52 protein-coding genes, 1 pseudogene and 2 riboswitches (2 of these 55 only partly in view) are annotated in these 57671 nt (G+C 53.5%); of the genes and pseudogenes, 27 read left to right on the forward strand and 26 right to left on the reverse strand.

Translation table 11 applies throughout. The features are described 5' to 3' along the window. The 3 genes from IVG45_RS18645 to IVG45_RS18655 form a co-directional block, all read right to left on the reverse strand. Positions 1–1399: the 5' portion of an MMPL family transporter gene (locus IVG45_RS18645; RefSeq protein ID WP_196435275.1), read on the reverse strand. It extends 1259 nt beyond the left edge of the window; the window shows 1399 of its 2658 coding nt (coding positions 1–1399); it begins with the start codon at positions 1397–1399; its stop codon lies off the left edge, out of view. A gap of 2 nt (positions 1400–1401) precedes the next feature. Then, positions 1402–2376, reverse strand: coding sequence for a calcium/sodium antiporter (locus IVG45_RS18650; RefSeq protein ID WP_196435276.1), 975 nt, complete (start codon positions 2374–2376; stop codon positions 1402–1404). A 74-nt stretch (positions 2377–2450) separates the two neighbouring features. Beyond that, on the reverse strand, positions 2451–3278 hold the full coding sequence (locus IVG45_RS18655; protein ID WP_196435277.1) for an undecaprenyl-diphosphate phosphatase: 828 nt from the start codon (positions 3276–3278) through the stop codon (positions 2451–2453). 569 nt (positions 3279–3847) lie between these two features. Beyond that, positions 3848–3932, forward strand: a riboswitch (cyclic di-GMP riboswitch). Positions 3933–4002: 70 nt separating this feature from the next. On the opposite strand from IVG45_RS18655, the gene IVG45_RS18660 reads away from it, so the two are divergent. After that, a complete protein-coding gene (locus IVG45_RS18660; protein ID WP_196435278.1) occupies positions 4003–5127 on the forward strand; it encodes a hypothetical protein in 1125 nt (374 codons plus the stop codon). Positions 5128–5329: 202 nt separating this feature from the next. Here the strand turns inward: IVG45_RS18660 and IVG45_RS18665 are convergent, their stop codons facing one another. The 8 genes from IVG45_RS18665 to IVG45_RS18700 form a co-directional block, all read right to left on the reverse strand. After that, the gene (locus IVG45_RS18665; protein ID WP_196435279.1) at positions 5330–5671 is read right to left on the reverse strand and encodes a YdbL family protein; all 342 of its coding nucleotides are present in this window, start codon (positions 5669–5671) and stop codon (positions 5330–5332) included. A gap of 11 nt (positions 5672–5682) precedes the next feature. Further along, the gene (locus IVG45_RS18670) at positions 5683–5880 is read right to left on the reverse strand and encodes a YnbE family lipoprotein (protein WP_196435280.1); all 198 of its coding nucleotides are present in this window, start codon (positions 5878–5880) and stop codon (positions 5683–5685) included. Positions 5881–5923: 43 nt separating this feature from the next. Continuing rightward, the gene (locus tag IVG45_RS18675; protein WP_196435281.1) at positions 5924–7738 is read right to left on the reverse strand and encodes a YdbH domain-containing protein; all 1815 of its coding nucleotides are present in this window, start codon (positions 7736–7738) and stop codon (positions 5924–5926) included. A gap of 61 nt (positions 7739–7799) precedes the next feature. Then, positions 7800–8810: a Gfo/Idh/MocA family protein gene (locus IVG45_RS18680; protein ID WP_196435282.1), complete on the reverse strand. Its 1011-nt coding sequence runs from the start codon at positions 8808–8810 to the stop codon at positions 7800–7802. 352 nt (positions 8811–9162) lie between these two features. Beyond that, positions 9163–10248, reverse strand: coding sequence for a threonine-phosphate decarboxylase CobD (gene cobD, locus IVG45_RS18685; protein WP_196435283.1), 1086 nt, complete (start codon positions 10246–10248; stop codon positions 9163–9165). Further along, positions 10241–11158, reverse strand: a complete 918-nt coding sequence (gene cbiB, locus IVG45_RS18690) for an adenosylcobinamide-phosphate synthase CbiB (protein ID WP_196435284.1) — start codon at positions 11156–11158, stop codon at positions 10241–10243. The genes cobD and cbiB overlap by 8 nt, the downstream gene beginning before the upstream one ends. Before the next feature lie 93 nt (positions 11159–11251). Beyond that, complete coding sequence (locus tag IVG45_RS18695; RefSeq protein WP_196435285.1) at positions 11252–11827, reverse strand: hypothetical protein; 576 nt, start codon at positions 11825–11827, stop codon at positions 11252–11254. Positions 11828–11843: 16 nt separating this feature from the next. After that, positions 11844–13652 carry a TonB-dependent receptor domain-containing protein gene (locus IVG45_RS18700; protein ID WP_196435286.1) on the reverse strand — a complete coding sequence of 603 codons (1809 nt, stop codon included), beginning with the start codon at positions 13650–13652 and terminating at the stop codon, positions 11844–11846. Positions 13653–13762: 110 nt separating this feature from the next. Beyond that, positions 13763–13987, reverse strand: a riboswitch (cobalamin riboswitch). Between the two features lie 344 nt (positions 13988–14331). On the opposite strand from IVG45_RS18700, the gene IVG45_RS18705 reads away from it, so the two are divergent. From IVG45_RS18705 to IVG45_RS18725, 5 genes are all read left to right on the forward strand, one after another. Then, on the forward strand, positions 14332–15759 hold the full coding sequence (locus IVG45_RS18705; RefSeq protein ID WP_196435287.1) for a circularly permuted type 2 ATP-grasp protein: 1428 nt from the start codon (positions 14332–14334) through the stop codon (positions 15757–15759). Positions 15760–15762: 3 nt separating this feature from the next. Beyond that, positions 15763–16755, forward strand: coding sequence for an alpha-E domain-containing protein (locus IVG45_RS18710; protein ID WP_196435288.1), 993 nt, complete (start codon positions 15763–15765; stop codon positions 16753–16755). Between the two features lie 24 nt (positions 16756–16779). Continuing rightward, complete coding sequence (locus IVG45_RS18715; RefSeq protein ID WP_196435289.1) at positions 16780–17529, forward strand: proteasome-type protease; 750 nt, start codon at positions 16780–16782, stop codon at positions 17527–17529. Between the two features lie 130 nt (positions 17530–17659). Beyond that, positions 17660–20941 (forward strand): transglutaminase family protein, encoded by a 3282-nt coding sequence (locus IVG45_RS18720; RefSeq protein ID WP_196435290.1) that lies wholly within the window; start codon positions 17660–17662, stop codon positions 20939–20941. A gap of 80 nt (positions 20942–21021) precedes the next feature. Continuing rightward, complete coding sequence (locus IVG45_RS18725; protein WP_230874649.1) at positions 21022–22248, forward strand: hypothetical protein; 1227 nt, start codon at positions 21022–21024, stop codon at positions 22246–22248. Positions 22249–22256: 8 nt separating this feature from the next. Here IVG45_RS18725 and pgaD read toward each other — a convergent pair whose 3' ends face one another. The 3 genes from pgaD to pgaA are packed head-to-tail and all read right to left on the reverse strand — an operon-like array spanning position 22257 to position 27572. Continuing rightward, positions 22257–22733, reverse strand: a complete 477-nt coding sequence (pgaD, locus tag IVG45_RS18730) for a poly-beta-1,6-N-acetyl-D-glucosamine biosynthesis protein PgaD (protein WP_196435291.1) — start codon at positions 22731–22733, stop codon at positions 22257–22259. Further along, positions 22730–24091 (reverse strand): poly-beta-1,6-N-acetyl-D-glucosamine synthase, encoded by a 1362-nt coding sequence (gene pgaC / locus IVG45_RS18735; RefSeq protein ID WP_230874650.1) that lies wholly within the window; start codon positions 24089–24091, stop codon positions 22730–22732. Before pgaC ends, pgaD begins: the two co-directional genes overlap by 4 nt. Positions 24092–24110: 19 nt before the next feature. Next, a complete protein-coding gene (pgaA, locus tag IVG45_RS18740) occupies positions 24111–27572 on the reverse strand; it encodes a poly-beta-1,6 N-acetyl-D-glucosamine export porin PgaA (protein WP_196435292.1) in 3462 nt (1153 codons plus the stop codon). Positions 27573–27901: 329 nt separating this feature from the next. Here pgaA and IVG45_RS18745 point away from each other — a divergent pair, with 329 nt between their 5' ends. Next, complete coding sequence (locus tag IVG45_RS18745) at positions 27902–28585, forward strand: TVP38/TMEM64 family protein (RefSeq protein ID WP_196435293.1); 684 nt, start codon at positions 27902–27904, stop codon at positions 28583–28585. A gap of 39 nt (positions 28586–28624) precedes the next feature. Here the strand turns inward: IVG45_RS18745 and IVG45_RS18750 are convergent, their stop codons facing one another. Then, on the reverse strand, positions 28625–28804 hold the full coding sequence (locus IVG45_RS18750) for a helix-turn-helix transcriptional regulator (protein ID WP_230874651.1): 180 nt from the start codon (positions 28802–28804) through the stop codon (positions 28625–28627). A 437-nt stretch (positions 28805–29241) separates the two neighbouring features. Between IVG45_RS18750 and IVG45_RS18755 the strand changes: the two genes are divergently transcribed. From IVG45_RS18755 to IVG45_RS18805, 11 genes are all read left to right on the forward strand, one after another. Further along, positions 29242–29628 (forward strand): hypothetical protein, encoded by a 387-nt coding sequence (locus IVG45_RS18755; RefSeq protein ID WP_196435294.1) that lies wholly within the window; start codon positions 29242–29244, stop codon positions 29626–29628. 73 nt (positions 29629–29701) lie between these two features. Continuing rightward, positions 29702–30208 (forward strand): DUF5658 family protein, encoded by a 507-nt coding sequence (locus IVG45_RS18760; protein ID WP_196435295.1) that lies wholly within the window; start codon positions 29702–29704, stop codon positions 30206–30208. 326 nt (positions 30209–30534) lie between these two features. Then, positions 30535–31998, forward strand: coding sequence for a TolC family protein (locus tag IVG45_RS18765; RefSeq protein ID WP_196435296.1), 1464 nt, complete (start codon positions 30535–30537; stop codon positions 31996–31998). Positions 31999–32131: 133 nt separating this feature from the next. Beyond that, a complete protein-coding gene (locus tag IVG45_RS18770) occupies positions 32132–32602 on the forward strand; it encodes a MarR family winged helix-turn-helix transcriptional regulator (protein WP_196435297.1) in 471 nt (156 codons plus the stop codon). Positions 32603–32643: 41 nt separating this feature from the next. Next, entirely contained in the window at positions 32644–32913 is a 270-nt protein-coding gene (locus tag IVG45_RS18775) for a YtcA family lipoprotein (protein WP_196435298.1), read from the forward strand. Positions 32914–32928: 15 nt separating this feature from the next. Further along, the gene (locus IVG45_RS18780; protein ID WP_230874652.1) at positions 32929–34116 is read left to right on the forward strand and encodes an efflux RND transporter periplasmic adaptor subunit; all 1188 of its coding nucleotides are present in this window, start codon (positions 32929–32931) and stop codon (positions 34114–34116) included. Further along, positions 34113–36386 (forward strand): FUSC family protein, encoded by a 2274-nt coding sequence (locus IVG45_RS18785; RefSeq protein WP_196435299.1) that lies wholly within the window; start codon positions 34113–34115, stop codon positions 36384–36386. Before IVG45_RS18780 ends, IVG45_RS18785 begins: the two co-directional genes overlap by 4 nt. 271 nt (positions 36387–36657) lie before the next feature. Continuing rightward, positions 36658–36972, forward strand: coding sequence for a transposase (locus IVG45_RS18790; RefSeq protein WP_196435300.1), 315 nt, complete (start codon positions 36658–36660; stop codon positions 36970–36972). A gap of 65 nt (positions 36973–37037) precedes the next feature. Next, positions 37038–37202, forward strand: coding sequence for a transposase (locus IVG45_RS18795; protein ID WP_196435301.1), 165 nt, complete (start codon positions 37038–37040; stop codon positions 37200–37202). A gap of 94 nt (positions 37203–37296) precedes the next feature. Beyond that, the gene (locus IVG45_RS18800; RefSeq protein ID WP_196435302.1) at positions 37297–38559 is read left to right on the forward strand and encodes an IS256 family transposase; all 1263 of its coding nucleotides are present in this window, start codon (positions 37297–37299) and stop codon (positions 38557–38559) included. Positions 38560–38781: 222 nt separating this feature from the next. After that, complete coding sequence (locus IVG45_RS18805; protein ID WP_196438088.1) at positions 38782–39024, forward strand: DDE-type integrase/transposase/recombinase; 243 nt, start codon at positions 38782–38784, stop codon at positions 39022–39024. Positions 39025–39277: 253 nt separating this feature from the next. Here IVG45_RS18805 and IVG45_RS18810 read toward each other — a convergent pair. Beyond that, a protein-coding gene (locus IVG45_RS18810; protein ID WP_196435303.1) for an ISNCY family transposase occupies positions 39278–40773 on the reverse strand; the annotation gives its coding sequence in 2 pieces (ribosomal slippage) (positions 39278–40296 and positions 40296–40773; 1497 coding nt in all). A gap of 210 nt (positions 40774–40983) precedes the next feature. Here IVG45_RS18810 and IVG45_RS18815 point away from each other — a divergent pair. From IVG45_RS18815 to IVG45_RS18835, 5 genes are all read left to right on the forward strand, one after another. Next, a complete protein-coding gene (locus tag IVG45_RS18815; protein WP_196435304.1) occupies positions 40984–42102 on the forward strand; it encodes a hypothetical protein in 1119 nt (372 codons plus the stop codon). 22 nt (positions 42103–42124) lie between these two features. Beyond that, positions 42125–43024: an IS1595 family transposase gene (locus tag IVG45_RS18820; protein WP_196434642.1), complete on the forward strand. Its 900-nt coding sequence runs from the start codon at positions 42125–42127 to the stop codon at positions 43022–43024. After that, on the forward strand, positions 43015–43281 hold the full coding sequence (locus tag IVG45_RS18825; RefSeq protein ID WP_196435305.1) for a PEP-CTERM sorting domain-containing protein: 267 nt from the start codon (positions 43015–43017) through the stop codon (positions 43279–43281). Before IVG45_RS18820 ends, IVG45_RS18825 begins: the two co-directional genes overlap by 10 nt. A gap of 386 nt (positions 43282–43667) precedes the next feature. Next, positions 43668–44261: a hypothetical protein gene (locus IVG45_RS18830; RefSeq protein ID WP_196435306.1), complete on the forward strand. Its 594-nt coding sequence runs from the start codon at positions 43668–43670 to the stop codon at positions 44259–44261. 117 nt (positions 44262–44378) lie between these two features. Next, a complete protein-coding gene (locus IVG45_RS18835) occupies positions 44379–44807 on the forward strand; it encodes a hypothetical protein (protein ID WP_196435307.1) in 429 nt (142 codons plus the stop codon). 290 nt (positions 44808–45097) lie between these two features. Here the strand turns inward: IVG45_RS18835 and IVG45_RS18840 are convergent, their stop codons facing one another. From IVG45_RS18840 to IVG45_RS18875, 8 genes are all read right to left on the reverse strand, one after another. Next, positions 45098–45259 (reverse strand): hypothetical protein, encoded by a 162-nt coding sequence (locus IVG45_RS18840; protein ID WP_196435308.1) that lies wholly within the window; start codon positions 45257–45259, stop codon positions 45098–45100. A gap of 48 nt (positions 45260–45307) precedes the next feature. Then, positions 45308–45676, reverse strand: a complete 369-nt coding sequence (locus IVG45_RS18845; RefSeq protein ID WP_196435309.1) for an OB-fold nucleic acid binding domain-containing protein — start codon at positions 45674–45676, stop codon at positions 45308–45310. A gap of 40 nt (positions 45677–45716) precedes the next feature. Then, on the reverse strand, positions 45717–46358 hold the full coding sequence (locus IVG45_RS18850; RefSeq protein WP_196435310.1) for a DUF2306 domain-containing protein: 642 nt from the start codon (positions 46356–46358) through the stop codon (positions 45717–45719). A gap of 493 nt (positions 46359–46851) precedes the next feature. Continuing rightward, positions 46852–48348, reverse strand: coding sequence for an ISNCY family transposase (locus IVG45_RS18855; RefSeq protein WP_196435311.1), 1497 nt, complete (start codon positions 48346–48348; stop codon positions 46852–46854). Positions 48349–48690: 342 nt separating this feature from the next. Then, positions 48691–49287, reverse strand: coding sequence for a hypothetical protein (locus IVG45_RS18860; RefSeq protein WP_196435312.1), 597 nt, complete (start codon positions 49285–49287; stop codon positions 48691–48693). Between the two features lie 97 nt (positions 49288–49384). Next, on the reverse strand, positions 49385–49969 hold the full coding sequence (locus IVG45_RS18865) for a hypothetical protein (RefSeq protein ID WP_196435313.1): 585 nt from the start codon (positions 49967–49969) through the stop codon (positions 49385–49387). 35 nt (positions 49970–50004) lie between these two features. Continuing rightward, positions 50005–50748 carry an Lcl domain-containing protein gene (locus tag IVG45_RS18870; RefSeq protein ID WP_196435314.1) on the reverse strand — a complete coding sequence of 248 codons (744 nt, stop codon included), beginning with the start codon at positions 50746–50748 and terminating at the stop codon, positions 50005–50007. A gap of 242 nt (positions 50749–50990) precedes the next feature. After that, a complete protein-coding gene (locus tag IVG45_RS18875; RefSeq protein ID WP_196435315.1) occupies positions 50991–51383 on the reverse strand; it encodes a hypothetical protein in 393 nt (130 codons plus the stop codon). 431 nt (positions 51384–51814) lie between these two features. On the opposite strand from IVG45_RS18875, the gene IVG45_RS18880 reads away from it, so the two are divergent. From IVG45_RS18880 to IVG45_RS18890, 3 genes are all read left to right on the forward strand, one after another. Beyond that, positions 51815–52903, forward strand: coding sequence for a sensor histidine kinase (locus IVG45_RS18880; protein ID WP_230874653.1), 1089 nt, complete (start codon positions 51815–51817; stop codon positions 52901–52903). Between the two features lie 123 nt (positions 52904–53026). Continuing rightward, positions 53027–54190: a sensor histidine kinase gene (locus IVG45_RS18885; protein WP_230874654.1), complete on the forward strand. Its 1164-nt coding sequence runs from the start codon at positions 53027–53029 to the stop codon at positions 54188–54190. Further along, complete coding sequence (locus tag IVG45_RS18890; protein ID WP_196435316.1) at positions 54187–54993, forward strand: LytR/AlgR family response regulator transcription factor; 807 nt, start codon at positions 54187–54189, stop codon at positions 54991–54993. The genes IVG45_RS18885 and IVG45_RS18890 overlap by 4 nt, the downstream gene beginning before the upstream one ends. Before the next feature lie 17 nt (positions 54994–55010). Here IVG45_RS18890 and IVG45_RS18895 read toward each other — a convergent pair. Continuing rightward, a pseudogene (locus IVG45_RS18895) lies at positions 55011–55412 on the reverse strand (IS110 family transposase); the annotation flags it as partial. A gap of 708 nt (positions 55413–56120) precedes the next feature. Here IVG45_RS18895 and IVG45_RS18900 point away from each other — a divergent pair. Then, complete coding sequence (locus tag IVG45_RS18900; protein WP_196435318.1) at positions 56121–57347, forward strand: IS256 family transposase; 1227 nt, start codon at positions 56121–56123, stop codon at positions 57345–57347. A gap of 200 nt (positions 57348–57547) precedes the next feature. On the opposite strand, the gene IVG45_RS18905 is transcribed toward IVG45_RS18900, so the two are convergent. After that, positions 57548–57671, reverse strand: the final stretch of a protein-coding gene (locus IVG45_RS18905; RefSeq protein WP_196435319.1) for a hypothetical protein. Its footprint extends 275 nt past the window's final position; 124 of the gene's 399 nt are visible here — the last part of the coding sequence; its start codon lies beyond the right edge, outside the window; its stop codon occupies positions 57548–57550.

The following is a 57671-nucleotide window of genomic DNA, read 5'->3' on the forward strand; positions in this document are numbered from 1 at the left end:
TCGGTTTGGCGTAATGCAGGGTAACCGAGGCTAGTAATAATGAAATTTTCGAGGCGCCGGGGTGTTGCCCTTGTTGCAGTTGATGAATGGGCGGGGTAGGGATGATTTTCAGTAGTACCGGCAACACGGTCAAGGTGACAAACAAACAGATGAACAAGCTGGTGCCGGCCAGCAGGCCCAATTCCGAGATGCCTTGATAATCGGTGGGAATAAAGGCGAACAGACCGATAGAGGTTGTACCTGCGCACAAAATCAGCGAGGGGCTGGTATCCAAAATGGCCGAACGGATGGCCTTGCCCTTGTCCTTGCCGTGCAAATCAAGATTATCTCTATAGCGCAGGCAAAAATGGATCGCATATTCCACCCCCAAACCGATATTGGATACGGCGAACGCCACCGAAATCAGGTTCAATTCCTTCACCGCCACGGAGGCGAACAAACCGCAAAATATCATGCCCAGGCTCAATGTCAGCAGGGTTGCCAGCATCAACAGCCAGGAGCGGTAGGCGATCAGCAGAATGCCGCATACCAGGATCAGCGAAAATATACTGGCGGTAAAGGTGCCTTCGCTCATGCCTGCCATTTCGTCGTGTTCCAAGCCGACTTCGCCGGTAATCCAAATTTTTACCTGCGGCAGGTTAGGGTCTTGTATTTTATTGACCGCGTTGCGAATCGCGTTAATGGCCGGTTCCACCGGCAGGATCCGGCTGAAATCGAATTTAGGGGTGACGAAAATAAAAGCCTTATCGGATTGTTCCTCGCTGATGTTGTTTTCGGCAATCAGTTTTTGCCAGGACAGCAAATCGGTTTCGCCGTTGAGGGTTTTATGCAGCGATTGGCTGACCTTGTCGATCAGCGAGGTCAGATCGATCGGTACTTCCTCGGTTTTGCTTTCCGCATTCAGCGCATCTTCGAAAATCGAAAAAAATCCGTTCAGGCTGGGGTCTTGCGAGATGCGGCCGATAAACGGTTGGGCCTGAGCCAGCGTGACGGAAAAATCCTGCAGCTTGTCGGTATCCAGGTATAGCAGGCCGTTACGATGAAAAAAGGCATTTTCGTCGGGACGATAGACCTTGGTGAAATGCTCGGTATCGGCCCGTAGCTCCCGCCCCAAACGCTGCGCGGCGGCCTTGGTCAATTCCGGGCTGGAAGAGTCGATTACTACCAGCAGCGTGTGTATGTCCTGGCCGAAGGCTTTTTCAAACTTGCGCCGATTCTGCTGAAAAGCGGCGTCGGGCGCGATCAGTTCGGCGGTGTCGGTGTTGATGCTAAGATGTTTGCCGGTGTATTCGGTGGAAAAATACGCTAACACGGCGGCCGTCACCAGTAATAAGACCGGCGAATACAAAAGCCAGTTGCTCCAGCGGAAAGCCAGGTTGCGTAAACGATTTTCTATCATGCCTAAGCGCCCGCCACGGTGCTGATCAGATAGAGGGTGTAACCGGTATAGGCGGCAACCAACAGGCTGCCTTCCAAACGATTGATATTGCCGTTGCCGTTACGGGCATAGCCCATCGCAAACAGGGCTAGCGTCAATATCGCCATAACCGGCCAATCGCGGTTGATGATTTCATCCGGGATAGACATCGGATGAATCACGCCCGCCACGCCGACTACCGCCAAGGTATTGAATAGGTTGGAGCCGATAATATTGCCGACGGCCAGATCGTGTTCGCCCTTGCGGGCGGCGGCTATCGATGAGGCCAGTTCCGGCAGCGAGGTGCCGATGGCGACTATGGTCAGGCCAATGACCAAATCGCTGACCCCCAGATCCTGGGCAATCGATACCGCGCCCCAAACCAGCATGCGCGAGCTGACCACCAGGAACACCAGGCCGGCGATCAGATAAATCCAGGCTTGAAATTCGGACATGGCATGTTGTTCCAGTTCTACTTCCATCTCCTGTTCGAATTCGTCGGCACTGGGTTTTTTCATGCCTTGCACCGTCATCCAGGCCATCACGGCTACGAACACGCCCAGTTCGATAGCCGCATCCAGACGCGACAAGTCGCCGTCATAGAGTTGCACTATAGCCAGCAAGGTCACAACAAACAGGATGGGTAATTCCTTTTTTATCACTTGGGAATGTACCGAAATCGGGCTGATCAACGCCGTGATGCCCAATATCAAGGCGATATTGGTAATGTTGGAGCCGTAGGCATTACCCAAGGCAATGCCGGGATTGCCCTGTAAAGCGGAAAGCGCCGAAACCGACAATTCCGGGGCCGAGGTGCCGAAACCGACCACCACCATGCCGATCAACAGGGGGGACATACCCAGATGGCGGGCGATGGCGGCCGCGCCTTCGACAAACAAGTCGGCACTCCAGACCAGAATGATCAAACCGAGAACTATCATCAACAGTGGCAGAGCCATAAAGCACCTATAAACAAAAAATCAAAAACAATCCGGAATATTGCCGCGGGGGAGTCATCGTGGGGGCAATTGGCTTAATCAACCGTCCACTGTACTAATCCGCTATAGGCGCTGGCGATCACCACCACGCCAAACAGGATCCGGTACCAGGCAAAAATGATGAAATCGTGATGGCTGATGTAACGCAGCAAACCCTTGACCGCAATCAAGGCGCTGATGAAGGCGGCGATCAAGCCGACGGCAAACGAGGCCAGATCGCTTTCGACATGCAATATATCCCGATGCTTATATAAGTCGTACAGACTGGCGACGGTCAGGGTCGGAATCGCCAGGAAAAACGAGAACTCGGTGGACGCCTTGCGCGACAGGCCGAATAGCAGGCCGCCGATTATGGTGGAGCCGGAGCGCGATGTGCCGGGGATGAGCGCAAAAGCTTGGGCAATGCCAAGTTTGAACGCATCCAGCATGCTCAAATCGTCTACATGATGCACGCGTATCTTATGTTCGCGTTTTTCCGCCCAGATGATCACGAAGGCGCCGATGATAAAGGCCAATGCTACCGGAATCGGTTTGAACAACAAGGCTTTGAGTTGTTTGCCGAACAGCAAGCCCAAACTGGCCAGCGGGATGAAGGCAATCGCCAGATTCAGTACAAACTTTTGCGCTTGCCGGTCGCTGGTCAGGCCGGATAGCACCGAAGCGATCTTGGCCCGGTATTCCCAGCAAATCGCCAGAATCGCTCCGACCTGAATCACGATGGTGAACAGTTTGGCTTTGTCGTCGTTAAAGTCGAGCAGGTCGCCGGCCAGGATCAAATGTCCGGTGCTGGAGATGGGTAGAAACTCGGTCAGGCCTTCGACTACACCCAGAATCAGGGATTTAATCAGTAATTCAATGTCCATATCGTCAGGCTCCGTACCGAATCGGCACGCGGGTAAAAATCGGCATGTTGATCAGGTCGTTATTTAAGAAAAAGGTTGCTGAGGCAGGGCTAAAAGCCATGCAAACGGGGCGGGATTATAGTCGAAATCTCTATTGTTTCGTAACTTTAAGACCCGATCAGCAGGGGCGAGCTTGGCTGATGGGTGCCGGTTGGAATCAATTTTTAACTCGATTCGAGTTGTTGCAATATATCTACCGCATTTTGGCCTTCAATGATCGATTGTCGTGTCGTCATAAATTTCCTACTTGTTGTTGGTTTGATTGGGAGTTGCTTGGATATTGGTCGATGAAGTACGTCAAATCCCGCAATAAGGATGGCAAATCCCCGGCTTGGATTTCTGGGTGAAGGCGATCTAAACCTGCTTTTATGCCTGTAGGTTATGGATTACAAGGCTTTAGGAAAATGGCATAAATTTTGATTGATTAAAGTGTAACAGTATTACTACGTTTGAATATTGTTAGGGATGACTAGATGGCGGTTTGTCACGGCGATTTAAAAAACAACGCATCAACGCCGGGCAAATCCAGAAGCATCCATCGCCAAGCCTGCTGTGAAGCGGGTTCGGAAAGTCGCGGGTCTTGCGCAAATACAGCAAGACGGCCGGATTGCTCCCAGGTGATAGGGGTGCGGCATTTGCCGCATATCACGCACTTTCTTCAACGACATCAAGAATGGATTGATTTATGAATATGAATTTTCAATTGACCGCCATTGTTGCCTTATTGGCAGTCAGCGGTATCTCTCAAGCGGCTTTAACAACTTCCAGTGCGTCCGCTAGCTTCAATGGTTCGGCAAATGTCAGTGCTTCGGTTACGTCAAAAACCTCTGCCAGTGCCACCAATAATGGCGCGAGTGTTGCCAATGTTTCATTGGGACAATTTAATGCGGCTACCGGGGTTTTGACGGGTGTTGACCTGCAATTGACCTCGAATCGCCAGCAAATTATCGATGGTTATGGTTATAAAAATAATGGCCCGGGAAGAGACGCAAGCGGCAGCGGCAGCAGTACTGCAACCATGGCGGCGATCGGCGCTGCCGCCAATTTTGCAACCGCTATTAGCCAAGCCGGTGGCGCTTGCTCGTTAGCACATGGGCCAACGGGATTTACCGAATGCAGTTGGGGGTCGAATTCTGCTTCGGCGGTCGCCACCAATGCAACTGCAAGCGTGGCGAGTTCCAATCTAGATGATTACGTGGGTAGCGGCTCCGTCAACGCGGCACTGTCTCTGCCTACATTGGCCGTCACAACCACGTTAAGCAGAGCCCAAGGTCAAACCAGTGGTTCTCAGACCAATTACACGGTTGAATGGTCTGGCGACTTACAGGCTAATTACAGTTATTTGTTGCATGCAATGGCTTCGTTCGACGTCAGTTCGGCATCCAATTCCTTGACCCTCGACTTCGGCAATGTTGCCCAAAACAGTATCGCTTCATTGAATTTCGGTTTGTTCAATCTGGCCAATGCCGACCGTATCGGTCTGGACCTGGATAGCGTCAATGGCAGTGGCGATATCGGCGCGTTCGATACCGGTCTATCCATATTTGCCGATCTGGCCCAAGGTGGCAGCCAATCCTTCATCGCCAATCTGTTGACCGCCAACACCGGCGCTTTCAGCGCGCAATATCTGCTGAACCTGTCCGATGCGGATTTGGGCGCCAGCAGTACCCGCCAAAACTATCAATTGACCTTGAATCTGACCGGCAATGTCGTGGCCGCCGCCGCGCCAGTACCTCTGCCCGCCGCAGTCTGGATGTTCGGCGCCGGATTGGTGGGTATGATGGGTTCTGTGAAGCGTCGGAAACAGTAAATGACCCATTCGACGGTAGGATTTAACCCTGGTCACCCAGGGTTTGTATGGATGCGCGAGTCATCGATTAGGGGATAAGTAGCGCCCCGATATGGATTTGGGGCCGGTTTTTTAGCCGCGACCAAGACTTGGCCATGGTTTACCACTCTCGGCGATATCACGTGGGAGAATGAGTAGCAGGGGAGGTTTGTTAACCAAATCCTTAACGCCGTTGCCAGCCGGACGGCGTCTGTACATAATGCCCAGGACCGGCCTGATCGATGACTTTCTGTGCGGTCAGGCGGGCCACTTCGTCGGCCGGTACGCCGTTTTTGGTGGCGATGCGTTGGTATTCGGCCAGGCGCTGGGCGTTGATGCTATCCACCAGGGCTTTGACATCGGCTGGTGCGTTCGGGTCGACCAATCCTAGAAGGCCGTTCATTTGCTCGCCTACTTGTCCGGCGGCTTTGCTCTGGGCCAGATCGGCGGCGGCGGCCGGCATGGCGGACAAACACAAACCCAGCAATAAGGTCGCCAGCATGATTACGAAACTTTTGTTTTTCATCGATCGCTCCTTTAAAACAAGCCTTTTTTGTTGGTAATCAGATCGTCTACATCTTTCTCCACTTTCAAACGGATTTCGTGGTCGATTTTGACGTTCATATTGATTTCGATGGGTTTGTCCGGCGCTTCCAGCCTGACGGATGGCGAGCATCCGGACAGGTAAAAAGCGCTCAAAAGCATGCCCGCGCTATGTGCTGTACTCCACTTCATTGATTTCTCCGTTCCGCCGTCGGCGGCATGGGTTGATGATTGCTTATTGCGGCTTGGCGGGTTTCTTGGGTTGCCCACCGTTTTTTACCTGATCCAGGACCGGCTGATCGAAATTGCCCGCCAAAATGCCTTTTTGTAGTAGTTCCGGTAACTGACCGCTCAGATTCAGGTTGAAAGCGATGGGATGCCCCGATAACACTTGCGGATTTTTACCTTCCAGGCGCAAGCCGATTCGATATTCACCATTGGGCCGGTAATTCACCTTAGCTTGTAGGCTATGGTACAGCATATTGCGTAAGGCATTGAAGGCGATACTTTCGTCGTCCGTAGCCGGCCCTTGGTAACGTAACACGCCGGGTTCGGTAGCTGTGAGTTCACCCTCGCTGACCTCGATAGTGTCCGGCCCCAGTCTTAAAGGCAGCTTACCGCTGATGGTGCCGGTGCCGGACAGGGCCGGATAATTAAAACTGTCCAACAGTTGCGACAAATCGATGTTGTGCACGCCAAGGGTTAAATTTACTGGCAGCTGATCGATATTCACGATTTGCGGCAGGACTTCGAGCCTACCGCCAAATAGCGGCAAAGTCGCCCGTTCCAGGGTCAATAGGTTTTGCTGATAGCGGGCCTTGACCATCAGATCGCGTACCGTTGTCTTTTCTCCCAATGCCAGCTTGGCTACTTCCATTGATAACGTCATGGATAAATGGGCCAAATCCTGGATATCCAGTTGGATATGGCCCTCATCCGCCCGAATGGCGCCAACACTCAGGCCTAACTGGTAAGCTGTCAGATACGCTGAACCGGTCGGTGCGGATTGCGGCCGCCAACCCAAATGCAGCGTACCCATCAGATGGCCGGTGGAAAAACGCCAGTCATTCATGGTTTCCGGCAACCACGGCCTGGCAAGTTCGATAGCCTCGCTAGCGCTTAGATCCAAATGCCCGTCCAAGTCGAGTCGTGTAGTCGCCGTATTCAGGGCTAAATCGGCGCTGGATAAATAGCCTCCATCCCGTGTCAACATCAGCCGGCCATGCAGGTGTTCCAGTTTGTCATGCGATTCGGCGCTTAGGCTTAATTTGATCGCCGTGATGTTGGGATTTGCCTGAACGGCCGATGATGCCGCCATGTTTTGTTTCAGTTGGGCCGGCATCAAACTGGAAGTGGTTAGCCATTTAAGCAGCAAGCCGGCATCGGCGCTTAGATGGGCACGATGCTCGAGTTGATCCAGCTGTTGGTAATTCAGTTCGAAAATATTGCCGCCCGCGGCCTGCTCGACCTGCAATTTTACACCGCGCAAGTCGGGTGCCAGTTCGAGCCGTATCGTTTGTTGCGTATCCTGGAATATGGCCCGAATAGGCTTTTCCGGGGCAAAATCAAGCTCGGCGCTGCCGTTAAAAACAATGGCTCCTTGAGGTGTTTCGATTTGTAGATCCAGGCTGTCGATGGTTATCCGCTGCAATGGGATTAACGCCACTGTCGAAGTGGGTTGATCGTTTCCGGCCGCTTGATCGCTTGGTTGATAGGCAAATCGTAATTGTGCCTGGGCTACCCGAATGCTGTCGAGTTTGGAAGCTCTAAGATTGTAATTGGCCCAGACCTCTTGCAGCCGAACCGTTGCCGGTCCGGCAGCTGTGTTCAGGCCAAATTGGATATGCTCCAGGCGGGCTTGGTCGAAATCGAAGCCTATGCCCGACGCGACGGGTTCCAATAAGGGCAGCCGTTGCAGCAGTTGCCGCACTCCCCATTGCATCAGCATGCCGCGTCCCCACCAAATCCCCAGGCCGGCAACCAGTAACACCGATAGAAAAACCGCAAACAAACGCAGTCTTGAGCTAGGAATGCGGCGTTGGTCAGACACAGGTTACTCGGCTTCCCGGATCAAACGTCTGAGTTCTTCGCACGGATTTCATTGTATGCTGTTAAATTTTCACCAGTTGTCCGGTTGCGGCCGATTCCAGTGCGGCCACGATTATCCGGCAATTTCCGCGGGCATCGTCCAGCGACAATCGCGGCTCTTTGCCTCGCAGCACGCAGTCACTGAAATGTTCGATTTCCAAATTAAAATGATTCGAGGCCGGCAGGCGTTCCTCGCACTGGCGACCGTCTTCGGTCCACCAGGAAATGACCGGCACGTCGCCCGGTAATTGCCAGACCACATGGCATTTCAAACCGCCCTGAGTGCCGACGATTTCGTATTCGCAGCGGCGGGCGCGTTCGAAGCTGAAATCGAATTGGGCGAATCTGCCGTCGCCATAATCCAGTATGCCGCTGGTGGAAACATCCGCCCCGCTTTCCACGAACTTGGCCATAGCGGTAACCGCCAACGGCATCTGATCGAAAAACATTCCGAGCGAATGAATCGCGTAACAACCGATGTCCCACATCGCGCCGCCGCCGCGTTCGACATTCTCGGCCAACCGGTACATGCGCGCCGGCCGCATCATGAACGAATAGCTTGCCCGCACCGAACGGATTTCACCAATTAGGCCTGAATTTAATATCTCCATCACCCGCGCATGCTGGGGATGAAAGCGGTACATAAAGCCTTCCATCACCGTGACTTTGTAACGGCGGGCGGCGGTTTCGATGGCGTCGATGTCGGTCACGGTCAAGGCCATCGGTTTTTCGACCAGCACATGTTTACGATGGGCGATGGCGCGCAAGGCCCATTCAGCGTGTTCGCCATTGGCCATCGGCAGATAAACCGCTTGTATATCCGGGTTGGTCAGCAGCGCATCGGGATCGTCGTAAGCATGGATGCCGGGATGGCAGGGGGCGTATTTCTTCAGGGTTTCCGCCGCCGCGCCGGGCCGGCGGCTGGCAATTGCCACCAGTTCGGCGTTTGACGCTTCCACAATGGCCGGCAACAACCGTTCGTTGACGCGTGCCGCGCCCAAAATACCCCAGCGTAATTTGGCTTGATGGTTCATGACGGTAATCTCCTGCTTGTTATAAGAATTGTCCAGCTGAGTTTGCAACCTTGTTTGGATCGAGTCAAACCTAAACGCTAGAGTTGTCGTATCGCATGTTTGAAAGAAGGCATGATAAAGGTGGCGGAGTGGGCGCGGGGGCTGGCGCTAGGCATTAGCCAGCGGTTTAGCCACGCGGGATGAGGCGGGCACCAATGGTGAATTTTCCGCAATCGGGAACGTAACTTGTTGGGGGTAAGTTGTTTTTGAGAAAGCTTGTGCCCATTGCCGATGCCAAAACTCTCGTTGTTCGAGCGGAGTCGAGGCAAGCAGTTGACGTCGACTACTTCGGCTTCGCTCGGCACAATTCTGCTCAGTCAACGACAGTTTTTTTCGATGGGGTAAATTCATTGGCATAAATCACTTTAAGTTGTGCCGAATTGAGTTCGCCAATTTTGGCCTGAGCCAGTAATTGTTTGATCTTGGGATGTGCCAACGCTTGTGTTAGCCGCTGCCAAGCTAACTCGTCTTTCGGTAAGCCGAAACGCAAGCTGGCGGGGGTGGTGAATAAGCGCGTCAGGATGCCCTGTTGCGCCAGCAAGTCATGCAGAATGACGGCGGTATCGGTTTTCAACCATTGGAATAAGTCACAGCCACCCTGGGGCGGCCAGCCGCTGTCGGCCAGCAAATTCCCAAGGCGTTGGCCTTGCTGTTTCAATGCAGCCGCTGCGTGCCGCTGCCAGTCCGTGTCGGATAGTGCTTGGGTCGCCACGTACCGTCCCGGATGGCTGATGGGCCACGGTCCCAGCTGTTCCGCAAGGTATTGCAATAACTCTTGCTCGGCAATCACAAAACCGCAGCGTATGCCGGCCAGGCCAAAAAATTTACCTATCGAGCGCAATACGATCAATCCCGGCCTGACCGGTAATGGCGATAAGCTGTGTTCCGACGTGCCGTCCATGAAGGCTTCATCGACGATCAACCAGCCGCCCCGAACACTCAATTGCGCATGCCACTGCAGCAATTGCCGGCGCCGCCAGCGCTGCCCGGTGGGATTATTGGGATTGATCACGATCAGCACGTCCAGATCGTCCAATTGCCCGGTAATGTTGGCCGCATCGACAATCACCAGCTGGTGGCCGGCTTTGCGCCAGCTCTCGGCATGCTCGGCGTAGGCCGGATGCAACACGCCGACCCGGCAAGCCTGTCTTAACAACGGTAGAGTTTGAATCGCGGCCTGAGAGCCCGCTACCGCCAGCAGGGACGGATTTTGATAGTAGGCTTGGGCCGCGGCTAACAAGCCGTCATCGTCTTCGGGTAAGCGCTGCCAATATTCGGCGGGCACGGGCGGTACCGGCCAGCCATTGGGGTTGATGCCTGTCGACAAATCCAGCCAGTTGGACAGTGGAATGCCGTATCGGTTTGCGGCTTGCCGTAGGCGTCCGCCGTGCTCAAGCAAGCAAATCTCCCAGGCCGATCACAATCAGCCATAAAAATAATGTGCGGTACATCAGTGCGCAGGCTCGGGCAATGTCGGCGTCTTCCGGAACTTGGTCGCCGCCGAACCAAGGTTTTTGCTTGATTCGACCGTGATAAACGGCCGGGCCGCCCAGTTGCAGATTCAATGCGCCACCACCGGCGGTCATTACCGGGCCCGCGTTGGGGCTGTCCAATAGGTGTGCCTGGGTGCGCCAGGCGGTTAAGGCCTTGGCGGTATGGCCCAGCAAGACATAGCTGAGCGCGGTCAAGCGGGCCGGAATCCAGTTCAACAGATCATCTAAACGGGCCGCCGCCCAGCCGAAGTGCCGGTAACGCGCATTTTTGTAACCCCACATCGCATCCAGGGTATTGCCGAGCCGGTACAACAGGGCGCCGATTGGACCCAGTAATATAAACCAGAACAGCGGCGCGAAAACCGCGTCAGCGCCGTTTTCCAGCACCGATTCTATGCTTGCGCGCCGCGTATCGTCCGCAGTCATGTGTTCGGTCTGGCGGCTGACGATGTAACCGACCCTTTGCCGAGCCAACGGCAAGTTTCCATCATCCAACGCATCGAATACGGCAATGGCGTGTTGTTCCAAACTACGGGCGGCGATGCAGAAATACAGAATGGCGACGCTGATTACGGCCTGCGGCACCGATAAGCGGGGAAGTAATGGCAGCCAAATCAGGCATGGTATTAGCGCGCATAGCAAGGCGGCGATACCGGCGGTTCGTTGCCGGTTTTCCGAATCAGCCGGCTTGAGCAGTCGATGTTCCAGATAGCCGGCCCAGCGGCCGAACTTGACCAGCGGATGATAAGTGGCGCGCGGCTCGCCCAGCCAATGGTCGAGCAATAGCGCCAGAACGACAGTCAGGGTAAGTGTCATGCGGTGCGAGAGTCTAGCGAGCGGCCGAGTTGGGGATTGGGTTGAGAATATCCGGGGCGAATCAATCGCCCCGGATCCAATGGTCGCGCGGACTTAAACCGCTGCGCGAGTGATTTTGCCGGCTAGCAAGGCCTTGGCCGCCGCAATCAAACCGAAAATCGCCACGCCATAGATTACCGTCGAAGTCAGATAAGACGGATAGTACATCGCGACGCGTTCGATATATTGGGCCCATGAACCGTTGGGATAACGGCCCGACAGCCAATAAAAACTGCCGTTGGAAAACAGAAACGCCAGCGAGGTGGAAACCACCAGCGCGGCAAATTGTTGAGCCGCGTTAAGCAAACTTAAACGATCGAACTGCCGGCACCATTTGCCGCCTAGCCACATCGAGCCGTAACTGGCGATCAGAAACACATAGGCTTTGGATACGCAATAATCGCTGACGCCGAGCTTGGTGATGGCCAGGTAATCGATCAGGCCGGCTTCCAATAGCAGCGTTGCGAACAAATAGCGGCCACCCAGCCACAGGCCGGCCAGGAAAAATATCGCTAGAGAAGCATCCGGCAAGGCGAACGGCGTCCCGAAATGATGGAAGCGGGTGGCGGCCATCAGCGCCATCAGCGCAACCGCGCCGGGTTTAACAGCTAAGGTGGATTTATTGATCATGTTGTTGCTCCAAGGATCAGTTGTTGTAGTGAATGGAAAAGAAAAAATTACGCCCGGCATTGTTGTAAGTATCGACGGTTTCATAGTCCTTATCCAGCAGATTATTCAGTTTGGCGCTGAGCATCCAGTGTTTGTCGATGTGGTATGCGGTGCGCAAATCAACGGTGACGAAGCCATCGACTTCGATCCGGTTGGCGCGGTCATCGAAGCGGTTGCCCTGGGCCAGTACATGGGCTCCCAGATCGAAATCGCCAAACGCCCTGGACAAATCATAGGACAGGGTTTGTTCGGCTCGGCGCGCCAGGCGCAGATTAGTGACTCTATCTCGGGGGCTCAGCATCGCCATGTTCAAGGTATTTCTCCAGCCCAGTATTTGGCTGGACAACTCGGCCTCGATGCCGTCGATTTGGGCTTTATCCAGGTTTTCGACCGGAAAAATCGCGATCAAATCATCGATATTGGTATGGTAAGCCCGAATTTCCCAGCTTGCCCAATCATGATTGCCGGCAATGCCGGCCTCGAAGCTGGTGGATGTTTCCGCTTGCAGATCCGGATTGCCGTAATTGGGGAAATACAGCTGATTAAATGTCGGCGCCTTGAAGGCATTACCGAAACTGGCGAAGGCACTGAGTCCGTAGTCCCAATTATAACGCCATCCAACGTTACCGGTGACGCTATCGCCAAAGGCTTCGTTTTCATCCCAGCGCACGGAGGCATTCAGGAAATGGCTATCGAATATCCGGCTATGTAATTCGCCGAAGACGCCGACGTCATAGCGCGAGGATTCGTTGTAGCGAGTGGAACTTTGTATTTCATCGACTCGGTAATCGGTTCCCAGGGTCAACTGATGATCGGCCGCCAGTGTGATCTGATTCAACCAGGTGGCATTCCAGCGCGTAGTGTTGAATCGGCTGTAGAACAAGCCGTTAGGCCGGAAATTGTCGTTTTCGTCTTGAGTTTGGCCGAAGCGCAGGGTTGAGCGCCAATTGTCCAGAATGTCGAAGCTACCGGATGTACCCACCACTTGGTTGACGAAGTCGGTTTTATTGGGTGTGCCATCGAATTCGGTCTTGCCGAATGAACGCATGAAGAACGCTTCGATTTCGGCGTTGTTGTCGAAACGGTGGCCGACTCGGGCGTTCAGGCCGGTATTGTAGTAGCCGTCGCGGTCGGGATCATTGACGCCCGGTGCCGGCCGGCGGGCATCGAAGCCCTGGCTATTAATGTGCGAGGCGCCCAGGCTATACCAACTGTTTTGCCACTTGCCGCTGACGGTGCCGGCCGTGTTAAAGGTGTCATAAGAGCCGGCGCCGGCATCCAACGTGATGCTGGGCTGGTCTTTTTGCGCGCCCTTGCGGGTAAAAATCTGAATTACGCCGCCGATGGCCTCCGAGCCGTACAAGCTGGATTGTGGACCTCTGATGATTTCGACCCGCTCGATTTGCTCGATCGGAATGAACTGAAACGCGCTGGTGCCGGATGTGGCCGAACCGGCCTTGATGCCGTCAATCAGCACTAAAACGTGATCCGAGTTGGTGCCGCGCATGAAGATACTGGTTTGCTTGCCGTAACCGCCGTTTTCGGTAACATCGATACCGGGCGCGGTTTTTAATAAATCCGGCAAAGTCCTGACTTGCAACTGCTCGATATCTTCACGGTTGAAAACGGTGGTCGCGGTGGCCAGTTGGTTCCTGACTGTTTCGGTGCGGGTTGCCGTTACCACTGTTTCGGGAAGATTGGCGGCTTCATCGTTGCCGGCCGCCTGAGTCGATAAAGAGGCGCCGACAGCCGTCAGCAGCATGGATAGGAATAAATTTTTTTGCATGTTGTCCTCTGCGCCCACCGCGCATCAGGGTAAATATACGACAGAGGAATAAACGGCAAACGAAAAAGACGGAGGCAGGCTCTGACCATTCCGTGAACAGCCCTCCGCTGTCTCGAATGATCTTCCTGGCCAGTCTCCGGGCTTATAAGTGGCGGGTTGCCTGAGTTGCGGCCTTCCCATGCAAACGCACAGTGGCTTTGAACGCAGCTCTTTACTTATCTACCGTTGCGGGGGCAGCGTCGGCTTGGGTGGCTTGTTAGTAAGACACCGCACCGACTTCCTGTTTAAGCCGGATCAAAGGTTCTGAACCGGACACCTGAAAGAGGGACGACGATTTTAGGTATTTAGGCCGAAGAAGACAAGCTTAATCTCCGCCCGCCGGCAAAAACAACCATCAGTTCGGCCAATTCCGGGCAGTCCATCTTCGATGGGTTAACTTTGCCTCAAGTTTGGGCATAGGCTTGCCCTCGCTCGGGCTTGGGAGGCTTGCCATAATCGAATGTATGGCTTCATTCTTATCCCGCCGGTTTGGCAAAATCCCCGGTTTGGTGCGGATGCACTGAGCTCTACGCCTATTTGGTGCAATAATGGCTTACCCGGTCGCGCGTTTCGCCGTTTCAGACTAATGGCATGTCTCTTGCAGTAGACTAACTATAAACCCCATACCAGCAGGCCATCGATGAGTACCCAGCCTACCAAGACTTTCTTTAACGAAATGCACGCAGACGATGGTGTGGTGCGTGATATTTATCAACCTTATGCCAGTTGGCTGGCGCAATTACCGGAAGGCACCATGGAGCGCAAAAGCGCGGAGGCGGAACTATTGTTTCGGCGTCTGGGCATCACCTTCGCGGTCTACGGCGAAACCGCCGGCTCCGAGCGCTTGATTCCGTTCGATATCGTGCCGCGTATTTTTGGCGCGGCGGAGTGGCGTCGTTTGGAGTTGGGCATTAAGCAGAGGGTGCGGGCGTTGAATGCCTTTTTGCACGATATTTATCACGACCGGGAAATCATTAAGGCGGGCGTGATCGGTGAACGCCAGATATTGGATAACGTTTTGTACCGCAAGGAAATGCAGGGCGTCGATCTACCGAATCAGGTCTATGCTCATATTGCAGGTATCGATCTGGTGCGGGTGGCGGAAAACGATTTTTATGTGCTGGAAGACAATCTGCGCACGCCGTCCGGCGTGTCCTACATGCTGGAAAATCGCAACACCATGATGCGCTTGTTTCCAGAGTTGTTTGCCAATCATACGGTCGAACCGGTCGAGCATTATCCGCAAATGCTGTTGGATACCCTGCGCGAGTCAGCGCCGGTGCATGTCTCCGATCCGACTATTGTGGTGATGACGCCCGGTGCCTATAACAGCGCCTATTTCGAGCACGCCTTTCTGGCTAGCCAAATGGGAGTGGAGTTGGTTGAAGGTCAGGACTTGTTCGTACATCAGCAAAAGGTTTACATGTACACCACCGAAGGTCCGCAGCAGGTGCATGTGATTTATCGCCGGGTTGACGACGATTTTCTCGACCCGCTGGCATTCCGGCCGGATTCCGCCTTGGGCGTGCCGGGCTTGCTCGGTGCCTATTGCAGCGGCAATGTTTCCTTGGCCAATGGCGTTGGTACCGGCGTGGCGGACGATAAGTCCACTTATCTGTACGTGCCGGAGATGATTCGTTTTTATCTGGGCGAGGCGCCGTTGCTATCGAACGTGCCGACCTGGCGCTTGAGCGAGAGCGAGGATTTGAAATACGTGTTGGCGCATTTGCCGGAACTGGTAGTCAAGGAAGTGCAAGGTTCGGGCGGTTACGGTATGTTGGTCGGGCCGACCAGCTCGCAAACCGAGATCGAGGCATACAAACAACGCATCCTGGCCGAGCCTTCCAACTTCATCGCCCAGCCCACGTTGGCGCTGTCGGCTTGTCCGACCATGGTGGAGTCCGGTGTCGCGCCGCGCCATGTCGACTTGCGGCCCTTCGTGCTGTCCGGCAAGGAGATAAGATTGGTGCCGGGCGGCTTGACCCGGGTGGCATTGCGCGAAGGTTCGTTGGTGGTCAATTCCTCGCAAGGCGGCGGCACTAAAGATACATGGGTATTGGAGGATTAGAATATGCTGGCACGCACCGCTGATAATTTATTCTGGATGGCGCGGCATATCGAGCGCGCCGAAAACACCGCGCGGGTGTTGGATGTGGCGCATCGCTCGGCCTTGCTGCCGCTGGACATTGAAGGCGCCGAAGCATACCTGTGGTATGCGCCGCTCAACATCACCGGCTGTGCCGGCAGTTATGAAGTCAAATACGGCTTGGCCCGGGCCGACGCGGTTACAAAATATATGGCGTTGGATCCCGACAATCCCTCCAGCATTTATAGCTGCCTGAAACTGGCGCGCGAGAATGCGCGGGCGGTGCGCGGGGCGATTACCTCGGAAATGTGGGAGGTGATCAATGCTACCTGGCTGGAGCTGACCCGGTTGTCGCGCAACATGAAAGTCGAAAAATGCCCGGATTTTTTCGATTGGGTCAAGGACAGGTCGCACATGTTTCGCGGCGTGACCTTGGGGACCATACACAAGGATATTGCCCTCAGTTTCATCAAGCTCGGCACTTTTTTGGAGCGGGCCGACAATACCGCGCGCATACTGGACGTCAAATATCACATTCTGCTGCCCAGCGTGAACGATGTCGGCGGTGCCGCCGATTACTACCAATGGGGTTCCGTATTGAGATCGGTCAGTGCCTTTGAAGCTTATCGCAAGATTTATCGGGATGTGATTTCGCCGTTACGCGTCGCTGAATTGCTGATATTGCGCGACGACATGCCGCGATCCCTGCATGCCTGCATGAACGAAGTCGAAGCCGCATTATTGGATATCAATGGTATGTCCGGCCGGGAAGCGCGTCGTAAGGCTGGCGAACAGCATGCGGCCCTGCATTTCGGTTTGATAGAGGATGTGTTCGCCCAGGGCTTGCACGAATATCTAACCGATTTTCTGAAACACACGGCCTTGTTGGGACGTGAAATCCGCGATGCCTACATGTCGCGCCGCGATCATATTGAACCGATGCCGCTAGTGCGCAGAACCGCATTACAAATGCAATAGCCTCGCCAACCCATTGAATCCGCCATGACTTATTGCGTTGCTCTGAAACTGAATGCCGGCCTGGTGTTTGCCTCCGATTCCCGCACCAATGCCGGCGTGGACCAGATCGCCTGCTTCAAAAAAATGCGGCATTTCGTCAAAGCCGGCGACCGGGTGATTCTGATTTTGAGTTCCGGCAATCTGTCCATTACCCAGAACGCCATCAACCTGTTGGAACAGCATGGCCGCCATGATGATAGGCGTAATATCTGGAATGCGGACTCGATGTTCGAGGTCGCGCAACTGCTGGGTGAAGCCTTGCGCGAAGTGCGTAAACACGACGGTGTGTTTTTGGCGCAAAACAATGTCGATTCCGGCGCCAATTTCATCGTCGGTGGCCAGGTCCTGGCCGAGGAAATGCGGCTCTTCATGGTTTATGCCGAAGGCAATTTCATCGAAGCCGGCGAGGAAACTCCTTTCTTTCAAATCGGCGAGACCAAATACGGTAAACCGATCATCGACCGGGTGATTAATCCGGATACGCCGTTGAGCGATGCGGTGAAATGCGTGCTGGTCTCTTTTGATTCGACCATGCGCAGCAACTTGTCGGTCGGTTTGCCGATCGATCTGGCCTGTTACACCCGCTCCAGCCTGACCTTGGGTTTTCAACAGCATATTACCCAGGATGATCCGTATTTTTCCCAGATTAGTCGGCGCTGGAGCGACGGATTGAAAGGGGTATTCGCATCGCTGCCCAATCCGGACTGGATGACCGATATTGATGTGAAGGGTTAGTTTCGTTGGCTGATTAAATTGGTTTAAGAGGTTTCGCTAGCGCGACGGATAATTGAATACCGGTGCGGGAACCGGCATGAAAACAGCGTCGCGATAGCGGCACCAGACAATAAATAAACACGGCAAAACCATGACTATTCGCGTTGCCCTGCATCACAAATCGCATTATGTTTTCGACCGTCCGGTGGTCGCCTCTCCGCACGAGATTCGTCTGCGGCCGGCGGTACACAGCCGTACGCCGGTGTCGGGTTATTCGTTGAAAGTCAGGCCGGAAAAACATTTTATTCATTGGCAACAGGATGCCTACGGCAATTTCGTAGCCAGGATCACCTTTCCGGAACCGACCAAGGAAATCGATATTACGGTTGATTTGTTGGCGGATATGACGGTGATCAACCCGTTCGACTTTTTCGTCGAGGACTGGGCAGAACATTATCCGTTTCAATATCCCGCGACCTTGCAGGTCGAGCTGGCGCCGTTTCTGGAAACCCCCGCGCCCGGCCCACTGCTGGCGTCTTGGCTGGAAGCATTTCGGCGCGAGATTCCGCCGCAAATTACCACCACTAATTTCCTGGTCAGCCTCAACCAAAAACTGCACAGCCAGATTTCCTATCTGATCCGGATGGAAGCCGGCGTGCAAAGTTGCGAGGAAACCTTGCAAAAAAAATCCGGTTCCTGCCGTGACAGTGCCTGGCTGTTGGTGCGGATTTTACGGGAACTGGGTATCGCGGCCCGCTTCGTATCGGGCTATCTGATTCAGCTGGTGGCCGACGAAAAACCGCTGGACGGCCCAGCCGGTCCGACGGCCGATTTCACCGATCTGCATGCCTGGTGCGAAGCCTATATTCCCGGCGCCGGCTGGGTAGGGTTGGATGTCACTTCCGGTTTGATGGCCGGGGAAGGCCATATCCCATTGGCGGTCAGTGCGTCGCCGGCATCGGCCGCGCCGGTCAGCGGCATGACCAGTATTTGCGAAGCCCAGTTGAAAGTGGAGATGGTCGTCAGCCGGATACACGAAGATCCGCGTGTCACCAAGCCTTACAGCGAAGATCAATGGCAGGCTATTCGGGCTTTGGGGCAGGGCATCGACCTGGAGTTACAGGCCGGCGATGTGCGTTTGACCCAGGGCGGAGAGCCGACTTTTGTCTCGGTGGACAACATGGATGGCGCGGAATGGAATATCGCCGCGCTGGGCCAGGAAAAATGGCAACTGGCCAACAATTTATTGCGCCGCTTGCAGTCGCGTTTCGCCGCCGGCGGCGTCTTGCATTTCGGTCAAGGGAAATGGTATCCCGGCGAACCCTTGCCGCGCTGGGCCTTAAATGTTTATTGGCGCGCCGATGGCGTTCCGGTTTGGCAGAATCAGAGCTTGATTGCCGAGCAGGCCGGGCCTGTCGATGCCAAAGCCATGAGGGCTTTGGCCGAAGCCTTGGCAAGTAGACTGGATCTGAATTCAGGCTATTTGATTCCCGCCTACGAGGATCCTTGGTTGGCGCTGGACGAGGAAAGCCGCTTGCCGGCCAATATCGATCCGCACGCCGCCGATTTACACCAGGGTGAAGTACGCAGCGCGCTGGTTAAACAATTGCGCGCCGGACTGGCCACCGTCAAGGGCTTCGTATTGCCGTTGAAAGCCAAGGACGAAAAGCGGCTAAGCTGGCAATCGAGCCTGTGGCCATTAAAGCACGAACGTTTGTATCTGTTGCCCGGCGATTCGCCGATGGGTTTACGCCTGCCGTTGAGTAGCTTGCCCTGGGTGGCCCCGGACGATTTTGAAGTCGAGTTACCCACCGACCCTTTTGCCGAACGCGAAAAGCTGGCCGATTATCCGCGCGGCAAATCAGCCCGCGAGCCGGAGCCCATCAATACCGATCCCATGCCGCAGCAGGTGATTCATACCGCGCTGGCGTTGGAAGTGCGCGACGACATGCTCTATGTCTTCATGCCGCCGTTGACCAGTCTGGAAGTCTGGCTGGAACTGTTGGCGGCCATCGAGGATTGCGCCGCCAAATTGCAACAACCGTTGCGGCTGGAAGGCTATCCGCCGCCGCGCGACCCGCGCCTGCTGTCCTTGTCCGTCACTCCCGATCCCGGCGTGATCGAAGTCAATATTCATCCGTCCGACAGTTGGGATACGCTGGAAAGCCGGACCCAAGTACTGTACGAACAAGCCCGGCTGACCCGGTTGGCGACCGAAAAATTCATGTTGGACGGCAGGCATACCGGCACCGGCGGCGGCAACCACATCACGCTGGGCGGGGCGACCGCTGCCGATAGTCCGTTCCTGCGGCGGCCTGATTTATTGAAAAGTCTGATCAGTTATTGGCAGCAACATCCGGCGCTGTCGTATTTGTTTTCCGGCCAGTTTATCGGCCCCACCAGCCAGGCGCCGCGGGTGGATGAAGCCCGCGACGACAATCTGTACGAGCTGGAAATTGCCTTTCAGCAAATGGAGGAAAAGCTCAAGGTCGGCCAGGAAAGCGCCCAGCCTTGGTTGGTGGACAGATTGCTGCGTAACTTGTTGATCGATTTGACCGGCAATACCCATAGGGCCGAATTTTGTATCGATAAACTATATTCGCCGGATTCGGCCACCGGCCGGCTGGGACTGGTGGAATTGCGCGCGTTTGAAATGCCGCCGCATTACCGGATGAGTTTATTGCAATCGTTGTTGCTGCGGGCACTGGTGGCGCGCTTCTGGAAAACCCCGCATCGCGGCAAACTGGTGTATTGGGATACCGCCTTGCATGACCGCTTCATGCTGCCGCATTTCATCGAGCAGGACATGCGCGATATTTGCCGGGATTTGCGCAGTGCCGGTTATGACTTTGACGATGCCTGGTTTGCGCCGTTTATCGAGTTCCGTTTTCCGCATTACGGCGGCGTGGTCTACGAAGGCGTGCAGATGGAGCTGCGCCAGGCCATCGAGCCCTGGCATGTGTTGGGCGAGGAAGTCAGCGGTTCCGGTACCGCCCGCTATGTCGATTCGTCGGTGGAACGCTTGCAGGTCAAGGTCAGCGGCATGATCGGCAACCGGCATCAAGTGGTGTGCAATGGCCGGGTGGTGCCGCTGCATCCGACCGGGGTTCCCGGCGAATATGTGGCGGCGGTGCGCTTTAAAGCCTGGGCGCCGCCGTCGGCCTTGCACCCGAGTATCGGCGTGCATGCGCCGCTGGTGTTCGATCTACTGGATAGCTGGAACGGTCGCTCGATTGGCGGTTGTACCTATCATGTCAGCCATCCCGGCGGACGCAATTACGAGACCTTTCCGGTCAACGCCAATGAAGCAGAAGCCCGTCGTCGCGCCCGTTTCTGGGATCACGGCCACAGCGCCGGCGCCATGCGGGTCAAGGACGAGGCAGTCAATCCGCGTTTTCCGATGACGCTGGATTTGCGTTGGCAGCCGAGGTGATGATTTAAAAGGCGAAAGGCCAAAGTGGCTGGTTGTTTCGAGGCTGCAAGCCTATTAAGTTAAAAATTTTCGAGGAGTTGATGATGCTGTGCTCAACCAATCTGCCACGCTTCGGCGATAAGCAAAATTCGGCATTTTTCGAGGAATATCTGCAGCGCCTGCTGGAAGAGCGCGATAGCTGCGGTCTGACCGAGATGATAGGCGGGATCGAGGCGTTGATGATCAGCGTCGAGCCCGGCAATTCGGTGGAATACATCGCCGAGCTGGCCTTGATGACGTCCTATCAATATCTGGTGACGTTGGAGAGCGACAAGCACATGACCCATGTGCTGCGGATCAACATGAGTTCGCCGGATATTCTGTTGCGCGAAGTGAAAAATCCCGAGCATAGCGACATCTTCCGCAGTCTGAACGATCTGTATCCGGTCGGCGCGCGGCGTCCGCATAGCCGTTATCTGGGGGAAATTCTGTTGGCCAGCGATCGGCATACCGTGGTGGCGGAGCAGCAGCAGCGCGAGTTTAGGTTTTTCTCGGTCGGCGAATTGGCCGATCTGGATTTGCCGCTGAATGTCAGTTTGTCCAAACCATCGCCCTATACCCAAAATCTGGTCGGCTACATGGAACGGCCGATGGACGGCATCCGCGTTTATCACCATGGCGAATGCGTGATTCTGTCGGCCGCGCAGGCTGCTAACGACCGCGGCAAGGAAATGCAGGAGCGCTTGGGTATCGCCGATATGATCATGCCGATCGATCATCTGGCCACCCGGGTTTATAGCCAAAACCGGGAGCCGGCGCTGCTGGAATACCTGGCCTTGTCCAGTTATTACTACTGGGGCAGTTACGACATCAAGGATCAGAATTCCTCGACCAATGTCACCAAAAACGTGCGCCAGTTGCCGGAGTCGGTCAGCCCGGCCAAGGTGTTTACCGCCAACAATCAGCCTTATTGTGTCGGCCATCTGGATAAACTGCCCAGCCCGACCGAGACCTTCGTGCGCAACTACGGCCCGCGCTTGCACCATATCGCGGTGGAAGTGAAGGATGGACAAATCAACGGCCGGGAAAATATCGATTTCATCGTCGAAGCCATCGCCGCGCAAGGCAAGGGCTTTTTGCTGGAGACGGTCGGTTCGCGCGAGGAAGGCCTGAAACAGATTTTCTCCTCGGCCTCGGATTTTTCCTCGCTGATCATTGAGTACGTCCAGCGCTTCGGCGATTTCCAGGGCTTTTTTACCCGTGAAAACGTGGCGCTGTTGACCTATGCCGCCGGACAAGAAGAAGGGGTTAAAGGCAATTTATCTTGAATGAAGGCTTATTGAACGCGAACGCCGCCAGGTTTGGACTTCAATTCCACGCTGGCGGTTATATTGCCGTCTGCGTCGAAACTTACCGTCAGGCATTGGGTCTTTTGTTGAATAGCCAGCCTTGCCGGATCGACCGCGAAAAACGCCGATAGTTGCCGGTTATTCACCGGTGCCAGCGCGGCGCGGCGATCGACGTCCTTGAAACGCAAGAAGTTATATAAGGCCCAAAAACCCAGTAGGCAGCCGATGATAGCCACGCAGCTGATGAATAAAACGAAATCGGCGAGCACGCCCTTGTAGCCTTCCAGTTCTATCATCTCGCTGTAGATCAGGTCAAAACCTAATAACCATCCGATCAACGTGATTAACGGTGTCCACAAAAAAATCCAGACCACCCAGAACAGAAAGGTGAAGAAGGTCGAGAGATAGCGTTGGCGCAGGCTTTGCAGCGATGGCGAATCGATTACCAAGGGTTTTTTGTTCATCGCAGACCTCGGTCTGGGCTTATCCAGATGGCGCGGGCGTTGGGTTTTTTGATGATGGCCTTGATCAAACCGCAGGCTGTCGTCAGTACGTTGATCAACCAGTAAATCAAGGGATACCAGATCATCCAGTAATAGGTTTTGCTGATGCCTTTTTCATAGCGCGAATCCATGATCAGACTGACGGCGAATTGCAGCAGACAGGTGGCGCCCAGCAATACGCCGCCCCAACTGGGTATCAATGTCGGAATGGTCATTTCGTCCGGCAAATCGAAAAACAAGCCCAGCGTCCATAGGCTCAGAATTAGGATCATGGTGTAGGACCAGAATACGCTGGTCAGGTATTCCAGATAAATGCCCCACATGCGGCGCGAACGCCACAAGCCCAGGCGCTTGCTGTATCGTATCAATACCTCCGCGCCGCCTTGGGCCCAGCGTAAGCGTTGGCGCCATAGGCCGCGCAGGGTTTCCGGCATCAGGATCCAGCATAGGGCATTCGGTTCGTAGCGAATATCCCAATGGTCCAGCTGCAGTTTCCAGCTGATGTCGATGTCGTCGGTCATCATGTCGTTGCTCCAGTAGCCGACACGGTGCAGGGCCGATTTGCGAAAACCGGTAACCACGCCGGAAACCGTGAATATCCGGCCATAAACCCGCTGCGCACGCTTGATCAGGCCGATGATCGCGGAAAACTCGCCGACCTGAATCTTGCCCAGCAGCGTGGAACGGGTGCGGATACGCGGATTGCCGGTGACGGCGGCTACCCGAGGTCCGGACAACAGATGCCGCATGATCCAGGTGGTGGCATGGCGAGCCAGTAGCGCGTCGCCGTCGATGCAGATCAGGAATTCATTGGCGGAAAATAGCGCGCCGGTCTTTAAAGCCATGGCTTTGCCTTGGTTTCGTTCCAGATTGATCACTCGTACTTGCGGGTGTTTCTCGGCCAACGCCAGCAAAATTTCCAGCGTATCATCCTGGCTGCCGTCGTTGACGGCAATGATCTCGAAAGCGGGGTATTGCTGCTGCAATAAATATTCGATGGTTTCCTCGACGTCGCGGCCCTCGTTGTGGCAGGGTACGATGATCGAAACCGGTGGGTAGTCGCGCAGTTCGGGCGGGTGTTCGTGATCGATAAGCTTGTTTCTTTCCCAGTGAAAATAATAAATCAACGCGCCTATTATCCACAGATAGGCCATGAACAACGGGTAGTAAAAGGCAAACTCCAGCAGGATGTTTATCCAGGCATCCGCTAAATAGGCGGCGCTGTGCCACAGCCATTGCCGGATGCTGTCGGCGCTATCGGCGGCGAGATTAAGCGCCGAGGAGAGTTCGGCCATCAAGAAGTTCATCAATTCGGACATGATGTTAGCGATTGCATGATTAAAAACGTATGTCGGCGGTCAAATACATCTGCCAGTTTTCGGTCAAGGCATCGTCGTAAAAACGGTAACTTCTGACGCCGCCATAACTCAGTTCGAAATCCGAGCCGAGCCGCCAGCGATGTTCATATTGAATATTGCCGACCATATTGGAGCCGTAAGTGTCCTGCCAATAATTGCCGACCGTCACCGCCAAACGCTGGTGGAAATCGGTCTCGTAGTGGCGGTAGGTCAGCCAGTCGTTGTCCAGGGTCAGCAATGCCGAGGCATCTTGCTTGGGGTTAAAGTAAAAACCATCGTTCGGCCGGGTGTTGGTTGAATAGCCAAGATTCAAGTAGGTGGCGAACTTATACAGCGGCCCGCTAAACCAGCGTTCGTAATAGGTGATGGAGGAGCCGTAGCGGTTATTTCCGTCGCGAAAATTATAATAACTTTGGGTAAAGTTGAAATATCTGGATTCGTTGACTCTGTAGGTCGCGCCCAGACGAGCCGACTTTGCCTTGGTGTTGTCTTCCTGGGCACTGAGCGCGCGTAACGAAATGTTGTTATCGAAGCTACTGAGGCGAGTGAACAATTGCCAGTGATCATTCACTTGATAATCCAGGCCGAGATCGATGCCGACCGCTTCCGAGCGATAATTATCATAATGTATTTCCGCCGTAGCCAACGTGTCGCCCTTGGCATACTCCACGCCCGCTCCATAGGTTCTCAAAAAGCCGCGACCGCCCTCGGTTTCCTTGAATAATGCCGTTCGCCAGCCTTCATGGGTGAACACGCGAAAATTTCTGTTTAGCGGGCTTGAATACAAATAGCCGTCAATTTCGGTGTTATTGCTGCCGATTAAGGGGTCGCTGCCGGTTACGGCATTGGAGCTAAGGCCGCCGCTGGTAAATAACTTTAACTCGGGTTTATTGTGCCGCTTCCAGTTTTGCATCAGTTTATTGGCGCCGGAATCTTCCGGATAGTAACTATACAGTTCGTGCGTCAGCGATTGTTCCGATTCATAGTCACGCAATTCATGAGCCACCCTGGCTTGGTTCAGCTTCAGGCCGAAGTGTTCAGGGGCTTGTTGGCGGGCGGCATCCAGTTCGTGCCGAGCTTTGCGCGGCCAGCCGCGAAAATAATAGATCTCGGCCAGCTTGCCATGGATGTCGGTATTATCCGGGTATTGAAGGTGCAGGCGTTCCAGGCCGGATTGCGCGCCATTGAGGTCGTCGACATAGGCGCGGAATAGCGAAGCCGTCATGTCGGCGGCGGCTTTGTTGGGGTTGGGGGCGGTGATTTCGCCGCCATCGGCTTGCTTGATGGTCAGCTTTTCCGGTTGCTGTTCCGATAACGCTTCCGCCGTGGATAGCGCCAGGTCCGGTTGTTCGGCTTCCAAATAGGCATAGGCAAGCGAGACTTTGGCATTGAAATAATCCGGCACTTCTTGAAGGACGTCGAGATAAATATCTCGGGCCTGTTCCGGATGGCGTTCGTTCAAATAGGCATCCGCCGCCGCCATCCGCGCATAAACCGGTATGTAAACATTTGATTGCAGCAGTTGCTGGTAAAGGCTAATCGCATCGTTCATCCGGCGCCGATCGCGCAAGGCGACCAGTAGGTCGAATTGAGCTCTGTGTTGCCAGATCTCCGGGTCTTTGAGCTGCAATTGTCCGGTCAGTGTCAGGTTGTTTTGCAGTTCGCCGATAGCCTGGTCGATGGCGCGGTAGTCGCGCACATCGCGGGACAATGCTTGTTCGCCTTGCCGAATCAGCCAGGCGGCGTGGCTCCATTTCAGTTCGGCCCATGTCTCGTCGCTGAATAATGTCCGATTAGCGGCGGCAATTTGCAGCGCTTGGTCAGGCTGACCAGTTCGTGCCAGCGCGAACGCCAGACCGCGTAGCGCATCCGGTTGAGCCGGGTCGATTTCGAGCGCCCGCCGATAGAATTCAGCGGCATTCTCGGGTTGGCCGGCCAGCTCTTCGGCGTTGGCCTGGGTCAGAATCAGTTCAATGGCATCCGGGTGTATTTGTCTCAGTTGTTGCAAGTAACCGATTGCCGCCACCGTGTGTTGTCGATCCAGCATCAGCCAGGCTAGTGCCAGTTTGGCAGCCAGTCGCTCGGGGGCTTGGTCGGCGGCGCGTTTGTAAAGTTTTTCGGCCAGATCATAGTCACGCTTGTTGCGAGCGGAGCGGCCAACGGTTTCCAGAATGTAAACAGGTGCCGAATTTATCTCGATTGCTTGCGCTTGCCGTAAGACCTCGTCATCTTGGCCCAGCCAGGACAAACCCAGTACCAGATCGTAGCGGTAACGGGGTTGGTCGGGGTTTTGCTCGGCCAGGATGCGAATTTGATCCAGGAGTGGGGCAAGGTCTTGAGTCTGGCCGGCGTCCCGATAAGCCCGCATCAGGCCTTCCAGCGCGTCGAGATTGTCCGGTTCGCCGGCTATGATTTGTAAATACAGGTCGCGAGCGGCGGCGGGCTGGCGATTTTTTATCTGGCTGTCGGCAACGGCCAGCAGAGCGTAGGTGGGAAGAGGGAGATTGTGATTAACGGCATTTTGATAGCTATCGTTGACTTCGTCGTAACGTTGCCGGTTATGCAGTGCTACCAGTAAATCAGCCACGGCTCGGGTTTGCCAGTTGGCTGCATCCTTCAGTTTGAGTGTGTGCAGCGCCGCCAGGTTGGCGGTGACGGCCGCAATGGCCAGATCGGTTTTAGCAAAATTATCCGGGTTCGCGGCCAGTTGCTGTTGGCCTTGCCGAATCAGCCAGGCGGCGTGATCCCACTTTACGCCCGCCCACTCGGCGTCGGTAAATAGCGGGCGATGAGCGTTGATCGTAACGATGGCGGCCGTAAAGTCTTGGCTTGCTGATTGGGTTCTGAATAAGCCGAAAACGGCATTGCTGTTGTCCGGTTGATAGGACAATACTTTTTTGAATTGTTGGCTGGCGCGATGAGTTTGCCGGTCTTGTTCCAATGCGTGGGCCAGGGTCAACGTCAACTCGGGATTGTCGGGAAAGCGTTGGCTGAGTTTGTCGAAATGCGCTATCGCGGCTTTGGTTTGTTTTCGATCCAGCAAAACCAGCCCGATGCCCAGGTTCGGCGCTAGCCGGTCGGGGGTTTGTAACGCGGCTTGCTGGTATAGGCCGGCGGCTCTAGCCAGTTGTCCCTTGTTGCGGGCGGCTTTGGCGACCGTTTCCAGCACATAGGCCGGTGCTAGGGTTAAATCCACTCTTTCGGCTTCGCGCAGCACCTCATCGTCGCGTTCGGCCCACAATAGCACTTGTAAGTAATCATAAAGATATTTGGTTTGATGCGGGTATGCGTTTGCCAGACGCTTTAATTGCTCCAAAGCGGGCTTGGTTTGGCCCGAGCGAGCTTGCTCAAGCGCCTGTTGGTAACTTTCTTCTTCCGTGGCTTGGGCAAATAAGCTGCATGCGGGGAGCCAAAGCGCGGCGGCAAGGATTTTGCGGTTCATCAATTTGTGTGAGGAAGGGAGCGGCTAATTGGGTCGTAGTATTGGCATCAAGCCCGGAGTATAGTGGGGCTTAGGCAAATCGGCCAGCGAACATAGGGTTATAAAAAGCGGCGCTATGACGAAGCGGTTAAATGCGGCCTAAATATATCGGCACAAAATACCGGGTTTTTCTTGGTGCCGTAATTTGGACAATTGATGCTTTGCATGTTAATGGTGCCATAATTGGAGCGGTTGGCGTGGGTGGTTTCGGATTTTTTGACCACGGTCTTGTCTATTAGCTTGACCAATCATGCCGGCCGGCATGTTCCAAACTTGCTGGGAGAACAGTCATGCACAAAACACATCTGATCTGGATCTTGCCGATCGCCGTGGCGATATTCTTTCTATTCGACGGTCCGCAACTCTTGAGTCTGGACAATATCCGCGCGCATAGGCAAATGCTGATCGATTTCACCGAGCGGCATTACCTGATGATGCTGTTGGCTTGCGGCATCGGTTACAGCCTGTCGACGGCCTTGAGCCTGCCGGGTGGCACGGTGCTGTCGCTGTTGCTGGGCTTTTTGTTCGGCCGATGGATGGGAACCCTGCTGATCGTGGTTTCAGCCACTATCGGCGCCGGGGCGGTATTCTGGCTGGCCCGTTATCTTTTAGCGGATTGGGCGCGGGGGCGAATGCAACAGAGCACGCTGTCGCAAAAGCTGCTGGACGGTTTTCAGGCCGACGCCTTCAATTATTTATTGTTCCTGCGTCTGGTGCCGTTGTTCCCATTCTGGCTGGTGAATCTGGCGCCGGCCTTTACCTCGGTAGCGATGCGCACTTATTTGGTCACTACCTTTATCGGCATCATACCGGGCAGTTTCATATTCGCCAATCTCGGCCAGTCGCTGGGCGGGATCGAGCGGCTCGATCAATTGTTGTCCTGGCAAACCCTGCTGGCCTTGAGCTTGCTGGGAGGCTTGGCCTTGATTCCGGTGTTATCGAAACGTCTGCAACCGAAACCGTTTACTGATTGATCTTTCCTCTATTTCTCAGCCCCCGTCGGGTAAGGCTGGTTAATTCGGATAATCGTTATATCGCCCGCGGCCGTTCATCCAGGCTCCAGGGAGTGCTATATCGGCGCTGGTGGCCGCCCGGCCGTTGACGATGTGGGAATGTGCGGCACGGGTAACGCCAAGCTGTGCGGCGGTCTTGGTAACGCCGACACCTAACTCGGGTAATACGTCCTCTTTCAAAATGCCGCCGGGGTGTGGGGGGATTGAAGATACAGCTTTTTAATAACCGCTACAGGCCTCAACTCTGCTGAAAAACTGATTAATTCAATAAGTTCTAATCAGAACAACGTCGGCAATTTTTACCCTCCCTTTCCTCAAGAGAAATCTTTTACTTTAGGTCGTCGAGAGACCGCACAAGGTTTTGCCTACTGATACTCATGGTGCGCCACAGGCACGCTAACCGATCGAAATACCTCTGCCAATAGGAAGTGTGACGCATGGCACATAAATAGTTCTCATAAGAACAAATAAGTTCTAACAAGAACAAATTAGTGATAGACTTTACCTGCACTAACGGATTGACTTGAACTTCCAGATGCATAAGTTCGTTTTGATCCTGAAGTGCCGAGCTCCAACCCTGAATAGCTTTATTTTTCTTGTTTACCGAGGTTTACGTCATGACATCATTCAAAAATTTCCTACCTTTTGCCATAGCAATCACTTTTATCAATGCACTGTCTTTTCCAGTCGCCGCAGCCACTTTTAGTCACGAAGAAGTAAGAGCGGCGCTGGAAAGCACCATTTCCAAGGTCAAAGCTTCCATCTCTGCAGTGGAAAGCGGTGCGGACAAGGAAACGGTGGCCGAGCTGGTCAGCGACGCCAAACAGCAGCAAAAAGACATTGAGAATAACGATCTTGAAGTTAAACGCCAGCATGCCGGCAAACGCTTGAATACGGCCTGGAAAGCAGCGCGCGGCGGCGATTTGCAGTTGGCCGGCGAATCATTGAAAGAGGCGTTAAGCCGCTATGAAGAAATGCACAGCATTTATGTTTCCAGCCATTAAACCGTAAACAGTTAGACCGGTTGATGAGTTTGTCAGCCGGTATCTCGGCAACACGCACCATAGGGGGCATCTCATGTCCGCGTTCGAAGCAACCATCGAACAACGCATCGTTCAAGCCGGGATGGAGTGCCAGGCACTGGTTCAAGCCACCGATGATCAACTGAAAGCCGATTATATCCGTGAGAAATGCGGCTTGAATCACCCGCTGAGTTTAAAAGCCCGTGTGGGTCGGTTTTTTGCATCCCTCTCCGCTTCGCAATTGACTCTGAGACTGGCCGTCAATTCGGCATTGATCTTGTCGTTTGGCGGATTGCATGTTGCGGATGGTATCGTCACCTACCTGGGACTGACGTTTGCCGAACTGGCCGAAGTCAATCCGGTGCTCAATTACTTTAGCGGCTTGCTGGGACTTGGAGTTTCTATTTGCTTGCTCAAGCTGGTCATTCTGGCTGTAATCGTAGCCATATTTATGGCTAGACGCACCATTAAAAGCCATTGGGGCACGGCAACACTGGGGATGGCCGTCATGTTCTACTGCGGGGTCGTCATCAGCAACATGATGTTGGTTGCCGGTTTGTAACCAGTTTCACCTAAAGTCCTGGAAACAGAGTCCGGCTAGGCTATGCGAGTTCGTTGCCAAACTCTTTCTTACACACACCCGAGTAAATGGTAAAGTTCAGGTCGATCTCTCTTTTTCTAAGCCTCAATAATCCAGATATATCTAATAATTTTGACGTTCTGGCGCTAAATTTTTTCTGAAATAGTGTGATTCCACAATTCAATCGACGTTTGAATAAGCTTTTTTTAAATTTGCGTGCGTTGCTACGCTGCTGGCGTCGTAACATCCTCTCGTTATGGTCATGCGTGCCGAGAGGCTTTAGCGGCTGGACGATTCCAGCAGTGTTGATGTTGACGGCGTGCACGCCCCAGAGCCTTCCCCGGCATCATCAGCCACCAGCGCCGGCGGCTCCGGCCAACCAAGCAGTATCTTGGCATGATTACCAAACTAAAAACAGCCCAGCACTCGTTAATTCCAGCTCTCCAGCTGAAGATAGCGTAATCGATACCAAGCAAACTTACGATTTGCCGGCTTTGGTGGATTTAGCCCTGCACACGCACCCGGAAACCCGTGTTAGCTGGGAGGAGGCGAAAGCCGCCGCCGCTCGCCTGGAACGCAATCGCAGTACCTGGTATCCGACCTTGACAGCCATGGCGTTCGGACAACATTTTAAAAACAGCTTCCCTATTCCCGGCGGTGCGCTGGTAAGCCATGGTTATGCGGCTTTTGGAAGTTTGGATTTGGCATGGACACTGTTCGATTTCGGTCGACGTGATGCGTTGGTAGAGGCTGGCGCAGAGCGCCTGAGCGAGGCTAACTTTGCCTTTGATCGCAAGCATCAGGAGATTGCCTATCGGGTTGCCAGCAGTTTTTTTGCCTATCAGGCCGCGTTGGCCAAGGTCACTGCGGCTCAGCAAACCTTTGAATCGGCGAAGACCAACGCTGACTCGGTTCAGGCAAGACTCAAACAAGGCTTGGCAACCAAACCCGACCTGTTACTGGCGCTTCAGGAGCAGGCAAAAGCCAGTTATGACCTGCAAGATGCGCGCGGTGCCGTGACGCAGACTCGCGCCGATCTGACCACGAATTTGGGCATTTCTCCCGCTTACGCCTTGCAGCTGATAGACATGAGCAAACTGCCACTGCCAGAGGGGCTGGAGCCATCGGTCGAAAAAATTGTCGATCAGGCCTTGGAGCAACGCCCTGATTTGATGGCGCGCCTTGCCGAGTTGCGCGCCCGCGAAGCAGAAGTGAAGAAGGCGCGTGCCGAATTCTGGCCCAAGGTTTCCTTGCGAGGCATGGTGGGCAATCAATACTGGGGAAATGTACACACCAATCCACCAGGTAACGAAAATTATTCCGCCAATGATATGGTTAATACGGCGATGTTGAATGTGGAATGGACCTTGTTCGACGGCTTTGAACGCAGTAATGCCGTGCGTGAAGCAGAGGCAAAAAAACAAGTGTCCCAAGCCCAACTCGATACCTTGCGCCTGGAAATCATGCGCGATATCTGGAAAGCCTATGCCGATACCAAAACCGCGCTGGAAAAACGCGAGTTTGCTTTAGCCTTGTTGAAAGCCGCCGAAGAATCCTATGCCGCTACCCAGGAATCTTATACTCACGGCTTTTCTACGGTGATAGAGTTGCTGTCGGCGCAAAAGGATTTGGCACGAGCCCGTTACACCGAAATCGATAGCCGCGCGACCTTGCTACGAGCCGCGGCAACCTTGGTTTATGTTTCCGGCGGGCAAAGCCAAGGAGGTTTGAATACGGATAGAGAAGCATTGGGTGGCAGTCTTCCTCATTGACAGGTAGATACTGTACGTTGGAGTTAACTATTTATAGCTTTGCCGGTAATAAAGCAGCTTTTAGGTTATTTCTTGAAAGAAAAGAGGCTTGTAGCTATTATCATGTCCTAATTAGAACAATTATTTTTGTATTATGTCCTCTTTATCCACCTTTCCAACCGTATTGCGCCAGTTACTGCGCACACACCAGGCGTTTTTGTCTTATGCGGCAAGACATGTGCACCTGCTTGATTTAACTTTACCGCAATACGACGTGATTATTACGCTGGGTAAAACCTCCGGCATGCAGCCCAAAAAACTTGGCGAGGAAACTTTGATTACTAAAGGCACGCTCACGGGCGTTGTCAGTCGACTGGAAGATAAGGGGCTTGTAGAAAGATTGGCCTCGAAAAAAGACGGCCGCAGCCAGATCATACGCTTGACCGACGCGGGTCGCGCCGTATACGAACAGACTTTCCCCGAGCATTTGACCCATCTCGGTCGTCTATTCGATGATTATGCGCCTGGGGAAATCTCAAAGCTGGAGGCGGATTTGGAGAGGCTGCATCAAGCGGTCATCACCGCTCGAGGCGATCAGGTTGAACAATCCGATGATGAATTCTAGCGCTTGGGTATGGAAATGATCATACGTTTAAGGCCCTGCGCATGATGGCCGCAACGCATTTACGCAAAGCGTTTTTATTGGCGAGTATTTCGATTTTCCTGACTGCTTGCGATCCGATGCTAAGCCTAGAAGGTTCGTTCTGGCCGGCCTGGATCATCTGCATCCTCAGCGGGCTGGCGGCCAGCATGCTGTTGATGTGGCAATTGGTACACTACCGCTTGGCACCCCATTTGGGTCCACCGCTACTGATTGGGCCCAGCCTGTGGGCTTTATGCACCTTTGTTATCTGGTTGGTGTTTTATTCAACGTGAAAGCGGCGGCTCCTGATGGAAAATAGTCAAATCGATAGTCGAGTGTTAAGCCTGAAAAACCGGATATTGCTTGGCCGCGTCATCGGCATAGCCATCGTGCTGGGTGCGGTGGCGGCCGGCTCGGCGGTTTGGCATATCAACTATCAAAATCCGCGCACCAACGATGCGATGGTGCGGGCCAACATCGTCGGCATCGCCCCGGAAGTCAGCGGCCGTATCGTGGAATTGCATGTCGAGGACAATCAGTACGTCAAACAGGGCGATTTGCTGTACGTGATCGACCCGCGCCCTTATCAGGCCAGATTGGACAAAGCCAAGGCCGAATTGCTACTGGCGGAAAAAGACGTCGATTCACGACGTGCCTCCAGCGGTTCCGCTGAAATTGCCATCGAACGCCTGGAACACCAGCGCGCCGCCGCCAATGCCGAAGTGAAAAGAATCGAGGCGGAAGACGAGTATCTGCATAACTATCTGGAACGCCTGGGACCCTTGGCCGATAAACAATATGTCACCACCGATCAGCTGAAACAGGCGCGTTCCCGCTATGCGGCTTCGCGCGCCGAGTTGGCGGATGCGAAAGCTAAAGAGTTGTCGGCTCGTAGCGCGATTGAGGAAGCCAAAAGCGATAGCCGCCGGGCCGTATCCTTGATTGCCCAAGTCGGCGACGTCAATGCCCGTATCGAAGCAGCCAGAGCCATGGTCACGGCCGCCGAACTCGATTTGGAATTCTGTTATGTGCGCGCGCCGTTTAATGCCTACGTCACCAATTTGAATACCCGCGAAGGCGAATATGCCAAGGCCGGCGCACAAATGTTTGCCTTGGTCGATGACCGCCACTGGTATGTGATCGCCGACTTCAAGGAAACTTATTTGCAGTCGATCAAACCCGGCCAGGAGGCCGAAGTGTTTCTGGTCGGTTATCCCGGCAAGCGCTATCGCGGCGTGGTGACCGGTATCGGCTGGGCCAATTCGCCCGACAATATTAAACAGCAAGGTGTGTTGCCGGAAGTTGAGCGCACGTTGAATTGGGTGATTCTGGCATCGCGTTTTCCGGTCCGAATCGAGATACAGGAACGCGACCCCGAGCATCCGCTACGCATGGGAATGACTGCATTTGTGACTGTGCTGGATCGCCCTGCCAACAGACAGAGAAACGCCCCAGTCAGCACCGAAGGAGTCAGCAAAGCCTCGCCGCCGTTATGAATAACCGAGACGGTAGGCACACATCAGGCCGGCATCAAAGCCACAGCCGGTTTTGGTTTGGAACCGGCCTAGCGCAATTCCTGAAGGCCGAACTCAAAGACTCTCCGGAACGACGTGTCGCTGCAACTCGATTGTTCGTGGTGTCGCTAATCATCGCATTGGTTAGCCAAACATTGCACGTACCACCGTTTGGGGCGATTGCACTGCTCATCTGTTTGAGTTATGACGCCTATGCAAATGCCGGCCAATCCTTGCTGTTCGGGTTGCGCCAATTGGGCTATCTCATCATCACCACTATGGTATCGGTATTTACACTGATGTTCGCCGGCAACGATGCCTGGCTGTTACTCTCCCTGTCTTTTATCATATTGGCCTTGGCCCTGTTTCATGCCCGCCTGATCGCCTGGCCTACCGGCATTGCACTTTGGTATTCGGTAGCGGTGATGTATACCCCAAGCAACCCCGATGCAGGCATCTACAACGCCCTATGGACCGTCCCGCTCATTGGCGTGCTGGCATTGGGTTCATGGACCGTGGTGCACCTGACCATTAAGCCACAAGATCCGCTGAAACAGCTTAAAGCCAACATTGCAGCACAACTGCTGGCAGTGGAGCACATTTTCAGCGTGCGTTTGGCCGATAGCGGAGTGCCTAGCCCTAAGCCAGAAATGCCGAAACATCCGAGTGTCGGTAGCTTCGGCAAATTATTGGTTTTGCTGGCAAACGCTGAACTCATTCATCCCTCTGTGCATAAACACCATGAGACTTATCAAGCCCTGTTGCTGGAAATTGACGGTTTGCACCAGCTAACGGACTGGCTTGATCAGGTTTTGGCGGCGGAGTATCGCGCCCAGCCGATGACTAGGGAGAAATTAAATGTCTATCTGGCCCTGCAAAGTGCCTGTACCGCGCTGCGAGAAGGGATGTCAGAATCGCACGATGTTTCCGGGAAAATAGAGGGATTGTTGAACGACGAGATATTACACCGCTATTCCGGTCAAACCCATCCATCGGTGTTAACTGCCTTGTGGCGTGCCCTGCAACGGATTACCGGGTTGATGCATGATTTACATCAACCGGTAGTACGGCCTAAGTCTGATAACGCAGAAGAACAGACCGCCAATAGCGAAACTCATACTTGGTTTCCAGCCTGGTTCGGCTACGAGTTTTGGGCTAGGCACGCCGACAGCCTGCAATTTGGGATAAAGTTTTCCCTGGGTGCCATACTTTGCATGCTGATAGTGCAAAGTCTGGATTGGCCGGATATCAATACCGCCATACCCACCTGTCTAGTTGCCGCTCAGACCAGTCTCGGTGCCGACTACCGGCTATCAATGTTGCGCTTGTCGGGCGCTGCTTTGGGCGGGCTTTGCGCTTACTTTTATGTGATGGTGTTTCAGTCTCAACTCGACACTATTGTCGGTTTTGCACTGGCGACGGCTCCGTTCTGGGCCTTGGCCGCCTGGATAACTGCTGGTAGCGAACGTATTGCCTATCTGGGTAGGCAATTGGGTTTTTCGTTTGCGCTGTTTGTGTTGCACGATTTCGGCGCAGTGACAGAACTCCATCTGCCGCGAGACCGAGTGATCGGAATTTTGCTTGGTTTGATTGTGATGGGCGTGCTCGACTATGCGCTCTGGCCGCGGCGTTCGATTGTGCTGGCGCGCCACCATAGCGTATCGGCATTGCGTACGCTCGCTAAGTTCACCCTCCGGCTACCGGATGTCAGTCATTTGCTGAACTATACCTTGCCGTTGCGCCTGTCGGCGGAAAAAGATCTGGCGGTGGCTCAGGACTTGATAGCCCACGCAATATTGGAACCGGATGCACGTTTGGCTGACAAAATTCACGAAAGGACAGCGCTCAGGGTGGTTATCAAAGAAGCCAACCATTTGTCCGGCTTGCTGCAAGTACGAAAACGCTATCGATTGCTAAGTGGTCAGCAATTCAGCCATTTCCCCGATGAACTGCAACAACATAGCCGTGCTTTTGACGTATCGCTGGCAACTGCCCTGGAGCATGCCGCGCAGGTATTGCAAGGTGAACGTCAGGCTATCCGCGCCGAGGTTGCCCAAAGCCAGGAGCGTCTTCAACAAAGCTACATCGAACACCATCGTATCGACAGCTTGCCGGCCGATTTGGCCATGGAATGGGAATTACGATTCATGCTGGATCAACAAATAGTAGAGTTGATAGAGAAGATCGAAAAAACAGCGCTGGATTCTGTTCCATATCTTCAAAAATCTGCTCCGAATATTAATAGATTCTAAGTCTCTGATCGCGCATTAGATTAAAAAACACGCGATACATGTAATATCTTTAGACTCTAAACAGTCTTTTTGTGTTGCGGTTTGTGTTAAGGTCAGCTCTAAGGTACGGGATTACATTGGCATCAAGAGCCTGAACTACGAGGCCGGCGACCAGAAACAGGAAACCAAAAATCATCGCTGCTACGCCAACGTAGAAACTGAGGCTAATGAAATGGTCTAATAACCCCGGGCACTTCTAAAGGCAGAATTTATACTGCTAGCAGAGGTGATCATGAGTAACGACAAAAAACACAATCGACCAAAATACAGCCTGGAATTCAAACAAGATGCCGCCAGACTGGTTCTGGAAAAAAGCTATACCCAACAGCAAGCTGCCGATCATTTGGGTATCTCGCAAAGCGCCCTGGGACGCTGGGTACGAGCGGAACGCAAACCTTCAGCCAACGAGTCGGCGGTAAAAAAGTCTTGCCTGAATCTGGGGGATCATGACGAATTGATCCGATTGCGCAAGGAAAACGAACAACTGCGAATGGAGCGCGAGATATTAAAAAAGGCCGCCGTCTTCTTTGCGAAAGAAGCCGAATAAAGTACGGGTTTATTCAGGTGCAACAGAAGATATACCCAGCGACCGTGCTGTGTCGAGTCATGCAGGTGAGCACCAGTGCCTACTACGCATGGCTCAAGGCTCCGCATGATGACGACAACAAACGCCAAGACCAGAAACTTGCCGAAAAAATGAGGCAGATTTTTACCGACAACAAGCAGTGCTTTGGTTCGCGTCGTTTAGAGAATCACTTGCAGAAACAAGAGTTATAACTAAATCTGGTGTACGGCCAAGCTTGAAGAGAGGTGGCGTCCTCTGCTGAAATGAGATTGACGAGATCGAATAACAGCAACCACGAGAGACGCCATGAACAAAGATAACGCAAAAGACTGGGGATGTGCGGGTTCCATCCACGATAGTTTGACTGATTTATTAAGAAGGGGTGCTCGCGCCTTAATTCAACAGGCAGTTGAAGCAGAGCTCCAAGCCTTTTTGACGGACTACCGGAATGTTACGGATTTGAAAGGTCGCCAGACAGTTGTTCGCAATGGGTATTTACCCGAACGTGAAATCGTTACGGGGGTGGGTAATGTGGCCGTCAAAATTCCCAAGGTGCGAGACCGTTCCGGCGGTGGCATCAAATTCAATTCGTCCTTGGTGCCACCCTATGTCCGTAAAGCCAAGCGGGTGGAAGCGGCTTTGCCCTGGTTGTATCTGCGCGGTATTTCGACGGGAGACATGCAGGAAGCGTTGTCGGTGCTACTGGGCAACGGGGCGAAAGGCTTGTCGCCAGCAGTGGTCAGTCGCCTGAAAGCCCAGTGGGGTGATGAATATCAAGCCTGGAATCAGCGGGATTTGTCGAATGAGCGCTATGTCTATGTTTGGGCCGATGGTATTTATTCGACGCTGCGCGGCGAAGATGACCGCCTCTGTCTGTTGGTGATCATCGGCGTCAATGAGCATGGTGAAAAGCGACTTTTGGCACTCTCGGATGGCTATCGAGAATCCAAGGCATCCTGGCTGAGCGTCTTGCAAGACTTGCAGGCTCGCGGTTTACAGGCCGCGCCGAAACTCGCAACCGGTGATGGGGCTCTGGGCTTCTGGGCGGCGGTGAATGAAGCTTGGCCGCAGACACGGACGCAACGCTGCTGGGTTCATAAAACGGCGAATGTGCTGGCTGCATTACCGGATTCGGTTCAGGCGAAAGCCAAGGCAGGCTTGAAGGAAATCTGGATGGCGGAAACCAAAGTTCAGGCAGCCAAAGCCTTTGATCGCTTCCAGAGAGACTTTGAAGCCAAGTACCCCAAGGCAGTTAACATCTTGGAAAAAGACCGTGAATCGCTACTGGCGTTTTACGACTTTCCCGCTGAACACTGGGTACACATCCGCACCACCAATCCGATCGAATCGAGCTTTGCGACCATTCGCCATCGGACGACGCGAACCAAGAACTGCGTGTCACGGAATACGCTGCTGGGCCTGGTGTTCCAGTTGGCACTGACCGCCGAAAAAAGTTGGCGCAAGATACGCGGATTTAAACAATTGCCGGACGTGATCCAGGGCATCCGATTTCAGGATGGCATCGCTGAGGCAGAGAATAGGGATGAAAATCAGCAGATCGCCGCCTGATTCAATTGGCCTGTACACCAGATTTGACTATTTCTCCAGAAACAAGGCTTTACCGTCGGTCGCTTTAAAACGCGGCGGATCATGCGAGATTTAAAGCTGAAGGTTCGCTACCCCAAACGATTTAAAGTCACCACGGACAGCAACCACAGCGAGAACATATCCCCCAATCGGCTGGATCGCCAATTCAAGGTCGCTTAGCCAAATCAAGTCTGGACCACGGATATTACCTATGTCTGGACGTTACAGGGCTGGCTTTATGTCGCGGTCGTTATCGATCTGTTCTCCCGCCAAGTGGTGGGCTGGGCCATTGACGACCATATGCGGACCTCGCTCTGTATCAAGGCATTACAAATGGCCTTCTGGCGCCGCAAACCGCCGCCGGGTCTGCTACTTCACTCGGATCGAGGCAGCCAGTATGCCGGTCGGGAATGTCGGCAACATCTGGCGGTGATGCGCATGGAGTAGAGCATGAACCGGAAAGGCAATTGTTGGGATAATTCGCCGACGGAACGATTTTTCCGTAGTTTGTGTCTGTAAGAAAACTCGATTTTTTCATGGTTTTGCTGACTCACTGGGCGTCACGTCAGCCGTTTTTCGGCCCAGGCCAGCATTTTTTCCCGCCAGGCGCACTCCATGATTCCAATTTGCCATTTGGGGGGGCAAATTTTGGACGCACCTTTCCTGCACTTCGGGATTTTTTCTACCATCAGCCCTGTCTTTAGGCCGCTTTTTTATACGGCCCTCGTCGTCGATCCGCCGCTTGTTGTTCTTGCTCGCGTAAAACGACTCCCAGGCGCTGAATGTTGCGCGCCACGATCGCGAGGGCAACATAGCGCTTGAAGCCGTCAATGCCATGATCGGGACATTTGCCCAGGCCATGCACACCGAGTGCATTGATTGCCGATTCGACAGCCGAGTGTTGCCGGCGCAGACGGACAAATGTCGGGTCGGATTCGCGGGCTTTGTCGGCTTCCGATAGCCGGCCTTTTTTCGGCAATATGACGTTTTCCAGGTGTTGCTTGAGCTCGATCTGATTACTTGGACTGTGAAAGCCCTTGTCCAAGCTGATGGCCGTTACTGCCGGAAAGCGGGTTTGGGTGTGTTCGATCAGGGGCACGGCGATTTGATCGTCGGTGGTTTTTGCCATGACCTGATGGTGCAGGATGAAGCGGTGTTGATCTTCGACGACCGCCACCCGCAAGCCCAACTCGACCGGTACGCCGGCTTTGCCTTTGCTGATCCATTCGGTATGAGGCTGAAAAATGGAAAAGAATTTTTCGCTGTGCGGGATGGTTTCGCCTTGCAGGACCCGGCGCCGAATCTGGTCGATCTGCCGCTCGGCATGCGCCAGATAGCCATCGAGGTCTGCCAGCATCGGTGTCGGTAGGCCATGCGCTTGGTTCAGGCGTTGCCGGGTAGCCTGCGCCCGGTGCACATAGATTTCGGCTTGGTCGAGGTAGGTCTGATAAGCGGCTTCGATCTGCGCTTGTTTAGCCTGTCGCTTGGCTTCATCTTGCGAGGTGGAGTGTTTGAGCTTTTGAATCAACCGGTAGCTTTTCTTGAAACCACGCAAGTGATAGGCGCTTTGGCGCCATTCGGTCAAATCCAGGGCATCGCAGAGCGTCGCACAGGTTTGAATGGCTTTGCGGATGGCGTCCCACAGCAAGTTGCTGTCGGTGGGGAAATGCACGTGAGTTTTGACCACAAAGGAATCAGCCCGGGCTTTGAGGCTTTCCCCGGCGTTTTTTTTAACGCCTGGTGCCCCGCAAGCACCACTTCCTGGTTGATGCGATCCAGAATCTCGGGCGTGAACAAGCTGACGTTGTCACGAATCGTCTGCAACTCGTACGACTGTTCGTCCAGCCAGTCGCTATGCCCTAACATCTGCCGGATCGTCTTGTGTTGATTGGCCAACTCTTGAATCCGGTCGTAATCCGCATCGAGACCCAAGCGCAGTACGCCCAACACCAGTATCTTCCATTGCTCCATGCCGGGCCGCCCGGTTTGGCGGTTGGCTTTGCCTTGCCCGTTCGCACGGTCAGGTATCATCTCTTCCAGAATGGTAAATACCCGCTCACGCAAGCCGGGCTCGGTGTAGAGATGTTGCAGTCCACGCAGTAATTGGGGAATGTCATCGCGCGATTTGGGATCGAGGACGATGGCGGCAATATCGGTTTCACCGAATTTGAGTTGTGGCTGAATGACGGTACGCATACAATTTCGGGTAACGAAGATTTTGGTTTTTAGGCCGTTGCAGGCTGATTTTCGCCCAAAATAGGGCAAAACCGGTCTCAGAACAACACATCTTCGTGCTGCGAAATAATTATAATATATTGATAGTTATGGCTTTAATTGATTTCCGTTCAGGCACTAAGTAACGCCGACTGGGAAATCGCTTTGAGCGATGCCGGCTATTCGGACCATATGAATGATAAGACCCCTGGTTATGCGGGCCGTGAATACCTGTCGGGCGAATGGGGAGCGGCAGTAGGCTATAGCAAAAACGGCGCCACGGTGAAACCCACTTGGCTGGAGCGCGACTTCATTTTTCCGGATTGGACAACCAATTCGAATTTCTCGACTGTGGAGGCTATTCATGCCACCGTGAGCGACGCGGACGGCGTCGTAAGCAGCGCGGCATCCACCATCGCCAATCCCGACATTCAAATCGCACAAAGCTTTCAAATTGTCGATACCTTGACCGGTACGCCGATGGGTTTGGCCGCGGCGTCGGCCGGCGGCGCCGGGCGTTCGTTCATGTCGAACCGCTATGCATTGCTGCAATCCTACAGCATCACCAATACCAGCACGGACACGCTGAATAATCTGCAATTCTTCCAACTGTTGCATGGCATGCATTCTCAAGCGGGGGTGTACGACAACCGCGGCTATGCCGGCGCTTATTCCGATTATCGCCATGACATTACCCTCCACGGAAACGACAATGGCGCAGGGAGCCAAGTGGACTATATCAGTCTTAGCAGTTCGCAAGCGCCGACCGCTTTCGAAATCGGCCATTACGGGGTGGAGGGGAACGGTATCGATGAACACTCGCAAGGCAAGCCCAGTGTCGGTACTCATATTTCGGTAGAAGAGAACGGCTTGAATAATAACGACGAGTTCGCGCCCGAACATCCCTGGGTCGCCGGTGCCGAGCGTTGGAATATGGATTCACTGGCGCCGGGCGAGACCAAGACCTTGAGTGTGATGTTGAGTCTCTTGACCGGTTGGCGGGTGGATGCCGATACCAATATCGGTATTGCCAATGGGTTCTCAAACAACGCAGGTCCCTCGATCGGCAGCGTCGGCTATGAATTTACGGGAGCTCATAGCGCCGGGCAATTTTTTGCCCGCTATGACCAGGAAGAAGCCGATATTGTCCAAAAATTAGTCGCCAAAGGTGAGATCGGCGCCCCCACTTTCTCGGTTCCCGGTGGCAGGCTTCAACTTTTCGGCGTGGACTTCGACGGCGAATTTACCGGCTTATTGAAATTAACTTTCATGGCTATGAACTTACCACAGGTTACCCGATCTGAATTTTAGTGGGATATTCTGGAGAGCGGTCATGCAAGCAAAGATCACGAGTTTTTGGGAGTGGCAACAGCACTTTGCCGATGAAAAAAGTTGTCTTCAAGCCATCATCAACCTCAGGTGGCCTGAAGGGTTTTGCTGTCCACGCTGTGGCCATCAGAAAGGTTGGTTGCTCCAGACACGACATGTCTACGAATGTGCAGTTTGTCATCATCACACATCGGTGACAGCCGGCACCTTGTTTCACAACACCAAATTACCGCTCGTGAAATGGTTTTGGAGTCTTTATTGGGTATCGTCGGACAAGGGTAGTATCTCCGCATTGCGGCTGACCAAACTAATTGGTGTTTCCTGGCTGACGGCGCAACGGCTGTTGAGAAAATTACGCACGGCCATGGGTGATCAGAATAATCTGTACAAACTAAGCGGCATTATCGAATTCGATGATGCCTTTATCGGCGGCAAACGTGCCGGTAAACGCGGGCGAGGCGCCGCCGGTAAAACCACTATTTTAGTGGCTTGCGAACATAATGATGGTAAGCCCGGCTTTGTGGCTATGAAGGTGGTTGAGCAGGTGACGCACGAGAGTGTTAGAGCATTCGCCCAACAAACGCTTGCCCCAGGCCAAACCCTGCATACCGATGCGCTGGCTGCGCTCAATGTGCTGGCCGAGGAACATCACCATATCGCCAAGGTAACCCCTCCTGAAATGGCGAGTGAATGGTTACCTTGGGTTCATGTGGTCATCAGTAACCTTAAAAGCTATTTGCTGGGTACTTACCATGGTGTGTCAGGTAACTATGTACAGGAATATCTCGACGAATTTTGCTATCGGTTGAATCGACGATTTTGGGAAAACCAGATTCCTAACCGATTACTCACGCTATGCGTCACACATGACCCGGTATTTCTTCAACCTGCAACTTGTTCATAGCCATTTTAACTTTTGGCTTTGATTCTTCGCTGTTCGCCAACGTCGATGAATCGCTGCTACGAGTCTTCCAGTGGAAGAACAATCGCTGGGAAAACTTAGGCGGCACGGCTTCGCTTGACGACCGCACCATCACGGTCTATGCCGATAGCCTTTCGCACTTCGCGGTCGCTGCAGTACCGGTTCCCGGCGCCGTATGGCTATTCGGTTCAGGCTTGTTTGGCCTCGGCTTGTTGAGAAAACGTACGGCGGTAGCCTAAGGTTTATCGGTCCCCTTTTGTCACGCCGAGTAAAGTAATACCGCCAGCAGTGCGAATCAATTCGCACGACTTTCTGCGAGACATTTACTCTCATTCAGCGAAGGTTTCGAAACGCTCGATTTACACGATGCCGAGGCCTTGTTGGAGCGCTTGTCGCCAGTCGATGCTTGCGGCGATTGAGAGCCTGGAGGCCGAATTTTTTCACTTCGGCGCTCACAGGCTCAAACCGGCCGCCGCCCGACTGTTGAAGCGCAAAAACACCGCGCTGCTTCCCCAACGCCAACAGCTTCAGTCCCCTGACTTATTGTATAGAACCAGGTTTAGTGTTAAATATTCAGCCAACCATCCCATTACTTGCCAGTCCCTCACCATAGGAAGTCACTACGATGTTCGGTCGCCTGTTTAAGAAAAAACATCCCTCCCCACCCAGTGAGTTTCTCGTGGCCCGATTGAATGCGAAGCTCCAGCCATTGCACAGCGGCGAGTTCTTCGAAGACCACCTAGATGCCGTTCTGAAGAAAGGCAGTAGCGGTGAAGTTAGCGGTGGTGGAACCATGCAGGCCAAGAGCGGCGAGATCGAATACTGCGATATCGAGATTCAAGTTCCAACATCTTCCCCTAGCGTTATCTCGCTCGTCGTTACTACCTTGGAGAGCCTTGGCGCGCCGAAGGGTTCAATGCTAACCATTGAAGCAACCGGTGAAGAGATTGCCTTCGGCGCCGCAGAAGGTTTGGCTGTTTACCTGAATGGTACCGACCTCACGCCGGAAACATACCGCGACTGCGATTCAAACTACGTGTACGCCGAGTTTGGTCGACTGCTTGAGGACGAAGGCCGAGTCTTGAGTTACTGGCAAGGCCCAACAGAAACCGCCCTGTACATGTACGGCCGATCGTTCGACGACATGAATCGACGGCTCTCCGAGTTCGTTGCTTCTTATCCGCTGTGCGCACAGTGCCGCATCGAGCAGATCGCATGACCGCGTGGGTTAATGATCAATTAGAAGAAAAACCGGGCCGCGGCGGAAGCTTTGGTAGCTTCGCCCAAAGCTCCGGTTATGGCGTACCATGGGCTTTTTCTCTGATCGGACTGTTCCATGAAACCGTTTCCACTACTCGTCGGCGGCGTTATCGCCGGACTCATCATCGTTGCGGGTGAAGCCGTCCTGAATTTAGGGGTGCTCGCCGACGAATGGGCCAATCTGTTTTTGCGCTTCAAGCTCCCTGAACCAACCCCTCTTATCGCGGCACAGGGTGTGCTCAAGCTGTTGCTCCTCGGCATTTTTTCTGTCTGGCTGGCACTTGCCTTCAAGCCCGCATTTTCTTACCCCCATCGCGCGGGCATCGTCTCTGGCCTTTGCATTTGGTTTCTTGTCTGGGCTTGGGTGCAGTGGGGAATGTGGCTTGCCGGTTACGTTACAGCACCCATTGCGATAACAACCGTCGCTTGGGGCTTTGTCGAGTTGCCGCTCGCCGCGTGGGCCGGCACTTGGGTACATTGGCGACTGATCGGCGGATCGCGGTGAAAGTATTTTGGCGTACTTGCGGCAAGAACTCGCCCCGCCATTCCGCCACACCTAGCACATAAAGCCAAGATAAGGCTTCGGAACTCAATCGAGTATGCCGAACTACTTCGATTAAAGCCCGGCAGTCAACGCCGGACTATCAATCCCCGGCCGAACTAGACCGGGAACTTTATTGAAACGCCGCCAGAACGGGCATGCCCGACCACCGCCATAAAAAGATCCGATAACGAAGGTCTATAGGCGTTATCTTCGCCATTGCCGTTCTCCTGATCTTTTGGAACACAGGTTATTCAGCCGGAATTAGCGTCGACAACAGCGTTATATTTTGCTGGGCAGCCACCCGCATCAGAATAGGAATTGCCACTGAAGAGCATGCCGATAAAAAAAATCAAGGACATTTTCATTTTTTGAACCGCTTCATTTGAAATGGGAGAGCGCCCAATATTCTTCATAACCAGCGCACCGTTTTTATGCGTCTGCGTTGATGGCGTTATCAGGAATTACTGAAATGAACTTTGAATAATAAAGCCAAAATGGGGTGTCGGATTGGTGATGATGATCTGTTCACCGGTCGGCTTCCTGATAACATATCCATTAAATACCTTTTCCTGACCGCCTTGCAGATTGCCGTATACTTTGACTTTCTCACTCAGCGAAACATTTAGTTTCCTGTTGTCCGGCAACCAGGCTTTAACAGGAATAGAACCGGAACTATCCGTTAGAACAAAGCCGTTTTCCTCAAGTTGCGTGACTGTGCCTTCGATCGTACTTACCGGCGGTAATGCCAAATTCTTGATCGATGTAGTGCCGGCGCATCCGCTAACTGATAAAGCAATTACAAACAATAGCGGCAGAAAGCTGGTTTTCATTGTGATCTCTCCTTTTTCATTGATAGGTATCATATTCAAGCTAATGAGAGCCACGCCGATTGCGCATCAATATCCACTCAACCACAGCGATATTGATGCTCCACCCGGCGGCCATGCATATTGCCCTTGATGTTTCGCTCCAAAGGCTTGGGAAGACAAACAACGGAATATGGGTGAAAACCTGCGTGCCCGCACCCAGGCCAAGTGCGTAGGCGCGCATCATCCAGGCGCGATGATGCGTGATATTTTGCCTGCGGACTGCCAACAGCCCGAGCAATAAAGACAAGGTCATTCCCACTCCGACCAATATACGTACAACATGGAGCACAGGCCCATCATAATTTAGCGTTGCACGCGGGTAATACAGCGTCATCCATAGGCCGGAAATCGAAACCGCAAGCCCGATAGGGATCAGCAAGCGCCCGAACAGCCGGTGCAAATTGAGCTGCTCTCGGCGAAAAACGCAAGAAAATTGCACGGTGCCCAAGGTGCAAAATAGGCACGAGCCAACAATGTGCAGTACCACAGGCAGTGGCGCGGCAAAGAAGCGCGCATTCTCCTCGGTAATGGCGGCACCAAAACCGAGTTGAACCAGACGAACAATGCCCGCTGATATAGGAATAAAGCTGAGTGTTAGCAAGCCGACAGGTATGAGCCAATCGGCTTTTGTTTGAGTTAGCATCTGCAATTTGCTTGACTTGGCGTTGTTTGCATCATGTCTCAAACGATTTGTAAAGCGACAACAGATGCCGCTCGAAGTCGATAAAGCGCTGCTCCGACCCCGTTGCGATCATGAAGGCGAGATTCATTTCATGACGTCCGATGTAGTCCATAGGGGCGTCCCAGTTCGGATTGCGCGAGCCGTCAATCGAGGAAAATTCAGGCGACGGTCCGATAAAATCCAGATAATCCTTATCTGTAAGTTGCCCAGCGTCTCTTAGCTTGTCAGCGATGGAAACGAGTTCCGTGTATCGAATGTTACGTAGTGTCTGTAAGAAAACTCGATTTTTTCATGGTTTTGCTGACTCACTGGGCGTCACGTCAGCCGTTTTTCGGCCCAGGCCAGCATTTTTTCCCGCCAGGCGCACTCCATGATGCCAATTTGCCATTTGGGGGGCAAATTTTGGACGCACCTTTCCTGCACTTCGGGATTTTTTCTACCATCAGCCCTGTCTTTAGGCCGCTTTTTTATACGGCCCTCGTCGTCGATCCGCCGCTTGTTGTTCTTGCTCGCGTAAAACGGCTCCCAGGCGCTGAATGTTGCGCGCCACGATCGCGAGGGCAACATAGCGCTTGAAGCCGTCAATGCCATGATCGGGACATTTGCCCAGGCCATGCACACCGAGTGCATTGATTGCCGATTCGACAGCCGAGTGTTGCCGGCGCAGGCGGACAAATGTCGGGTCGGATTCGCGGGCTTTGTCGGCTTCCGATAGCCGGCCTTTTTTCGGCAATATGACGTTTTCCAGGTGTTGCTTGAGCTCGATCTGATTACTTGGACTGTGAAAGCCCTTGTCCAAGCTGATGGCCGTTACTGCCGGAAAGCGGGTTTGGGTGTGTTCGACCAGGGGCACGGCGATTTGATCGTCGGTGGTTTTTGCCATGACCTGATGGTGCAGGATGAAGCGGTGTTGATCTTCGACGACCGCCACCCGCAAGCCCAACTCGACCGGTACGCCGGCTTTGCCTTTGCTGATCCATTCGGTATGGGGCTGAAAAATGGAAAAGACTTTTTCGCCATGCGGAATGGTTTCACCTTGCAGGACCCGGCGCCGAATCTGGTCGATCTGCCGCTCGGCATGCGCCAGATAATTGTCGAGTTCCGCCAGCATCTGTGTCGGTAGGCCATGCGCTTGGTTCAGGTGTTGCCGGGTAGCCTGCGCCCGGTGCACATAGATTTCGGCTTGGTCGAGGTAGGTCTGATAAGCGGCTTCGATCTGCGCTTGTTTAGCCTGTCGCTTGGCTTCATCTTGCGAGGTGGAGTGTTTGAGCTTTTGAATCAACCGGTAGCTTTTCTTGAAACCACGCAAGTGATAGGCGCTTTGGCGCCATTCGGTCAAATCCAGGGCATCGCAGAGCGTCGCACAGGTTTGAATGGCTTTGCGGATGGCGTCCCACAGCAAGTTGCTGTCGGTGGGGAAATGCACGTGAGTTTTGACCACAAAGGAATCAGCCCGGGCTTTGAGGCTTTCCCCGGCGTTTTTTTTTAACGCCTGGTGCCCCGCAAGCACCACTTCCTGGTTGATGCGATCCAGAATCTCGGGCGTGAACAAGCTGACGTTGTCACGAATCGTCTGCAACTCGTACGACTGTTCGTCCAGCCAGTCGCTATGCCCTAACATCTGCCGGATCGTCTTGTGTTGATTGGCCAACTCTTGAATCCGGTCGTAATCCGCATCGAGACCCAAGCGCAGTACGCCCAACACCAGTATCTTCCATTGCTCCATGCCGGGCCGCCCGGTTTGGCGGTTGGCTTTGCCTTGCCCGTTCGCACGGTCAGGTATCATCTCTTCCAGAATGGTAAATACCCGCTCACGCAAGCCGGGCTCGGTGTAGAGATGTTGCAGTCCACGCAGTAATTGGGGAATGTCATCGCGCGATTTGGGATCGAGGACGATGGCGGCAATATCGGTTTCACCGAATTTGAGTTGTGGCTGAATGACGGTACGCATACGATTTCGGGTAACGAAGATTTTGGTTTTTAGGCCGTTGCAGGCTGATTTTCGCCCAAAATAGGGCAAAACCGGTCTCAGAACAACACATCTTCGTGCTGCGAAATAATTATAATATATTGATAGTTATGGCTTTAATTGATTTCCGTTCAGGCACTACGTAGGCTTTTTCCGGCCATGATTTGCGTGATCGATTGGCTGTCAACGGCATGATCTTTGCCTTCACTCAATGATTTGCCTAACGACGAGATTGTGGCCTTATCCGACTCAACGCGCATGGCGTTACGCGGAACACTCGGTTTGGCCTCCGCTATTGAGCGAAATTGAGGCAGCAGCCCAGGATTACCGGTAATTTTCATTTTCGCGATCTTGAAAGGGAGAAACGATACGACGCCGCGCGAATCCCAGCAAGGCGGCTCCACCGGCGAACAGTGCCCAACTTGCCGGTAACGGCACAGAACTGACGGTATCATAGGTCAGGTCGTCGATCGAAAAACCTGTTAAACCGCCTCTGAAGTAAACGTGGTCGACGAGCCCTGCATAGCCCGATCCCAGCCACACCATGCTCTGGAGCGGCGCACCCGAATATTGGAAGCTACTCACCCTATTGCCCTGATACCAAAGCTCAATGGCCGTCAAAGGAGACTGATAATCCTGTTGCAGGGGAAACGCCTTGTAATACGTGCCTTGAAACACAACCGGTGCATGATCGAAGCTGAGCATGCCTTCGTTGCCCCAAAATGTGTAATGGCCATTGCCGCCGAAGGCTTTATCGCCGATCCCGGTGCCTCCCAGGGCGCTCCATCCCGATATGCCGCCGTAGCCATCCGCCAGATCATTCGGGGAAATATCCTCGAATGTCACCACGGTCGAGGCATGTGCCGACATGGACAATCCGAAGGCAAGCAACGAGGCAATAAATTGTTGTTTATTCTTCACTATTTTCACTCCTATCGATTTTCGGCTTTTACTGCAATCAAGGTGTCCTCTTTTAGATACCCTCAGTGCGAGCCTGTATTTAGATACAACGCGGCTTTCAATTCATTGATCTGGACGAATGCCTGCGGTTTTGCAGCAATAAGCCAAGCAGCCCGCTGGCAAAGACCCATACCGCTCCCGGCAAAGGTACGGGCGCCGCCGTCGAGTAAGTCAGATTATCGATGACGACGCCGTCCGACGTGCCGTAAAAATAAATTTTATCGATCAGGCCGCTGTACCCGGATGCCAACCAGTAAATGTCGTCCGGTTGGTTTTCCGGGACTAGCGGTGCGCTGTATACCAGCTGGTCGTGATAATAAAGGTCGTAACTAACTTGTTTGTCGAAACCGACGAATTGATAGTACATGCCTTCGAAAATGACCGGTGCCGAGTCGAAGCGCAGCTCTCCGCTCATAAAACCAAAGGCGAGATAAGCATCGCCCATGTCCGGCTGCGGGTTTTGGTATATCGAATAGGTGTTTAGCATTGCGGCCGCTTCATTCCAGCCTGATATGCCGCCATAACCGTCCACCAGTCCTTGGGAAGTAATGCCTTCGAAATCGACGATGGTTCTGCTTGCGTTTGCATTAACCGAGCAAAGCAGCGTCGCTGCCAATAGGCTTGTTTTTAAGATCAATTTCATAACGATTCCTCAAGTTTTATGAATAACAACATTCACTAAGCTAAGCAGTTACGTCTTCCGGATTTCCGGAACCCAAAACCCAGTAGTGCGCTGCCGAACAACCAAACTGTGGCCGGTATAGGCACCGGCTGCATCGCCGCTACGTCGCCATCGCGTACCGCCAGCACGTAATATTGAGTGCCTTTACTGATAGTGTTTTGCATGCCGGTTGAAAATTGCAGATACCATGCGGCAGTGTCCGGTGTACTTGCTCCGGGGATCGTGTACGAGCGCCCCATCCAATAAGCATACGATTGCAGGTTGTTGAATAAGCTTTCGTCGTCGGGGTCATTCGGGTCGTCAACGAGACCGTAGCCGGATTGGTTTAGGCCGCGCGAATCCAGAGCGCCTTTGTTCGCAAAATCGCCGTAGAACAGATGTGCCAGTTCGGAGCTTGACGTCGATACGTTAAATCCGCAATCGGTGCCGCTATAGCCGTAATCGCAGCCCGCTCCGCCCAAATCGGTGAAGTCTGGCAATCGCCAGTCGTTGTATGTCGTGTGGCGTACGCTGTCGAAGTAATTGAGGTTGCTGACCCAGGCCATGGCGTTTTGCCAGCTCATTTTGCCTTCGGCGTCGTAGCCGCTGGTTTTGGCGTAATTGGCGTCGGCCAGCCAGGTGACGTTGAGACCGCTGTCATAAATCAGGCCGCCACCACGGTCAAACAACTGTGCATGAGCATTTTCAAACACCAAGGATGAGAACGCTGCTAGTGCACAGCAGAGGGTTCGACGTTTCATCGTATTTCTCCATAGAAGTCTTCTTTAAAAATAAAATAACCATCACAAACATTACACAGTGACTGCATTGTAAAAATTCGTGTTCACCGCTCCTATTCCAATTCTTTCAACGGTTGCCATACGCCTGCCAAGGAGAAAAAATTCTGCCTGCAGCGATAAATCGACCACGAAATACATTCGATCAAGTGCCGGAGAAGGGGTAGCGCCTGCCGTCCGCTGGCGGAGTTTGCTTGGGTATATCGTCAGCATTTGCCGGCAGCCCGAAGCAGGGCGTTGCAGCTCGCGTTGTTGGTTTTTCCGATGTCGCTCGAGCCTTTGGTAAAATCAGTGCACATAGCGTCCGCCCCGCTCGCCATACCCCAAGTCGCGACTTTGCCAAACCCGGACGGCTCTAAAATTTCACATTTGAAGGTGGCTCCATCATCCGTTTTAACGGTGTACTGCATGCCGTTATAACCGGCCGGTGCTTCTGTTACCTGAGAGTTGGTGATTTTAAAGTTGCCAATTTCGCGGCCAATAGCCATCGATATTTTCTTCTCGGCCTGGTTGCTTCCTTGAGCGGAAGTGTTATTGGTGGTTGTTGCGCAGCCGGAAAACATCAATAAGAGAGCGACCGCCAGAACTTTTTGTGCCATTTTGATTTTCCACCGCTCCAAATAAAGGAAACGTTGGGCATAGGAGCGTGAAGATATGCCTAACGTCTTGAACTAGCTGGCAAGGCTTTGGCGCCGTGCGAGGGGATCGAAGGGACTTAGGTTACGTCTGCGGTCAGTGCTGTATTTCGCAAAAGCAGTGAAATGCTACGTTTTTCCGGTTTCCCAATTCAGTGCCTGCCCGAAACGGGTAGCGGCAGGCAATGGATCAGACGCAACCGGAACCGTAATTCATCCCGGCTTGCAAGCTGTCACTTGGATTGGTTGCATTGTAAAAACGCCTGTTTGCGAATTCCCGTCAATTTCTTCCAAGCGCCATTAGCCTTCTACGAAGGCGAAAAATTTCTGCGAATGGCGAAAAATCGACGACCAAATGCATTCGAAAACCTGCCAGAGCAGGCGATAATGCACGCATGAATACGCCTGCCATGACCACCGACGACACACCAGAATCCTGCGGAGTCCTGCAGGCTGCGTTACGTCTCAATATTCTGTACTGGCTCTGCATGTTTGTCGCAGACAGCATCCTGGGGTACTTCATCAACATAGACCCGATCGAGTCCGCCCCGCTTAAAGTCGTGTTGTTCGGAATAAGCGCGGTCATGACCTATCTGATGGCAAGGCTGTTGATTCGCCTGCGGCATAGGCTGAACTTCTTGCAAAAAGCCCTGCTGTGCTTTCTGATGGCGGCCGTCACCGCGCCTATCTATACGGCAATCGACTTCATCAACTACACCATTTGCCAATATCCCAAACCCGTTAACTTCGATCCGCTTTATTCCGGTTACACGTTGATTGAAGGGGTTTCCATGCTGTTCGGCTGGAGTTGTTTATTTGTCGCCGCACTAGACAACTTCGAAGTGCTGGAGCGCGAACGACTCCTGGAAATTGCACGTAAGGAAGCGCTAGCTGCCCAAATGCAAGCACTCCGCTACCAGATCAATCCGCATTTTCTGTTCAATACGCTCAACTCCATTGCCGGGCTGATCGAAGAGGGTGCCGCCACGCGCGCCGAGCGCATGGTACTGTCGCTATCGACCTTCATGCGCACCACGCTTGCCCTCGATCCTATGCACGATGTATCGCTCGCCGACGAAATCGCCCTGCAGGAAGAGTATCTGGAGATCGAACGCGAGCGATTCGCCGACCGCATGACGTTCAAAATCTCCGTGCCGGACGGCGTGAAGTCCGCCCTTGTACCCAGCCTTATTCTTCAGCCTTTGATTGAAAACTCGATCAAGCATGGCGTCGGTGCGACGGTTGGCCCCGTGGAAGTCACGCTCAGTGCCTATCGCGAAGATAACCGGCTTCATGTTATTGTCGAAAACGATATGCCGAGAGACGATGCATCCGCCGATTCCCGTCCAGGCATAGGCGTGGGTCTGCGCAACGTGGAAGAGCGTCTGCGCGTGCGCTTTCAGGATGCCGCCGGTTTTCTCGCGGGCCGAATATCCCCCAGCCGTTACAGGGCCGCCATTAGTCTGCCTTGGAGAAGCGCATGAACTGGATTTCCGTATCCGCAAGGGTATGCCCCTGGTTGGCCGAACACCGCATCCTTTGTAACCGTTGGGGTGCCTGCTTGACCTTGAATTTCGTTGCTAGAGTGTCGTCCTGAGGCAGTCACCATGCAAAACACCAAAGAAAGATTGTCGACTCTCCGGCTAGATCAATCTCCAGTCGGACGCATTAGCAGCCAATCTTTACAACTTCAGATCGAGGATGGAATACCGCCTCGTGAATCCCTGTTTGGAGACGCCTTCAGGCTGGGAGTGGCCTACCTGCTCCTGACCACTTTATTCTTCGGCATATCCTCATATATTCCCGGTCCAGAAGCCTACAAAGATGTTACGGCAGATTTCGCCGGTCATTCCGTATTGGTCGAAATCATGTCTGGACTCACGTCATTTTTCATCATGTCGGTTGCAGTCTGGCATCTCCGCAAAAACAGGATGATTCACAACATCATCATATGCTTCTTTATCTCTGCCGTTGTTTCCATAGCGGATTTCATTTCAAGAAGAGAGCTTTACAAAATGCTCTATGCCACCGATAACCTGAAGATGGACAATATCCAGGAGCTGTTCATGTGTTGGGCCATGTATTTCGGTTGGTCCAGTGTGTTTCTTACCCTGTTGTACAGTTTTGATGTCAGAGATCGGGAACGCCAATTGGCAGCGGTTCGAGAAGAAGCAATTTCCGCGCAAATGAAAGCTCTCCGCTACCAGATCAATCCGCATTTTCTGTTCAACACCCTCAACTCCATTGCCGGGCTGATCGAAGAAGGCGCGGCTACACGCGCCGAACGCATGGTGCTTTCTCTGTCCACTTTTATGCGCACCACGCTGACGCTAGATCCGATGCACGATGTCTCTCTCGCCGATGAAATTGCCTTGCAGGAAGAATATTTGGAGATCGAGCGCGAGCGATTCTCCGACCGTTTGACGTTCAAAACCGACATCCCGGAAAACGCGCGCGCTGCTCTCGTTCCCAGCCTGATCCTCCAGCCATTGATCGAAAATGCCATCAAACACGGCGTCGGCGCCACCAGCGGTCCGGTCGAAATCGTGCTCAGCGCTTCCCGCATCGCCGACCGGCTGAATATCACTGTAGAAAACGATATGCCGCGCGGCGACACCAAAGAAAATCGCCCTCCTGGCATGGGCGTTGGATTGCGTAACGTCGAAGAGCGCTTGCGCGCCCGGTTTCAAGAAGATTCACACTTTTCAGCCGGATGTATTTCATCCGGCCGCTACCTCGTCGCCATGGAACTACCCTGGAGGCAAACATGACGGGGTTTACCGTGCTCGTTGTCGATGACGAACCGCTCGCCCGGCGCCGGTTGGTTCGTTTGTTGGGCAAATTAAATTGGGTCGGCCGCATCGAACAAGCGGCGGACGTCGTGGAAGCACGTAGCAAGACACTCGAATTGCAGCCGGACATCCTGCTGCTGGATATCCTGATGCCCGGCGGCAGCGGTTTCGACGTGCTGGAACAATTAGGCCCGGAGCCGCCCATCGTCGTCTTCGTCACCGCCTTCGATCATCATGCATTACGGGCATTCGAAGCCAATGCCGTCGACTACTTGACCAAACCCGTCGAACCGGGCCGTTTCGGGCTGGCGATGGAAAGGGCAAAATCCGCCGTCGCCGCGCGCAACCAAACCGACCGTATCGCCGAGTTGCAAGAAACCATCGCTGCCCTCAAGCACGCCTTGCGCGAACAACCCAGGCAAAACCAAGAATTTTGGGTCAAGGTCCGCAGAGAACACATCCGCATCACCGAGGACAGGATCATCCGAATCCAGGCCGAGCGCGACTATGTGCGCATTCATGTCGACGGGGCGGAGTACCTCTACCACGAAACGCTGACCGCCCTGGAACAACGCCTAAGCCCGGAAGATTTCATTCGCATTCACCGCAGCACCATCGTGCGGCGTAACGCCATTACCCGTATTAAACAAGCGCCGTTCGCCGCCATGGTGGCCGTCATGAAGGACGGCACTGAGGTTAGGATAGGCAGAACTTACGCCGCCGTCGTACGTAACCAGCTCACCAAAAATTGGGAAATTAATCCATCAAACGCACTGCGTTAGAACGTGGGTTTGCCATAGAGTAACCGATATTCACGAAAATGCCGAGGCGGCACGAAGCCGCCGCGCAGCAAGCCACTGCGGGCCAGAATCGCCAACCATTGGGCGTCGTTGATATCCGTTTTGCGGCCGGGTACTTGCTTGACATGCCGCGCATTGACCACGGCCAGCTTCAAACCATGCCACTCCAAAGCCGCATAGGGACTCTTCCAATAGACGCCGGTGCTTTCCATCACGACCCATTCAGGTTGAAAGGACGCCACCCAGGCCGCCATCTCGCGCCGATCCCGTTTAAAGCCTCCAAACTCGCGGATTTGGGTCACGACCTCGCCCTGGTCGTTTTCAAACAATATGCACACGGTGAGTTTGGCTTGGTGAACATCCAAGGCCGCCACGCAACGATAAACCGCCGATAATTCCATTAAAACCTCCCAGGGTAAACGTGAAGCGTTCACAGGGGAGACCACAGGCTGGGTATTGAGCTGCGAAATGGGTCTAACTTCGAGGTGCTGATCCCGTGCAGTTGAGGAGAAAGCAATATTGGTTCATGCATTTTGTCCAGCATGAGTCCAAACCTCGCGCAGTCGTAGACCCCAAGCATGTGGAGAAGTCCTTTGTACGGAACCTGGGAGGTCTCATCTGTGCTCGATAGGCATGTCGAGCCGGCTTATTGAGGTAGAAACTGAGCGATAAATATGTACGCAGATGAGAAGTCGGACAAAGCCGTAGTACTGATGAAGTAACCGAACAACGAGGACATGTCCTTGGCGGAGGCTGTGGAGGGAAGGGCTTTGCCCAAGAGGAACACCGGTCAGGCAACCGCAGTCCGGACTCAGAGCTGGGGTACTGCGTCGGGTGGATTGGCTGGTGTGCGCCAAGCGGCGCGACAAAAGAAGGATGTACAGTTCACCGCCTTACTGCATCACATTTCCATTGCGCTTCTGGAACAGAGTTATTTTGCGTTAAAGCGAAATTCGGCGCCCGGACTCGATGGTGTGATGTGGCGCAGCTATGGCGACAATCTTTTGGAGAAGTTGACGGCATTACATGATCGGATACGCTTGAGGGTGTAAGAATTTTTGTGTAAACGGCCATTAGGCGGGAAACTGCCGATCCTTAAAGGAGCAAAAATGACCGTATTAAAATCCATCCCAACCGAATTGCTCGATACCTTGCTATCGGGTTATCAAAAACCCGAAGACCTGATTGGTGAAAACGGTCTGTTGAAGCAATTAACCAAGGCGCTGGTGGAACGTGCGTTGGAAGCCGAACTGACCGAACATCTGGGCCACGCCAAGCATGACCCCATCACCAATCCGAGTGGCAATGCCCGTAATGGCAAAAGCCGAAAAAACCTGAAAGGCGACTTCGGCGAATTACCGATTGAGATTCCGCGTGACCGTCATGGCAGCTTCGAGCCGCAAATCGTCGCCAAACATCAAACGCGCTGGACTGGCTTCGACGACAAGATCATTTCGCTGTATGCGCGTGGAATGACGGTCCGAGAAATTCAGAGTCATCTGGAAGAGCTGTATGGCACCGAGGTTTCGCCTTCGTTGATTTCCTCGGTCACCGATGCGGTAGCCGATGAAGTTAAAACCTGGCAATCGCGCCCGCTGGAACCGGTTTATCCCATTGTCTATCTCGACTGCATACACGTCAAAGTGCGCGATACCGGCGCTGTGCGGGTCAAAGCCGTCTATCTGGCGATTGGTATCAATCTGAATGGCGAGAAGAAAGTTCTGGGGTTATGGATCGCCCAAACCGAAGGGGCTAAGTTCTGGTTACAGGTGGTCACCGAACTGAAAAATCGCGGCGTGCAGGACATTTTTATCGCCTGTGTCGATGGGCTGAAAGGGTTTCCCGAAGCCATCGAAACCGTTTATCCGCAAACCGCCGTTCAGCTTTGCATCGTCCATCTGGTGCGTAACAGCCTGAACTATGTCAATTGGAAAATGCGCAAACGGATTGCCGATGACCTCAAGCGGATTTATCAATCGGCTACCGTTGCAGAAGCCGAGCAGCAATTGGCTGAGTTCGAGGCACAATGGAATGGCGATTATCCTTCGATTGCCCAGATATGGCGGCGTAACTGGAGTCGGGTCATCCCGTTTTTCGACTATCCGCCGGAAATACGCCGAATCATCTACACCACCAATGCCATTGAGTCGGTCAATATGAGCCTGAGGAAAATCACCAAAAATCGTGGCTCTTTCCCCAATGACGAGGCATTATCGAAACTGTTTTATCTGGCGCTGATGAATATCAGTAAAAAATGGACCATGCCATTGCATGACTGGAAAGCGGCTTTAAATCGGTTTAGCATTCAGTTCGACGACCGGATGCCAAACCGTTAATTAAACCCGTTTACACAAAATTCAGGACACCTTCATACGCTTTAACGCCTTGCCACCTTTAGCCAACAAGCCCAACAAGCCGCCACCGATTGCAGTTTTGCCAATGGCTTTGATGGCCGGGCCGATTACCGGGATTTTGTCGATAATGCTGCTTGATTGCGAAACGACCGCGCCGCCTGCTGGTTTGTCATCGAGGTTTTTTAAGACCTTGAGCTGTGCCTTGTCGAATACCGACGCCTCTTTACGGAATCATCGCCACCATGGATCACGAAATACAGACCGCGCGTTGCGCCAATGATCAATGTAAGCACATTCTGCCGGTAT

The sequence above is a fragment of the Methylomonas sp. LL1 genome (assembly GCF_015711015.1).
GTDB lineage: Bacteria > Pseudomonadota > Gammaproteobacteria > Methylococcales > Methylomonadaceae > Methylomonas.

Coding starts and splice junctions, on each gene's coding strand:
- IVG45_RS18650 (WP_196435276.1), bottom strand. CDS start 2,376: ATGGCTCTGCCACTGTTGATGATAGTTCTCGGTTTGATCATTCTGGTC.
- IVG45_RS18655 (WP_196435277.1), bottom strand. CDS start 3,278: ATGGACATTGAATTACTGATTAAATCCCTGATTCTGGGTGTAGTCGAA.
- IVG45_RS18660 (WP_196435278.1), top strand. CDS start 4,003: ATGAATATGAATTTTCAATTGACCGCCATTGTTGCCTTATTGGCAGTC.
- IVG45_RS18665 (WP_196435279.1), bottom strand. CDS start 5,671: ATGAAAAACAAAAGTTTCGTAATCATGCTGGCGACCTTATTGCTGGGT.
- IVG45_RS18670 (WP_196435280.1), bottom strand. CDS start 5,880: ATGAAGTGGAGTACAGCACATAGCGCGGGCATGCTTTTGAGCGCTTTT.
- IVG45_RS18680 (WP_196435282.1), bottom strand. CDS start 8,810: ATGAACCATCAAGCCAAATTACGCTGGGGTATTTTGGGCGCGGCACGC.
- cbiB (WP_196435284.1), bottom strand. CDS start 11,158: ATGACACTTACCCTGACTGTCGTTCTGGCGCTATTGCTCGACCATTGG.
- IVG45_RS18695 (WP_196435285.1), bottom strand. CDS start 11,827: ATGATCAATAAATCCACCTTAGCTGTTAAACCCGGCGCGGTTGCGCTG.
- IVG45_RS18700 (WP_196435286.1), bottom strand. CDS start 13,652: ATGCAAAAAAATTTATTCCTATCCATGCTGCTGACGGCTGTCGGCGCC.
- IVG45_RS18705 (WP_196435287.1), top strand. CDS start 14,332: ATGAGTACCCAGCCTACCAAGACTTTCTTTAACGAAATGCACGCAGAC.
- IVG45_RS18710 (WP_196435288.1), top strand. CDS start 15,763: ATGCTGGCACGCACCGCTGATAATTTATTCTGGATGGCGCGGCATATC.
- IVG45_RS18715 (WP_196435289.1), top strand. CDS start 16,780: ATGACTTATTGCGTTGCTCTGAAACTGAATGCCGGCCTGGTGTTTGCC.
- IVG45_RS18720 (WP_196435290.1), top strand. CDS start 17,660: ATGACTATTCGCGTTGCCCTGCATCACAAATCGCATTATGTTTTCGAC.
- IVG45_RS18725 (WP_230874649.1), top strand. CDS start 21,022: ATGATGCTGTGCTCAACCAATCTGCCACGCTTCGGCGATAAGCAAAAT.
- pgaD (WP_196435291.1), bottom strand. CDS start 22,733: ATGAACAAAAAACCCTTGGTAATCGATTCGCCATCGCTGCAAAGCCTG.
- pgaC (WP_230874650.1), bottom strand. CDS start 24,091: ATGTCCGAATTGATGAACTTCTTGATGGCCGAACTCTCCTCGGCGCTT.
- pgaA (WP_196435292.1), bottom strand. CDS start 27,572: ATGAACCGCAAAATCCTTGCCGCCGCGCTTTGGCTCCCCGCATGCAGC.
- IVG45_RS18745 (WP_196435293.1), top strand. CDS start 27,902: ATGCACAAAACACATCTGATCTGGATCTTGCCGATCGCCGTGGCGATA.
- IVG45_RS18755 (WP_196435294.1), top strand. CDS start 29,242: ATGACATCATTCAAAAATTTCCTACCTTTTGCCATAGCAATCACTTTT.
- IVG45_RS18760 (WP_196435295.1), top strand. CDS start 29,702: ATGTCCGCGTTCGAAGCAACCATCGAACAACGCATCGTTCAAGCCGGG.
- IVG45_RS18765 (WP_196435296.1), top strand. CDS start 30,535: ATGTTGACGGCGTGCACGCCCCAGAGCCTTCCCCGGCATCATCAGCCA.
- IVG45_RS18770 (WP_196435297.1), top strand. CDS start 32,132: ATGTCCTCTTTATCCACCTTTCCAACCGTATTGCGCCAGTTACTGCGC.
- IVG45_RS18775 (WP_196435298.1), top strand. CDS start 32,644: ATGATGGCCGCAACGCATTTACGCAAAGCGTTTTTATTGGCGAGTATT.
- IVG45_RS18780 (WP_230874652.1), top strand. CDS start 32,929: ATGGAAAATAGTCAAATCGATAGTCGAGTGTTAAGCCTGAAAAACCGG.
- IVG45_RS18785 (WP_196435299.1), top strand. CDS start 34,113: ATGAATAACCGAGACGGTAGGCACACATCAGGCCGGCATCAAAGCCAC.
- IVG45_RS18790 (WP_196435300.1), top strand. CDS start 36,658: ATGAGTAACGACAAAAAACACAATCGACCAAAATACAGCCTGGAATTC.
- IVG45_RS18800 (WP_196435302.1), top strand. CDS start 37,297: ATGAACAAAGATAACGCAAAAGACTGGGGATGTGCGGGTTCCATCCAC.
- IVG45_RS18815 (WP_196435304.1), top strand. CDS start 40,984: ATGAATGATAAGACCCCTGGTTATGCGGGCCGTGAATACCTGTCGGGC.
- IVG45_RS18820 (WP_196434642.1), top strand. CDS start 42,125: ATGCAAGCAAAGATCACGAGTTTTTGGGAGTGGCAACAGCACTTTGCC.
- IVG45_RS18830 (WP_196435306.1), top strand. CDS start 43,668: ATGTTCGGTCGCCTGTTTAAGAAAAAACATCCCTCCCCACCCAGTGAG.
- IVG45_RS18835 (WP_196435307.1), top strand. CDS start 44,379: ATGAAACCGTTTCCACTACTCGTCGGCGGCGTTATCGCCGGACTCATC.
- IVG45_RS18840 (WP_196435308.1), bottom strand. CDS start 45,259: ATGAAGAATATTGGGCGCTCTCCCATTTCAAATGAAGCGGTTCAAAAA.
- IVG45_RS18845 (WP_196435309.1), bottom strand. CDS start 45,676: ATGAAAACCAGCTTTCTGCCGCTATTGTTTGTAATTGCTTTATCAGTT.
- IVG45_RS18850 (WP_196435310.1), bottom strand. CDS start 46,358: ATGCTAACTCAAACAAAAGCCGATTGGCTCATACCTGTCGGCTTGCTA.
- IVG45_RS18855 (WP_196435311.1), bottom strand. CDS start 48,348: ATGCGTACCGTCATTCAGCCACAACTCAAATTCGGTGAAACCGATATT.
- IVG45_RS18865 (WP_196435313.1), bottom strand. CDS start 49,969: ATGAAATTGATCTTAAAAACAAGCCTATTGGCAGCGACGCTGCTTTGC.
- IVG45_RS18870 (WP_196435314.1), bottom strand. CDS start 50,748: ATGAAACGTCGAACCCTCTGCTGTGCACTAGCAGCGTTCTCATCCTTG.
- IVG45_RS18875 (WP_196435315.1), bottom strand. CDS start 51,383: ATGGCACAAAAAGTTCTGGCGGTCGCTCTCTTATTGATGTTTTCCGGC.
- IVG45_RS18880 (WP_230874653.1), top strand. CDS start 51,815: ATGAATACGCCTGCCATGACCACCGACGACACACCAGAATCCTGCGGA.
- IVG45_RS18885 (WP_230874654.1), top strand. CDS start 53,027: ATGCAAAACACCAAAGAAAGATTGTCGACTCTCCGGCTAGATCAATCT.
- IVG45_RS18890 (WP_196435316.1), top strand. CDS start 54,187: ATGACGGGGTTTACCGTGCTCGTTGTCGATGACGAACCGCTCGCCCGG.
- IVG45_RS18900 (WP_196435318.1), top strand. CDS start 56,121: ATGACCGTATTAAAATCCATCCCAACCGAATTGCTCGATACCTTGCTA.